Consider the following 43,014-nt stretch of genomic DNA (forward strand, 5'->3'; position numbering starts at 1 on the left):
ACAGACTCAGGCGGTTCGCGACCATCTGGAGCCGGGCGATCTTCCCGGTGACCGCCACCTCGCTGACCCGGGCCGAGTTCGAGCAGCATCTCCTGCCGCTCGCCCGCCGGTTGCGGGACGCGCTGCACGGCCGGCCGTTCGACACGGCGGTCGCGCACCGCACCGGCGCCGCGCTGGTGGCCGCGCACGTCACGGACCCGGACGCCCTCAGCCGGACCCTCGGCGTCGTCGACTCGTACCTCGTGCTGTACTGCGGCAGTGAGCAGGAGCATCCCGCCGAGGAACTGCGGGCCCGCTGCTCGCGGTTGCAGCACGCCATGGCCGCCGGCTTCACCCAGGCCCTGCGCGAACGGACCCTCGCCGAACAGGAGTCCATAGCCCGCTCCGCGTTCGCCGCCCGCAGCGCCGCCGAGCTCGCGCTGCACGCCACCGAGACCCGCTTCCGCGCGGTCTTCGAGGGCGCGGCGATCGGCATCGGCATCGCCGACCTCGACGGCAACATCCTGGAGGTCAACGAGACCCTGACCCGGATGTTCGGCGGCCTGGAGCACCACGTCCGCAGCCGCAACGTCCGGGACTGGTCGCACCCCGAGGACGCCCCGCACGTGTGGAAGCTCTACGGCGAGCTGGTTCGCGGCGAGCGCGAGCACTACCGCGTCGAGAAGCCGTACTACCGGGGCGACGGCACGGTCCTGTGGACCAACCTCACCGTCTCACTGCTGCGCGACGCCGAGGGCCTCCCGCAGTACCAGCTGGCGCTGATGGAGGACACCACGGAGCGGCGGCTGCTCAACCTGCGGCTGCGCTACGAGGCGACCCACGACGCGCTGACCGGACTGCCGAACCGCACGCTGTTCTTCGAGCGCCTGGAGAAGGCGCTCTCCCAGCCCGAGGGCGCCCGCTTCGGACTCTGCTACCTCGACCTCGACGGCTTCAAGGCCATCAACGACAGCCTCGGCCACGCCGCCGGCGACCGGCTGCTCGTCGAGGTCGCCGACCGGCTCCAGAGCTGCGCCACCGCCCCCGGGGAGATGGTGGCCCGGCTCGGCGGCGACGAGTTCGTCGCCCTCACCACCGGCCCCGGCACCGAGCGGAACGTGGTCGACCTGGCGAACCGCATCCTCACCACGCTCTCCGTGCCCGTACGGATCGACGGCCGTGAACTGCCCGTGCGGGGCAGTATCGGCGTCGTCGAGGGGCCGACGGGGGAGCGCACCCCGGCCGAGGTGCTGCGCAGCGCCGACATCACCATGTACCGGGCCAAGTCGGCCGGAGGCAACCGCTTCGAGTTCGCCGACGCGGAGGCCGACGCGCGCGCGATCACACGGCACGGGCTCACCACCGCGCTGCCGGCCGCGCTGGAGCGCGGCGAGTTCTTCATCGAGTACCAGCCGCTGGTGCATCTCGGGGACGGCAGCGTGCACGGTGCGGAGGCGCTCGTACGGTGGTGCCATCCGCAGCACGGGGTGCTGGGGCCCGACCGCTTCATACCGCTCGCGGAGAACACCGGCCTGATCGTCCCGCTGGGGCGCTGGGTGCTCCAGGAGGCGGTACGCCAGGCCCGCTTCTGGCAGACGCGGCACTCCGACGGCGGCCCCCTGCGGATCAACGTCAACCTCTCGCCGACGCAGCTGCACCACCCGCGTCTGGTGGCCGACACGGTCGACGTCCTGGAGCGCTCGGGGCTGGAACCGGGAGCACTCTGCCTGGAGGTGACCGAGTCGGCGCTGATCGGCGCGGACGACGACCTGCTGAAGCCGCTGCGGCAGCTCGCCGAGATGGGGGTGGACATCGCCCTGGACGACTTCGGCACGGGCTACTCGAACCTCGCCAACCTGCGCCGCCTGCCGGTGAGCGTCCTCAAGCTCGACCGGTCCTTCACGCAGGGCATGCAGCAGCACCCGGCGGACCCGGTCGACCTCAAGATCGTCGAGGGCATCGTCTCGCTGGCGCACAGCTTGGAACTGGCGGTGACGGTGGAGGGCGTGGAGACGGGTGCGCAGGCGCAGCAGCTGAGGGACCTGGGCTGCGACACGGCTCAGGGCTGGTACTACGCCCGCCCGGGCGCCCCGGACCGCATCCACTCCCTGGTCCTGGCAGACGCGGTGTAGGAACTGGGGGCTCCCGGCGCCCCCGTTGTGGGCATTCGGTCAACTGGGCGGAACGGGTGGGCACACGGGACGGCGCCCCTGCCGGACCCGGGCTCCCGGTCCGTAGGTCACCACAGGTGCGCCGCCGTCGCGGAACAGCTGCCCACAACGGCGTGGGGTGAGCGCGAGCGGAGGCCGGGGGCAGCGCCGCGCCGGCGGGACGGGGGCCGCGACGGACGGGGGCGGCGGTCAGGACGCGTCCGGTGGGGTGGGACGGGTGCGGAGCAGCAAACGCTGGAGTTCGCGGGCAGCGCGGGGCGGGGCCACGTCGCTGCGGTGTGCCAGCGCGATCGTCCGCCGCAGCCCCGGCCGCGCCAGCGCCGTGACCCGCAGGTCACGGCCCGCCCGGGCCGCGACCATGGCCGGTACGACGGCGACCCCCAGACCCGCCCGTACGAAGCCCAGGACGGCGTCCATCTCGCCGCCCTCCACCGTGAACGAGGGCTCGAAGCCCTCCGCACGGCACGCCGCCACCGTCAGCTCCCGCAGGTCGTAGCCGTGCCGGAACATCACCAGCGGCTGGTCCCGCAGGTCCGCGATCCGCACCGGCCGCCGGGGCGCGGGCGCCCCCGAGCTCGACACCACCACCAGGTCCTCCCGCAGCAGCTCCACCGTCGTGAGCGCCGGTGACGGCGTCGGCAGCGGCAGCACCACCAGCGCCAGATCGAGAGCGCCCCGCGCCAGCTCCCGCACGAGATCGTGGGAGCCGCTCTCCTCGATCTGCAGCCGGATCCCCGGATGAAGATCGTGAAAGGCGCGGAGCACGTCCGGCAGCAGGCCCGTGCACAGGCTCGGCGTCGCGCCCAGCCGCACTCGCCCCCGCCGCAGTTGCACCAGCTCCTGCACCTCCTGCCGGGCCGTGTCCGTGTCGGCGAGGATCCGCCGGGCGAGCGGCAGCAGCGCCTCGCCGGCGTCGGTGAGCGCGATGTTCCCCCGGGCCCGGCTGAACAGCTCCGCCCCCAGCTCCTGCTCCAGGGCGCGGATCTGCTGCGAGAGCGAGGGCTGCGACACATGGACCCGTTCCGCGGCCCGGGTGAAGTGGCGGGTCTCGGCCACCGCGACGAAGTAGAGAAGCTGCTGGAACTGCATAGGCTCAGCCTATCGAGATGAGCCGAACCATGTCTTGGACCTCTCGGCCCCTCCGCCCCTAGCGTCGACCGCATGGCTCTGGCAACGAAGACGACGACGGACCGGGGGACCGGTCGACCACCGTCCCCGCCGCGCTCGCGCACCTTCTGGGGATCCACGATCGGCAAGAAGACGGTCATGGCCGTCAGCGGCCTCCTCATGCTCGGCTACCTCGTCGCCCACGTCATGGGCAACCTCAAGGTCTTCTTCGGCCCGGAGGAGTTCAACGCGTACGGCCACTGGCTGCGCACCATGGGCGCCCCGGTCCTGCACCACTCCTGGGCCCTCTGGCTCGTCCGGATCGTGCTGCTCGCCGCCGTCGTCGCCCACGCCGTCTCCGCGTACCAGCTCAGCCGGCGCGACATCAGGGCCCGCCCCACCGCGTACGCCCACCGGCGCAAGCGCTCCTCCTACGCCACTCGCACCATGCGCTGGGGCGGTGTCGTCGTCGCCCTCTTCATCGTCTGGCACATCCTCGACCTGACCACCGGCACCGCGCACCCCGGCGGCTTCCAGGAGGGACACCCGTACCAGAACGTCGTGGACACCTTCTCCACCTGGTACGGCAACGTGATCTACATCGTCGCCATGCTCGCCGTCGGCCTGCACGTCCGCCACGGCTTCTGGAGCGCCGCCCAGACCCTCGGCGTCGGCAACGCCCGCCGGGAACGACTTCTCAAGACCCTCGCCAACGGTCTGGCCCTCGTCCTGACCGTCGGCTTCGTCTCCGTGCCCGTCGCCGTCATGACCGGAGTGGTGAGCTGACATGAGTTTCCTCGACTACGAGGTCGGCGCCCCCGTCGTCGACCACAAGGCCCCCGGTGGGCCGGTCGCCGAGCGCTGGGACACCCGCCGCTTCCAGGCCAGGCTGGTCAACCCCGCCAACCGCCGCAAGCACACCGTCATCGTCGTCGGCACCGGCCTCGCCGGCGGCTCTGCCGGCGCCACCCTCGCCGAACAGGGCTACCACGTCGTCCAGTTCTGCTACCAGGACTCCCCGCGCCGCGCCCACTCCATCGCGGCGCAAGGCGGCATCAACGCCGCGAAGAACTACCGCAACGACGGCGACTCCGTCCACCGCCTCTTCTACGACACCGTCAAGGGCGGCGACTTCCGTGCCCGCGAGTCCAACGTCCACCGCCTGGCGCAGATCTCGGTCGAGATCATCGACCAGTGCGTCGCCCAGGGCGTGCCCTTCGCCCGCGAGTACGGCGGACTGCTCGACACCCGCTCCTTCGGCGGCGTCCAGGTCTCCCGCACGTTCTACGCCCGCGGCCAGACGGGCCAGCAGCTCCTCCTCGGCGCGTACCAGGCGCTGTCCCGGCAGATCGCCGCGGGCAACGTCGAACTGCACGCCCGCACCGAGATGCTCGACCTGATCGTGGTCGACGGACGGGCCCGCGGCATCGTCGCCCGTGACCTGATCACCGGCGCGATCTCCACCCACTACGCGGACGCGGTGGTCCTGGCGAGCGGCGGCTACGGCAACGTGTTCTATCTGTCGACCAACGCGATGAACTCCAACGCCACCGCGGTCTGGCGCGCCCACCGGCGCGGAGCGTACTTCGCCAACCCCTGCTTCACCCAGATCCACCCCACCTGCATCCCGCGCACCGGTGACCACCAGTCCAAACTGACGCTGATGAGCGAGTCGCTGCGCAACGACGGCCGTATCTGGGTCCCCAAGGCGAAGGGCGACACCCGGCCGGCGGCCGAAATCCCCGAGGACGAGCGCGACTACTACCTGGAGCGGATCTACCCCTCCTTCGGCAACCTCGTCCCCCGGGACATCGCCTCCCGCGCCGCCAAGAACGTCTGCGACGAGGGACGCGGTGTCGGCCCGGGCGGCCAGGGCGTCTACCTCGACTTCGCGGACGCCATCCGGCGGATGGGCCGCAGGGCGGTCGAGGAGAAGTACGGCAACCTCTTCGACATGTACGAGCGGATCACCGCCGAGAACCCGTACGAGGTGCCGATGCGGATCTACCCCGCCGTGCACTACACGATGGGCGGACTCTGGGTCGACTACGACCTCCAGACCACCGTGCCGGGCCTGTTCGCCATCGGCGAGGCCAACTTCTCCGACCACGGGGCCAACCGCCTCGGCGCCTCCGCGCTCATGCAGGGCCTCGCCGACGGATACTTCGTCCTGCCGTCCACGATCAACGACTACCTGGCCCGGCATCCCTCCAGCGAGCCGCTCGACGACCGGCACCCCGTGGTCCGCGAGGTGCTGGCCGAGACCGAGGACAGGCTCAACCTGCTCCTCGCGGTGGACGGCGACCGGACGCCCGACTCCTTCCACCGCGAACTCGGTGAACTCATGTGGGAGTTCTGCGGCATGGCCCGCACCGACGAGGGACTACGCAAGGCGCTCGACCGCATTCCGCGGATCCGCGAGGAGTTCTGGCGCCGGATCAAGGTCCCCGGCACCGGCGAGGAGTTCAACCAGTCGCTGGAGAAGGCCAACCGGATCGTCGACTACCTGGAACTGGCCGAGCTGATGTGCCTCGACGCCCTGCACCGGGCGGAGTCCTGCGGCGGCCACTTCCGCGAGGAGTCCCAGACCCCGGACGGCGAGGCCGCCCGGCGCGACGAGGAGTTCTCGTACGCCGCGGCCTGGGAATTCCGGGGCACCGGCGACGCCCCCGTCCTGCACAAGGAAGACCTCGTCTTCAAGTACGTCCACCCCACCCAGCGGAGCTACGCATGAAGCTCACCCTGCGCGTCTGGCGCCAGAAGAACGCCGACGCCGACGGCGCCCTGTCCACGTACGAGGTGGACGGCATCTCCTCCGACATGTCCTTCCTGGAGATGCTCGACACCCTCAACGAGGAACTCATCCTGCGCGGTGAGGACCCGGTCGCCTTCGACCACGACTGCCGCGAGGGCATCTGCGGCGCCTGCAGCCTGGTCATCAACGGCGACGCCCACGGCCCCGAGCGGACGACGACCTGCCAGCTCCACATGCGGTCCTTCCGCGACGGCGACACGATCGACGTCGAACCCTGGCGCGCCGCCGCCTTCCCGGTCGTCAAGGACCTGGTCGTCGACCGCTCCGCCTTCGACCGCATCATCCAGGCGGGCGGCTACATCAGCGCCCCCACCGGCGCGGCCCCCGAGGCCCACGCCACCCCGGTCCCGAAGGCCGACGCCGACTTCGCCTTCGAGCACGCCGAATGCATCGGCTGCGGCGCGTGCGTGGCGGCCTGCCCCAACGGCTCGGCGATGCTCTTCACCTCCGCCAAGATCAACCATCTCAATGTGCTGCCGCAAGGCGCGCCCGAGCGGGAGACCCGGGTTCTCGACATGGTGGGGCAGATGGACGCGGAGGGCTTCGGCGGCTGCACGCTGACGGGGGAGTGCGCGACGGCCTGCCCGAAGGGCATCCCGCTCCCCTCGATCGCGGCCATGAACAAGGAGTGGCTGCGGGCCCAGCGCAAGTCCGCCCGCAGGTAGGGACGTTGCGTCCTCCGCTCTATACTTCCTGTGCTCTACCGGTGGGTCTGGCAGGGACACGGGGGAAGCATGGCGGAGGGTTCGGTGTCGCCGGTTCTGGACATCCTGAGGGTGGTCGGGCCGGCATTGGCGCTGAGAGTGATGATGCTGCCGCTGCTGGTCAAAGCTCAGCAGGCCGTACGACGCCAGGCGTTGGCGGACCCGGCCACGCCGCCGCGGTCGGTACCCGGTGCGGTCGTGGGGGAGCTGGCGCTGGGAGTGGCCGGAGGCGTCGGCCTGTGGCTCCTGTTGCGCTCCGACGTCCTCAACACGTTCCACTTCCTGGGGCGCCCGGTCGCACTCGAGACCGGGGGGCGGTTGTCGGACCACTACGGTTACGCCCTCGGAGTGGCCTGGTTCCTCTACGTCGTCACCCTCATCCTGACATCGGTGGTCTTTCCCGTGCTGTGGGCCCGAACCCAGCGCACCCTGCTGACCACGGGTGTGTCCGGTGAATCGTGGACCTCGACCCCCGCGGGGCGGTTCCGGCTGAGGGGCCTGGTTGCCGTCCGTATCGCGCTGGGACTCCTTCTGCCCGTGGGTCTCGCCCTGGCGGCCGTCGTGTGCCAGGCGGTCGCGTACGGGGTGAGCCGCAGGTACCGGCACGGGGCCGAGGTCCCGGACGGCGGCGCTCCGGCGCCAGTCCTCCAGGCCCCCGCGGGCCAGGCTCCCGTCGGGCGGACCCCCATCGAGCAGGCCCTCGCCGACGCGCCGACCGCCGGGCCGGGGCCGGTCCGGACCGCCGCGCCCATGCCGACGCGGCCCGACCCGGTCGCCGGTGCCGTGCCGCACATCGCCCATCAGCGGCTCCGCCCGGGCGAACCGTCGACGATCGGCGGCTACCATCTCCTCGGCCGCATCGGAGCCGGTGGGATGGGGACGGTCTACCTCGCCCGGCGCGAAGGAGCGGCGACGCAGGTCGCCTTGAAGACCATCAACCCCGAACTCCTGGACGACGCCGATCTGTTGCGCCGCTTCCAGCGCGAGGCGGAGGCACTGTCCATGGTCTCCGGCGCCTACACGGCACGCGTCCTGGACTTTGGGATCGACGCCGGACGGCCTTACCTCGCCATGGAGTTGCTGGACGGACGTCCCCTGGACGTACACCTGCGGGAGCAGGGGCCGATCCGTACCCCCGCGGCGCTGCGGGCGATGGCACTCGCGCTGGCGGTGGCACTGTCCGGAGTCCACCGGCTCGGTCTCGTCCACCGCGACCTCAAGCCCGCCAACATCATGCTGACCTCGGCCGGGCCCCGTCTGCTCGACTTCGGCATCGCCGACCTGGTCGACGGCACCCGGCTCACCCGCACCGGCGCCGGGCCCGGAACCCTGACGTACATGGCGCCGGAGCAGTTCGGCGAGGACCGGGCCGGTCCGGCCGCCGACGTGTGGGCATGGGCCTGCTGTGTGGTCTGCGCGGCGTACGGCGCCAGCCCGTTCGCGGCGACCGCGCCCGGCGCGGTGATCCGACGGATCGTGGACGGCGCTCCCGAGCCGGCCGCGCTGGCGGCGGTGCACTCCCTCGACCCGGAGCTCGCGGCCGCCGTCGCACGGGCGCTGACCGCCGACCCGGCCGCCCGCCCGGCGGACGGCGCGGCCCTGGTGGAGCTGCTGACGTCCCACGGGAACCCGCACCACGAACCGACGCGGGTGGACGCCGTCCGCGAGGAGATCACCCGCGGCTGGCGCACCCTGGCCCTCTGACCGCCCTCTGACGGCGCTCCCGCCCGGACCCGCCCGGCGGTCGCCGTCCGGGCGACCTGCCGCCGGTCAGGCGGCGGCCCTCGCACGCGGTCGGCAGAGGTCAGCCCTCGGCGTCCGCCGGCCCGGCCGTGCCCGCGACGCGGGCGAGCCTGCGGTACGAGTCGAGCAGGGCGGCACGGTCGTACGTGCTGGTCGTGACCAGCACCTCCTGCGCCCCGCTCTCCTTCACCACCCGCTCCAGCGCCTCACCGACCTGCTCCTCCGTCCCGTACACGTGCCCGCGCAGCCCCGACTCGAAGAAGCCGCGCTGCTTTTCCGTCATCGTCAGCTCCTCGACGCGCTCTGCGGGCATCAGCGGCGGGAACACGCCCCGCGTACGGGAGTACGCGAGTGACCACGCCTCCGGGATCAGCAGCCGCCGGGCCGCCTCCTCGCTCCCGGCCACGGCGACCGTGCCCGACACGACGACGTACGGCTCGCGGGCCCAGGCCGAGGGGCGAAAAGCGGAACGGTAGGCATCGATCGCGCTCAGCATCCGCTCGCGGCCCCGCAGATCACCGACGACGAGCGGCAGCCCCGCGGCGGCGGCGATCGAGGCACCCTCGCCGATGGCGAGGACGTACGCGGGGACCCGCAAACCCTCGGCCGGCCGGGCGTGGACCTGCGGGTGGGCGGTCTGCGTGCCCGTGAACCAGCCGAGCAGCTCCGTCAGCTGTTCCCCGAACCGCTCGGCGTCGTCCTTGTCCCGGCCCAGCGCCCGGCGGATCCCGTCGGTGAAGCCGACCGAACGGCCGAGACCCATGTCGATCCGCCCCGGAAACAGCGACTCCAGCACACCGAACTGCTCGGCGACCACCATCGGCTGGTGGTTGGGGAGCATCACCCCGCCGGTGCCCACCCGGATGGCGGAGGTCGCGCCGGCGACCGCGGCCGCCAGGACGGTCGGCGCCGACCCGGCCACACCGGGCACGCTGTGGTGCTCCGAGACCCAGAACCGGTGGTATCCGAGCTCCTCCACCCGCTGCGCGAGCCGCACCGTGTCGCGCAGCGCCTGGGAGCCGTCCTCACCCTCGCGGGTCCGGGAGCGGTCGAGGACGGAGAAGCGGATGCCGTCGGAAGAAAGGGTCACGCCCGGTTCAACGCCCCGGCGCGCGGAGGATTCCCTACGCTGGCCCCGTGACACGAAACAGCAGGCCCGTGGCCGTCTTCGACCTGGACAACACGCTCTCCGGCACCGCCCACCGCCAGCACTTCCTGGAGCGGCGTCCGCGTGACTGGGACGGCTTCTTCGCCGCCGCGCCGGACGACCCGCCGCTCGCCGAGGGGATCGCGCTGTGCCGGGAGGCGGCGCGGGAGTGCGAGATCGTCTATCTGACCGGGCGGCCCGAGCGGTGCCGCCGTGACACGGTCGCGTGGCTGGCCGCGCAGCAGCTGCCGGCGGGTCCGATCCACATGCGCCGCAACGCCGACCGGCGGCCGGCGCGCGTCACCAAGCTGGAGATCCTCCGCCGACTGGGGGGCGACCGCGAGGTCCGGATGCTGGTCGACGACGACGAGCTCGTCTGCGACGCGGCCGAGAAGGCCGGCTTCCGGGTCGTCCGCGCCCGCTGGGCGACCCCCTCCGAGGAGCTGGAGAAGGCACAGGAGAAGGAGGGCCGCACCTGACAGGCGGCCCCCGACGGTTGAGCGTGAACGGGCGTGCGTGCCAGGCGGGACTTTACGGACAACACACCTAGCCTAAGGGGTGTCCTCCAGGCGGAAGCCGACCTTCAGGCCGACCTGGTAGTGCTCGATCGCCCCGTCGACGATGTGGCCGCGGACCTGCGTCACCTCGAACCAGTCCAGGCCCCGCAGCGTCTGCGCCGCACGCTCGATTCCGTTGCGAATGGCCTGGTCGACGCCGTCCGTGGAGGTGCCGACGATCTCGGTGACGCGGTAGGTGTGGTTCGACATGAGGGCCGAACTCCTCTCGGTGGGGTTGTTCCACCGTGCCCCAGCCCGTGCCGGTCCGCGACACGTCGGAGCGGAACCGAGCCGTCCAGGACTTGACCGCCCGGTTGGTCCAGACCAGAATCCAGGCCACTACCCGCGCGAACACGCCGTTCGCTCCCCCCACGTCGGGTCAGCTCCCCATGCCGTACTCCAGTCATGGAACGCAGAAGGTGACCTACGTGAAGAACCGCGCCCTCGCCTGCCCCCTGGCCGTCGCCACCGCCCTCGCGCTCGCGAGCTGCGGCCTCCTTCCCGGTGACGCCGAACGGAGCCGTACGGTCGACGTCTGGCTGATGCGGGACAGCGTCAGCGAGGACTTCCTCCAGCGCTTCACCGAGGCGTACGAGTCCGAACACGCGGGAGTCGAACTGGAGTTCACCTTCCAGGAGTGGACCGGCATCGGGAAGAAGGTCACCGAGGCGATCCAGGGACCGGGCGGGCCGGACGTCATCGAGGTCGGCAACACCCAGGTCGCCCAGTACGCCGACACCGACAAGCTCTACGACCTCACCCTGGAGTCCGTGCGCGACCTCGGCAGCGAGGACTGGCTGCCCGGCCTCGCCGAGCCCGGCCGCATCGGCGGGTCCCAGTACGGCATCCCGTGGTACGCCGCCAACCGGGTGGTGATCTACCACAAGGACCACTTCAAGGAGGCCGGCATCAGCAAGCCGCCCGCCACCCGGGCCCAGTGGCTCGACGACACGGAGAAGCTCAACCGCCACGGCTCCCAGGGGATCTACCTCGCCGGACAGGACTGGTACACGCTGGCCGGTTTCATCTGGGACGAGGGTGGCGAACTCGCCGACGACAAGGGGGGCGACTGGACCGGGGCGCTGGCCAGTCCGGCGGCCCTGCGCGGCATGGAGTTCTACAAGGAGCTCCAGTCCCTCGGCTCGGGGCCCAAGGACGCCGACGAGCAGACCCCGCCCCAGGCCGAGGTCTTCGCCAAGGGCGACGTCGCCCAGATCATCGCCACCCCCAGCACCGTCGCGGCCATCACCAAGGCGAACCCGGCGCTCGAGGACAAGCTCGGTTTCTTCCCCATACCGGGCAAGGAGGCCGGGCAGCCCTGTGCCGTCTTCACCGGCGGTTCCGACCTGATCATCCCGGAGAACGCGCCCGAGCGGACGGCGGCCATCGACGTGGTCAAAGCCCTCGCCGGCGAGAAGTGGCAGACCGAACTCGCCCGCGCCATGAACTACGTCCCCAACAAGACCACGCTCGCCCCCGTCGTCGAAGGACAGGAGGCCACCGCCGTCATGGCCGTCGGCGCGGCACGGGGCAGGGCGACCCCCAACTCCCCGCAGTGGGCCGACGTCGAGGCGGCCAACCCGATCAAGCCGTACATGACAGCGGTCCTGGAGGGCGAGGACCCGGAGACGGCGGCCGCGGCGGCGTCGGCACAGATCACGGAAGCCCTCGCCGAGTAGTCCGCCGAGCGGGCGGCGGAAAACCGCGCCGAACAGCATTCAGCGCATCCACACCCGCGATCCGCCGAAAGGTCATGTCGAATCCAGTCGGTCACGGAAGAAGTAAGGAGCCGGACCGCAGCTCAGGCGGTGGTCCGGCCCTCACCGTCCCCCTTCCGCGCACCGGAGGAGCCCGACATGCCCGCACCGTCGCCCGCAGTCGCCGTCGCACCCGCTGTACCCGTTCCGGCCGGTCTCCCCGCTCCTGCCGCCGTCCCGGCGCGACCCGCGGCTCCCACCGGGCCGCAGCCCCGCTACGTCGTCTGCCTCGCGCGCGACCAGGAGGACGTCCGCGCCGCCCAGCGGCTGCGGCACCAGGTCTTCGTGGGGGAGATGGGAGCAGGCCTCGACGGGCCCGAGCCCGGCCTGGACACCGACGCCTTCGACGCGTACTGCGACCACCTGCTCGTACGCGAGGAGGCCACCGGCGAGGTCGTCGGCACCTACCGCGTGCTGCCGCCCGAGCGCGCCCGGGTCGCCGGACGCCTCTACTCCGAGGGCGAGTTCGACCTCGGCCGGCTCGACCCCGTCCGCGACGACCTCGTCGAGGTCGGCCGCTCCTGCGTCCACCCCGCCCACCGCAACGGCGCCGTCATCGCCCTCATCTGGGCCGGACTCGCCCGCTACATGACCCGCACCGGCCACAACTGGCTGGCGGGCTGCTGCTCGATACCGCTCGCCGACGGCGGCACGCTCGCCGCCGCCACCTGGGACACCGTCAGGACCAAGCACCTCGCGCCCGAGGAGTACTGGGTCACCCCGCACAAGCTCTGGACCCCGGACGGCATCGCCCGCCCCACGGGCCGCACCGAGCTTCCCCCGCTGCTGCGCGGTTATCTGCGGCTCGGCGCCTGGGTCTGCGGAGCACCCGCCCACGACGTGGACTTCGGGGTCGCCGACCTCTACGTCCTGCTGTCGCTGCGCAACACCAACCCCCGCTACCTGCGCCACTTCCTCTCCCTCGCACCGCGGTGAACAGGGCCCGCACCGTTTCGCCGTGGCTGCCCACAGCGCCCTGTACCCCGGGCCGGTGCGCCCCGCACCCGGGCCCCGGCTCCGCCACCGTCCGCCCTCTTCTCGCCGTGGTCCGGCTGGTCACCGGCCTGGGCGTCGTCCTCACCGGCCTGCTGCTCGCACACCTGGCCGTGCCGCTGCCGGCCGCCGCCAGACGAAGCCTCGTCCGCCACTGGTGCCGGGCGGTCATCCGGGCCTTCGGCGTCCGCCTGCGGATCACGGGTGCCGCTCCGGCGGCCCCCACCGGCCCCCTGCTGGTCGTGGCCAACCACATCTCCTGGCTCGACATCCCGCTCGTCGCCGCCGTCCTGCCCGGCCGCATGCTCGCCAAGCGGGAGGTGCGGGCCTGGCCCGTCCTCGGGGCGCTCGCCGCCCTGGGCGGCACCCTGTTCATCGACCGAGACCGGCTGCGGACCCTGCCCGAGCTGGTCCGCACGATGACCCAGGCTCTCGCGGCCGGCGGCCGGGTGATCGTCTTCCCCGAGGGGTCCACGTGGTGCGGCCGGGCGGGCGGCGCGTTCCGACCGGCCGCCTTCCAGGCCGCCCTGGACGCCTCCGCCGCCGTGCAGCCCGTACGGCTGGAGTACCGGCCCATCGGACCCGCCGCCTTCGTGGGGGACGATCCGCTCGGCGCCTCGTTGTGGCGGATCGCGGCGGCCGGTGGACTGACCGCGGAGATCCGGATACTGGATCCGATATCCATCGTCCAGTATCCGGACCGCCGCTCCCTGGCCCGGGCCGCCCAGTACGCCGTCACCGGCGACAGCGCCTCGAAGGTCCGCGCGATTCAGGCGGTTCAGCGCGCGGTCGCCAGCGACAGCGCGAACCGCCCCTCCTCGTCCGTCCACCAGTGGGACAACTCGAGTCCCGCCGCCGTCAGCTCGTCCCGTACGCCGGCCTGACGGAACTTCGCCGACACCTCCGTCCGTACCTCCTCACCCGCCTCGAAGGGCACCACCAGATCCAGCTCGGGGATCTTCACGGTGAGCGCGTGACGGGCCCGCAGCCGCATCTCGATCCACTCCCGCTCCCGGTCCCACACCGCGACGTGGTCGAAGTCCTCCGGCCGCACGTCCGCGCCCAGTTCCCGGGCGATCACCGCCAGAACGTTCTTGTTGAACGCGGCCGTCACCCCGGCGGCGTCGTCGTACGCGGCGACCAGCGTCGCCTCGTCCTTCACCAGGTCCGTGCCGAGCAGCAGCGCGTCGCCCGGCGCCAGCATCGCCCGCACCGAGCGCAGGAACACCCGGCGCTCAGCGGGCAGCAGATTGCCGATCGTGCCCCCGAGGAACGCCACCAGACGCGGCCCCGGCGTTCCGGGCAGCGCCAGCCCCCGTGTGAAGTCGGCGACGAGGGCGTGGAGGTGGAGCGAGGGCCGCTCAGCGAGAAGCGCCTCGGCCGCCCCGGTCAGCGCGCTCTCGCTCACGTCCACCGGTACGTAGCTGTCGAGACCGGGCAGCAGTGCCTCGATCAGGAACCGGGTCTTCTCCGAGGAGCCGGAACCCAGCTCCACCAGCGTCCGGGCCCCGGTCGCCGCGGCGATCTCGGGTGCCCGGTTGATCAGGATCTCCCGCTCGGCGCGGGTCGGGTAGTACTCGGGGAGCCGGGTGATCTCCTCGAACAGTTCACTGCCGCGCGCGTCGTAGAACCACTTCGGCGGCAGCTCCTTGGGCATGCGGGTCAGCCCGTGGAGCACATCGGCGCGCAGATCGGCGTCGGTGGCGTCCTCGGGGAGGGTGCGGGTCAGCTGGAAGGGGCTCACGCGGAGGGCTCCTTGAGCGGGGTCAGGGTGACGTCGGCGCGGGTGGCGGACAGCAGGGTGCGGTCCGGCACCTCGCGCCAGAGCGGATCGTCGTCGTACGGCTCGGAGGCCACGACCGTGCGCGGCGCACCGCTCCGGTCGGGCCCGGTCAGGTACCAGAGGGAGTTGCCCCAGGCCGTCGCGGTGATCCGCGAGCCGTCCGTGAGGAGCAGGTTCAGCCGGGAGGCGGGGGCCGCGCCGGCGGTCTCCCGTACGGTGTCGGTGAGTGCCGGTCCCGGCTCGTCGCCGGCCCGCAGCCGGTGCAGCACGAGCGCCCACACCAGGGCCGAGTCCGTCCGCGCCTCGAGGCGCAGCCACTCCTCGGGCGGCAGTTCGGCGGCCAGGGCGGTCATCGAGCCGGGCCAGCCGCCGACCGCGCCGTTGTGGCTGAAGAGCCACGGCCCGGCGGAGAACGGGGCCGCCGCCGCCTCCCCGTCGGCGCCGGGCAGGGTGGCGCCCCGGACGGCGGCGAGCAGGGCACGGGTACGAACCACCCGCGCGAGGTCGGTGAGAGACGGGTCGGCCCAGATGGGGACAGCCCGGCGATAGCGTGCCGGGACCGGATCGCCGTCGGCGTACCAGCCGACGCCGAACCCGTCCGCGTTCACCACACCGCTCTCCTGCGTGCGCGGCTCCCACGCCTGGCGGTACAGGGCGTGCTCCGGCCCGATCACCAGCTCCCCGACGGTCGCGGGTTCACCGAGATAGGCCACATGGCGGCACATCAGACCGGCTCCGCGTTCCGTGCGGTGCGGAATCCGGAGAAGATCTGGCGGCGCACCGGAAGGTCCCAGTTGCGGAACGTGCCCCGGCAGGCCACCGCGTCGACGGCGAACGACCCGCCCCGCAGCACCTTGTGCGCCGGGCCGAAGAAGACCTCCGAGTACTCCTTGTACGGGAAGGCCGTGAACCCGGGATACGGCAGGAAGTCACTGGACGTCCACTCCCACACGTCCCCGATCAACTGCCGTACGCCGAGCGGCGAGGCGCCCTCGGGGTAACTTCCGGCGGCGGCCGGTCGCAGGTGCCGCTGACCGAGATTGGCGTGCACGGGCGCGGGGTCGGCGTCGCCCCAGGGGTAGCGGCGGGAGCGTCCGGTCGCGGGGTCGTGGCGGGCCGCCTTCTCCCACTCGGCCTCCGTGGGCAGCCTGCGTCCGGCCCACCGGGCGTAGGCGTCCGCCTCGTACCAGCTCACGTGCACCACGGGCTCGTCCTCGGGCACCGGTTCCGTCACCCCGAACCGGCGGCGCAGCCACTGTCCGCCCGAGCGGTGCCAGAACAGGGGGGCTTCGATGCCGTGCCGCCGGATCTGGTCCCAGCCCTCCGCCTGCCACCACCGTTCGTCCGTGTAGCCGCCGTCCGCGACGAAGGCCATGTAGGCGCCGTTGGTGACGGGCACGGTGTCGATGAAGAAGGCCGGGACGACCCGGGTGTGCGCGGGGCGTTCGTTGTCCAGCGCCCAGGCCTCGTCGGAGGTGCCCATGGTGAACGGCCCGCCGGGGACCAGGACTTCGGCGGGAAGCGGGCCGGTCTTCGGCGCCGGGGGCGGGGGAGCGCTCAGTGCCGCCGGCCCCCTGCGCAGCTGATGGGTGATCAGCATGGTTTCGTCGTGCTGCTGTTCGTGCTGGGCGATCATCCCGAAGGCGAAGGCGGCCTCGACCAGCGGGCGGCCCTCCAGCGGGGTGCGCTCCAGGACGTCCAGGACCCGGCCCCGTACGTCCGACGCGTAGGCGCGCGCCTCGGCCGGCGGCAGCAGCGGCAGGTTCGGACGGGTGGCGCGCGGGTGCTCGAAGGCGTCGTAGATCGAGTCGATCTCCGGGCGCAGGGCGTCACGTCCGGCGACGGCCCGCCACAGCCACTGCTCCTCCTGGTTGCCGATGTGCGCCAGGTCCCACACCAGGGGGGACATCAAGGGGGAGTGCTGCGCGGCGAGTTCGTCGTCCTCGACGCAGGAGGTGAGCAGCGCGGTGCGCTCGCGTGCGGTGGTCAGCGCGGCCAGCGCCCGCTGCCGCAGGTCCGCGGGATCGGCCACGGTAGCGGGATCGGTTGCGGTCATGACGCCACCTCCTGGAGTTCGTCCGCCGGACAGCCTCCGGGGATCACGTGCCGCTCGTGGAAGGCGGCCACCGCCCGCAGGACGGCGTCGCTCGCCCCGATCCGGGGGAGCGCCTCCAGGGCGGCCGGGAACGCCACCAGGGCGGCGGCGTGCAGATCGGGGTCGGAGAGCGCGTCACGGGCCGCGTTCCGCCAGAGCGGATTACGGGGCGCTGCCTGCGAACCGGCTTGCTCCGCAAGGGGCTTGACAGCACGGTAGACGGTCTCGGCGGCCTCCGGATCCTCGAACAGCGCGGTGGTCACGGCCACCGGCACGATCCAGCCGTCGGCCCCCGGCTGTGCGTCGATCATCCGCAGCTCCAGATGCCCGCGCGGCCGCACCGGCGGGAAGAGGGTCGTCAGGTGGTAGTGCAGATCGTCCTCGTCGGCCGGCCGGGGCCGGCCGGTGCGCAGCCACTCCCGGAACGTCAGCCCCTCCGGCACCTCCCACGGCGCCTCGTCTCCGCGTACGCACATCACCGGGGCGTCGAGCACGTGCGCCGCCCAGACCGCGCGCGGCTCACCGTCCGCCGGGGGCGCGAGCGCCCGTGCCGGGTCGAGATCGGTCCACAGGGCCTGCCGGGTGGAGCGCCAGCCGGTGCGGCGGCCCCCGTGGAGGGGGGAGTTGGCGAACGCGGCCACCAGGACCGCGCCCAGCAGGTGGGCCAACTGCCAACGCCGGTGGTAGCCGAGCGGACCCGGCTCCTCGTGACCGGCGTCCAGACAGACCTGCACCGAGGCCGATTCGCGCATCATGGCCCGGCCGGCGGGCCCGGTGCGGTCGAAGAAGGCCTCCATCGCGTCGTAACGGGGCTCGTGCAGCACCCGTCGGCGCGGCGCCTGCCACGGGTCGACCCCGTAGCCGCTCAGGGTGAGTCCGCTCCGGCCGAGGGCTTCCCGTACGGCGTGGAGGTCGGCCGTGACGGTGTCCAGGCACTGCATGAGGGAGGCGGCGGGCGGCGAGCTGAGCTCCAGCTGTCCGCCGGGTTCGAAGGTCAGCGCCGAGGCCAGCGGCAATGCCCGTACGGTGTCGACGGCCGAGGCCAGTCGGTGCGGTGGGACGGGAAGCCGCGGGTCACGCAGCTCGTGAACGAGCCATTCCACCTCCACCCCGACGGTGCGGGGCGGGCCCGTCTTGAAGCAGATACATCGCAGCAGATCCTCGGCCTCGTCCTCGGTGAGGGGCGGGCCGCTCGACGGTATGCCGTTCGACGACATTCGGTTCCTCCAGTCCTGGAAGGCGCTGATTCCACCTAAAGCCACCACCGACGGGCGTGCAAGACCGCCCCACCGGCCTCGCGGTGAATATCCCGTTGCCGCGGAGGAACGAAGTCGATCAAGCTTGCCGGCATGAGCGCACGACTGCGGGGGATCGCGAAGCAGACCGAGGACATCGTCGAGGGGGGCCGCTACCGGGCCCCCGGTGGCCGGACGGTGTCCATCGAGGCGGAGCTGACCGCGGCCCTGGAAGGCACGCGGCTCTACGGACCCGAACCCGTTCCCGTGACCCCGGAAACCGACCGCACCACCGCCGTCGAGGTCACCGACGAGAGCAGCCTGGTCGCCGCCCGCAGGCTCGTCCGGGCCGACCCGGCCCCGGTCGCGGTCCTGAGCTTCGCCTCCGCCCGCAACCCCGGCGGCGGCTACCTCAACGGCGCCCAGGCCCAGGAAGAGGCGCTCTGCCGGGCCTCCGCCCTCTACACCACCCTGCTGCGCGTGCCGGAGTACTACGCCCACCACCGCGCCGAGAGGGACGCCTTCTACACGGACCGGGTGATCCACTCCCCCTGTGTGCCGGTCTTCCGCGACGACCGCGGCGGACTCCTGGACGAGCCGTTCACGGTCGGGTTCCTCACCTCGCCCGCCCCCAACGCGGGCGTCGTCCGCCGGCGGACGCCCGAGCTCGCCGACCGGATCCCGGCCGTCCTCGCCACCCGCGCCGAACGAGTCCTGGAGACGGCGGTGGCGGCCGGCTACCGGCGGCTCGTGCTCGGGGCCTGGGGCTGCGGAGTCTTCGAGAACGACCCAGCCGAGGTCGCGGCCGTCTTCCGGACGCTGCTCATGGACGGTGGCCGGTTCGCAGGCCACTTCGACGAGGCCGTCTTCGCGATCCTCGACCGGACGGCGGCCGCGACGACCCTGGACGCGTTCCGGCGAGTCCTCCTCTCCCCCTGACGGGGGAGGCCGTCATCGGGCGGGTGGGCTCGGGGCGGCCGTGACAGCTGGACGGCCCAGTCCGCCGAGCGTGCCGCCGGCCGGGCCAGGAGGCTCGGGCCATGGCCCTCGCGACACCCTCACGTACCACCGTCCTCCTGACCGTGCTGCTCGCTCTCCTGCCGGCGCTCCTGTGGGGCGCCCCCCACCCGGCCGCCGCCGAGGAGCCGGCGCCCCGCCGCAGCGTCTCCGCCTGGCTGCCCTACTGGGACCAGGAGGCCGCCTACCAGAACGCCCTGCGTCACGCGGACCAGCTGCACACCGTCAGCCCGTTCTGGTACGAGACGAAGGCCGCCGACCGGATCGCCCCGCACACCGGCGCGGGTGACCGGGTCGTCATCGACGGCCTGCACCGGGCCGGTATCGACGTCGTGCCCACCGTCATGGAGTCCCTGCCTCCCGGCGCCCTCGCCGCCGTCGTCACGGACCCGGCCCGGCGCGCCGCCCACGCGGACGCCCTCCTCACCACGGCCCTCAGCCGCGACTACGACGGGCTCGACCTGGACTACGAGTCCCTCGCGACCACCGGCGACGCCACCTACGCGGCGGTACGGGACGGATACGCGGCCCTGGTCACCGACGTCTGCGCCCGCCTCCACGCGCGCGCCAGGACCTGCGTCGTCACCGTCATGCCGAAGACCGCGACCGGCGGCCGCGTCTGGGACTACGCCACCTTCGGGAAGGTCGCCGACCGGGTGCGGATCATGGGCTACAACCTGCACTGGGCGGGCGGCCCGGCCGGTCCGCTGTCCACCCCGCGGTGGTACGACGAGATGCTGCGGACCGCCACGGCGCTCGTCCCGCCGGAGCGGATCGAGGTCGGCCTGCCCGCCTACGGCTGGGACTGGCCCTCCGCCGGTCCCCGCACGGCCACCGCCGCCACCGGCACCGCCGTCAGCCGTGACGCCGACGGCACCGGCGCCACGCACGTCACCTGGAAGGAGGCCGAGGCGCTGCGCCGCGCGCACCACGTCCCGTACCGGCTCGACCCCGCCTCCAGCACCCCGCACTTCACCTACTCCGACGGGGAGCGCACCCGTGAGGTCTGGTATCAGGACGCTCGTGGCGTCGCCGGCCACCTGCCCGTACTGCGCCGGTACGGCATCGTGCACACCGCCCTGTGGGCCCTGAACTTCGAGGACCCGGCGCTCTGGCCGGTCCTCGCCCAGGGCGCGCCCCGCGTCTGACATGCGCCGTTCGTACCCGCGTGCGAGGCTGAAGACGGCCCATCGTCCGATCCGCTACAGGAGGCACGATCGTGGGCAAGAAACAGACCCGGGTGAACCATGGCGCCCGCACGGGCGGCCATGAGCACAAGGCGACGGCGAAGGAAGAGAGCGGCAGGTCGGCCGTGGGCGAGCCCCCGCGCCCGCTGCTGCCGCAGCCCTCGCAGAAGAAGGAGCGCAGGTTCGGCCACAACTGACGACCGGCCGATCCCGCCGGGCCCGCGCCCGTGACCGGGGCCCGACGCCACACACGGCGCCGGGCCCGGCCTCACGCGCACGGGCAGCCGCCCGGCTACTCCCGGTCGTCGCCGACCGTGATCTTCTCCGCCCGGGGAGCGGGCGGAGCGGCACCGTTCACCGAAGGCGGACCGGCCGGCGTGCCCGCCGCACCCGGATTCATCGTCGACAGCAGCTGGCGGGCCAGCCCCAGCCCGGTCCCGCCCATGGTCAGCGCCTTGGCGAACATCTCCGCCATGCCGTCGGCGCCGTTCAGCAGAACCATCTGGTCCACGTTGCCGAAGGCGGACGCGCCCGCCTCGACGATCTCCGGCCACCGCTCGGCCAACTGCTGCGCGACCACCGCCTCCTGGTTCTCGGCCAGCGCCGCCGCACGCGCCTTGATCGCCTCCGCCTCGGCGAGCCCCTTGGCCCGGGTCGCCTCGGCGATCGCCAGCCCCTTCGCCTGCCGCGCCGCCGCGTCCGCCTCACCGGTCAGCCGGGTCGCCGTCGCCTGCGCGGCACTCGCCAGCTCGGTCTCCTTGGCCTCGGCCTGCGCCGCCGAGATCCGCGCGTCCCGCTCGGCGTCGGCCCGGGTCCGGATCTCGTACGCCTTGGCGTCCGCGGGCTTGCGGACCTCCGCCTGGAGCTGCTGCTCCTTGCGGTGCGCCTCCAGCTCGGCGACCCGCGTCTCCTGGACGACGACCTCCTGGCGCGCCCCGGCCTCCGCCAGCGGACCCGCCTGCCGGGCCTTCGCGGACGCCTGGTCCCGCTCGGCCTGATAGCCGGCCTGAAGGATCTCGCTGTCCCGGGTCGCCTCCGACATCCGGGCCGCCGCCTGCTGTTCGGCCTCGGTCGCGCGCCGGTTGGCCTCCGCCTGCGCGATCCGGGCGTCCCGCTGGACGGCCGCCGCGTGCGGCGCGGCCAGGTTCTTGATGTAACCCGTCGGGTCCTCGATCTCGTGGATCTGCAGCGAGTCGACGATCAGACCGAGCTTCTCCATCTCCGTGCCACAGGCCGAACGTGCCTGCCCGGTCAGCTTCTCCCGGTCACGGATCATGTCCTCGACCGTCAACCCGCCCACGATGGCGCGCAGATGACCGGCGAAGACGATGTGCACGCGCTCCGACATGAGCTTCTGCTGGTCCAGGAAGCGGCGGGCCGCGTTGGCGATCGACACGAAGTCGTCACCGACCTTGAAGATCACCACACCGCGGACCTTGAGCGGAATTCCCTGGTGGGTGACGCATTCGACTTGCAGCTGGGTCTCGTTGAGGTCGAGCGACAGCTTCCGTACCGCCTGGACGCCCGGCAGCACGAGGGTGCCGCGCCCGGTGACGATCCGGAAGCCCATGCCTTCGCCGAGCCCCTCCATCTTGTGGTTGGAACCGGAGATGATCAGTGCCTCGTTGGGTTCCGCGACGCGCCACATCAGTTTGAACAGTGCGATGAGTACGACGACGGCGCCGATCGCGCCGCCCGCCAGGATGGCGATGCCCATGGGCAGCTCCCCCTTCACCGGAGCCGGGCGGATCCGGTGAAGGGAGTGTGCGCCCAGGGCGCCCGACGCTCAATGCTTCGGTCAACTGTCGTACAGGGCTGTGACATAGACGGTGCGGGGAGGGAGATGTTCCACGACCGTGACGACCGTCCCCGGTTCGATCCGGTCCTTCGGGGCGGCGGGATACGCGAGGAAGTGCTCTGCCCCGCCACGGATCCGGACGATCACCTCGCCGACGAGACCGGGCCCGACGGTGCCGGTCACCCGGCCGAGCAATCCCACCATCGAGACGTCGTCCATGAACAGAAGGTACGTCAGATCCAGCCCTCCAGAGCGGTCATGAACCCGTCGAAGTCGTCCCGGTGGATGGTGTGTCCGGCGCCGGCGACCGTACGGAGCGTGAAACCGCGCTTCTCGAGCATCCGGGCGTTCTCGGGGGAGACCACCACGCTCGGGTCGGCGAGCGTGACCAGCGAGGGGACCAGCGGCTCGACCGGCCACATGTCCCGCCCGGCGAACTCCACCAGACCGTGGGCCGTCCGCTCGTCCCAGAGCCGGACCGTCTCGATCTCGATGTCGAGATCCTCCTCCGCCCAGCGGGGGTTGAAGCTCCGGATGTGGTCGCGGGTCAGGAGCTTCGCCTGCGTGAAGAACTCGGGGCGGTATCCGTTCTCCCCGGCCGGCAGATGCCAGGCGGGGTCTGAGTAGACCACGCGCCGCGGCGCGAGTCGCTCCACCGCGGCGGCCAGGGTGAGTCCGCCGAGGGAGTGCCCGAGGGCCAACTCCGCTCCGGCGGGCAGGGTTTCGACCAGGTCGTCGGCGTAGTCCTGAGGGGTGTACGCCTCGGGACCATCGGCGCGGTCGCTCGCGCCGTGACCGCGCAGGTCCACGGCGATCGCCCGGTAGCCGCGCTGGGCCAGGGCCGGTCCCACCCGCCGCCACGTGCGGTGGTCGGCCATGATTCCGTGGACCAGCAGCGCGATCCGGTCGCCGGATCCCCAGGTGGTGGTGTGCAACCGCACGGTGATGCCTTTCGGGAAGGGGCGCCGTGTCGTTCAGCGCACGGTACGGACGGGGCGCACGGCGAGCGCTCCGAGGACCGACAGTACGGCCGCGACCACGAACAGGGCTGTGTATCCGCCACTCGCCGAGACGATGAGCGAGGCGACGAAGGGGGCGACGATCTGCGGTCCGGCGTTGGCGACGTTGAGCACCCCCATGTCGCGGGCCGAATCCTCGGTCTTCGGCAGGACCATGGTGACCAGCGCCGTGTCCACGGCCATGTAACAGCCGAAGCCGAGGCCGTTGACGACCGAGAACACGAGCATCGCCGTCCAGCCGGTCGAGACGGCCGGGACGACCAGCGCGGCGGCGGCGAGCGCGGCGGAGGTGCCGACGAAGAGCTTGCGGCGGTCGTAGCGGCCGGAGAGCCAGCCCCCGAGCACGGTCGAGACCACCATCGCGACCGCGTTGAGCGGCATCAGGATCGCGACCGCCTCCTCGGCCGCGAGCCCGGCCGGCAGCTCCGTGTGGTCCTTGAGGATGTACAGCTGGAAGCCGGCGACCGCGAAGTAGCCCAGCACCAGCAGCGCGCGGCCGATGAACGCCCAGCGGAAGTCGTGGTCCTTCAGCGCGCTGCCGAAGGCGGCGATCTGGGTCCTGACCGGCAGCGGAGCCTTGGCGGGCATCCGTTCCTCACGGGCGCAGGCGGTGAAGAGCACGGCGGCGGCCGCGACGATCACGCCGAGGACGAGGTAACCGGCGCGGTAGTTCTCCGAGAAGGCCGCGCCCAGCAGGGCGCCGATGACGGAGCCGATGGGGAGGCCGAGGCCGACGGCCGCCGAGGCCTTGCCGCGCGAGCCGGGTGGCACCCGGTCGGGCACGACCGAGGTGATGGCGGCCTGGTAGATGTTCATGACGGCCTGGCCCAGACACCAGGCGATCATGACCAGCAGGATCGTGTGGACGCTTCCGAGCAGGAACATCACGGGTATCGCCAGCAGGCCGCCCGCGAGGATCCACGGGTTGCGGCGCCCCGAGCGGTCCGAGAGCGCGCCGGCCACGGGGTTGAAGACGGTGGCGAAGACGGCGGAGACGCCGGACACCAGGCCGAAGTTGGCCACCTTGTCGGCGGGATCGATGTCCTCGATCTGGAGCGCGAGGAGCATGCCGGGGACGCCGACGTAAAGCGCGTACAACGCCGTGTTGCCGGTGAGCAGCAGAGGCAGCAGTCCACGGGTCGTCGGCCGGGGTGCCGAGGGGGTGCCGGGGCCGGTACCGGCACCGGTGTCGGAGGAGGAAAGGGCCACAGTGCCCTCCTGGGGAGATCGCCCGACGAGGGGGCGGGAGCGGAAGGGGAAGAGGAGAGATGACACGTGTCAGTGACACGTGTCAGCACTGTGTAGCACTCGAATCAGGCCATCCGCCAGACTCCGGGCAGGACCGGTCTGGAAGGATGCCGGAGCGATGAGGAAGCCAACCGAACAGTCCGCCGAACGTTCTGTCCCGACCAGCGCCGATGTCGCGCGGCTCGCGGGCGTGTCCAGGGCCACCGTGTCGTACGTGCTCAACAACACCGCGGCCGTACGGATCAGCGAGCCGACCCGTCGGCGCGTCCGGGAGGCGGCCGAGGAGCTGGGGTACGTCCCGCACGCCGCCGCCCGCAGCCTGCGCGCCGGCCACAGCCGGATGGTCCTCCTGCCGACCGCCCATGTGCCGATCGGCCCGCTCTACAGCCAGTTCTTCAACGAGCTCCAGTGGTCCCTGCGCAGGCTCGACTACACGGTCGTGCAGTACGGCAGCCTCGGCCTCGAGGCGGACGAGGCCGCCCGCGCCTGGGCGGAGCTGCGCCCCGTCGCGGTGGTCTCCCTCGGGCAGGTCCAGCTGACCCCGCAGGGCGTGGAGATCCTCAAGCGCTCCGGGGCGAAGGCCGTGATCACCCTCGGCTCGCAGCGCGTGGAGGGGGCGCACGCCCTGGTCATGGACCAGGGGCGGGTGGGCCGGGTCGCCGCCGAACACCTGGTCGAGGTGGGTCGGCGCCGGATCGGCGTGGTCGTCCCCGAGGAACCGGGGCTGGAGATGTTCGCCGAACGCCGCCTCGAGGGCGCCCGGCAGGCGGTGGCGGGGACCGGCGCCACCGTCGTGCCGCTGCCGCTGAGGTACGAGGAGGACTCGGCGAACGAGCTGGCCGGACGCTGGCGCGCCCTGGGTCTCGACGCCGTCTTCGCGTACAACGACGAGTACGCGATGCTGCTGATGCGGGCGCTGCAGGACGCGGGGATCTCCGTACCCGAGGAGACGGCGGTCGTCGGCTCGGACGATCTGCTGCTCGGGCGGCTGCTCCGGCCCCGGCTGAGCACGGTGCAGATCGACATGGTGATCGGCCGGCACCTCGCGGAGCTGGTCGACAGCGCGGTGCGCGACCCGGAGTCCGTACCGGAGGCGCGGGACCTGCTGGCCTCGCGAGTCGTCCGGCGGGAGTCCAGCTGAGCGCTTAGCGTCGAGGCATGAGCAGAGTTCCCCAGCGTTTCGAGATCCTGCTGGTCCCCCAGCACGTCGAGGACCGTGGCGGTGCCTCCGTGGAGGACACGGCGGTACGGTCCGCGGTGGTCGAGGCCACGGGCCGGCAGGGGGCGTCGGGCTATCCGCGCTACGAAGGCCACGGCATCGTCGCCGACATCGACCCCGAGACCCGCACGGTCGAGGCGCTGCTGGTCGACGGCCGCGAGCTCGACTACGGCCTCACCGCGCTGATCCGTCGTACGACCGGAGGCTGAACCGCGGCGTTCGTCGCGCCTGTCGGCGTGTCCGCGGGCGCGGCGGGCGGCGGTATCGGTTGTACCCACCAGCCATCGCTCTCCGGCCCGTTGACAGGAAGCGCACGACGGGCGGAGACTCGGCGACGCACGCCACCGAAGGATAATTCACCAGGCGAACACCTTCACGTTCGAAGGACACACGTCGTCACGTGGGAGAGAACCGATGAGTATCCGCGACGTCTACATCGTCGACGCCGTTCGCACGCCGATCGGCAAGTTCGGAGGCGCCCTCTCGTCCGTACGCCCCGACGACCTCGCCGCCCATGTGGTCAAGGCGCTCGTGGACCGTACCCCCGCCCTCGACCCGGCCCGGATCGACGACGTCTACCTCGGCGACGCCAACGGCGCCGGCGAGGACAACCGCGACGTGGCCCGCATGGCCGTCCTGCTCGCCGGCCTCCCCACCTCCGTCCCCGGCGTCACAGTCAACCGCCTGTGCGGCTCCGGGCTCGAAGCCGTGATCCAGGCCGCCCGCGCCGTGGCGCTCGGCGACGCCTCCGTCGCGATCGCCGGCGGCGTGGAGTCGATGTCCCGCGCCCCCTGGGTCCTGCAGAAGCCCGAACGCGCCTTCCCCGCCGGTCACCAGCAGCTGCACTCCACGACGCTGGGCTGGCGCATGACCAACCCGCGGATGCCCGCAGAGTGGACGGTCGCGCTCGGCGAGGGCGCGGAGCTGGTCGCCGACAAGCACGCCCTCACCCGCGAGCAGCAGGACGTCTTCGCCCTGGCCAGCCACCGGAAGGCGGCCGAGGCGTGGGGGAAGGGGCTCTACGACGACGAGGTCGTGCCGTACGACGGTGTGGAGCTCGCCCGTGACGAGTGCATCCGCGACACCACCTCGCTGGAGGCGCTCGGCCGTCTGAAGCCCTCCTTCCGCCCCGACGGCGGGACGGTCACGGCGGGCAACGCCTCGCCGCTCAACGACGGCGCCGCGGCCCTGCTCCTCGTCGACGAGGACGGCCTGCGGGAGACCGGACGCGAGCCGCTCGCCCGCATCCGCGCCTCCGCCGTCACCGGCATCGAGCCCCAGCTCTTCGGGCTCGGCCCCGTCGAGGCGGTGCGCCGCGCGCTGGAGAAGGCGGGCCGGTCCTTCGCCGACCTGACGGCCTTCGAGCTGAACGAGGCATTCGCCGCCCAGGCCCTCGGCTGCCTCGCCGAGTGGCCGGAACTCGACCCCGAGATCGTCAATCCCCGCGGCGGCGCGATCGCGCTGGGCCATCCGCTCGGCGCCTCCGGCGCGCGGCTCGCCGGCTCGGTGGCCCACCAGCTCGCCGCGGCGGGCTCGGGCACGGGTCTCGCCGCGCTGTGCATCGGTGTCGGCCAGGGCATCGCGCTGGTCCTGGAGCGCTGACGCGAAGGGGCGGTACGGATGATTCCCGTACCGCCCCTCCGAGCTGGTCGCCGACATTCACCGGCGGTGGATCACGGCTGCTTGGCGGCCTCGATGGACTTGCGCACCTCGTCCATGTCCAGCTTGCGCGCCTGGCCGATGACATCCTCCAGCGCCGCCTCGGGCAGCGCCCCGGGCTGGGCGAACACGGCCACGTTGTCGCGGACGATCATGAGCGTCGGAATCGAGCGGATCTCGAACGCCGCGGCGAGCTCCTGCTGTGCCTCGGTGTCGACCTTCGCGAAGACGAGATCCTCGTGACGCTGCGACGCCGCTTCGAAGACCGGCGCGAACTGGCGGCAGGGCCCGCACCAGGAAGCCCAGAAGTCGATCAGAACGAAGTCGTTGTCACTCACGATCTGGTCGAAGTTTTCCTTGGTGAGCTCAACAGTGCTCATGCTTCCTACCTCTCCGGGTCTCCTGGCGGGTGTCCTCACGGTCCCCTCGGGACTCGCCCCGCACAACGGCGTATCGGGCCGCGCTATTCCGTGCGCGCACGACCGCTGTTCCGTGCGCGCACGACCGCACCTGCCCCTGTGGCCACCGCGTACTCCTGCCGCCAGACTGGGCCCCATGACGCGAGCGGTGGAGCACGAGTACGACGTGGTGGTCCTGGGAGCGGGACCGGTCGGTGAGAACGTGGTGGACCGGGCCAGGGCGGCCGGACTGAGCGTGGCGGTGGTGGAGAGCGAACTGGTCGGCGGCGAGTGCTCGTACTGGGCCTGCATGCCCAGCAAGGCGCTGCTCCGCCCGGCCATCGCCCGCTCCGACGCCCGCAAGGTGCCCGGCCTTCGTCAACTGGTCCAAGGACCGCTGGACGCGGCCGCGGTCCTCGCCCACCGCGACTACTACGTCTCGGACTGGAAGGACGACGGCGCCGTCGGCTGGCTCGACTCCACCGGCGCCCACCTCTACCGGGGCCACGGCCGCCTGAGCGGCCCCCGCAGGGTGGCGGTCGAGAGCTCCGAGGGCGAGCGGCACCTGCTGACCGCCCGGCACGCCGTCGCCGTCTGCACGGGAACCCGCGCCGCTCTGCCCGAACTCCCCGGCCTCACCGGGGCTCGTCCCTGGACCAGCCGGGAAGCCACGAGCGCGCACCGTGTCCCGGACCGGCTGGTCGTCGTGGGCGGGGGAGTGGTCGCCGCGGAGATGGCGACCGCCTGGCAGGCCCTCGGCTCACACGTCACGGTCCTGGTGCGAGGCCAGGGACTGCTGCCCCGGATGGAGCCCTTCGTCGGCGAGCACATCGCGGACGCCCTCACCGAGCGCGGCGCCGACGTCCGTACGGGCGCCTCGGTCACCGCGGTGGTACGGGACGGGGGGACCGGACCGGTCACGGTGGTCCTGGAGGGCGGCGACCATGTCGAGGGCGACGAGGTGTTGTTCGCGACCGGCCGCACCCCGCGCACCGAGGACATCGGCCTGGAGACCGTCGGTCTGGAGCCGGGCTCCTGGCTGCCCGTCGACGACAGCCTCAGGGTCACCGGCAGCGACTGGCTCTACGCCGTCGGGGACGTCAACCACCGCGCCCTGATGACCCATCAGGGCAAGTACCAGGCGCGGATCGCGGGCGCCGCGATCGCCGCCCGCGCGGCCGGTGACTCCGGCCTGGAGACCGACCGCTGGGGCGCGCACGCGGCGACCGCCGATCACGCCGCCGTACCCCAGGTCGTCTTCACCGACCCGGAGGCCGCGTCGGTCGGTCTCTCCTTCGCCGAGGCCGAGCGCGCGGGCCACCGTGCCCGCGCCGTCGACCTCGACCTCTCGGCCGTGGCGGGCGCGGGCCTGTACGCCGACGGCTACCGAGGCCACGCCCGTATGGTCGTCGACCTCGACCGGGAGACGGTCCTCGGCGTCACCCTCGTCGGCCCGGGCATCGGCGAACTGCTCCACTCGGCGACGATCGCCGTCGCCGGAGAGGTCCCGATCGAACGGCTCTGGCACGCCGTCCCGGCGTACCCGACGCTGAGCGAGGCCTGGTTGAGGCTCCTGGAGGCATACCGGGACGGCACGGGCACGTCATGAGCGCCGGGGCGCCGCGGCTCAGCAACGACTACGACGGGCCCTGCGCCGTCTGCGGGGCCGTGGTGCCGGCCGGTACGGGGGTGCTCCGGCACGGTCCGACAGGCGGCTGGGAGGTCTTCCACCCCGAGCACGCGCGGGAGCCGCAGCCGCCGCGCCGCCGCGACCTGCCGGGCTGGCACCGCCGCCGCCTGATGGCGCTGGACATCGCGACCACCGGCAACCGGGCGGCGGTCGACCGGGTGCTCACAGCCGCCGTCCGGGGTAGCGACGGCACGAGCCGTGACTGGATGTTGGATCCTGGATCCAATCTCCTTTCCGCGGCGCCCGGCAAGGGCCACGGCGTCACGATCGAGCGGGCACGGGCGGAAGGCGTGCCCGCGCCCGAGGCGTTGGAGGAACTGGCCGGTGTGCTCACCGACCACCTGGCCGCGAAGGAGCTGCTGGTCGTCTGGTTCGCCCCGCACGTACTGACCCTCCTCCACGCCGAGTTCCTGAGGCATGGTGTGACCCCGCCGGCCGACCGCCTCCCCGCGGGGCTGGCTCCGGTCTGTGACCCGCTGGTCCTGGACCGCCACGCCGACCGGTACCGCCCGGGCCGTCGCTCCCTGGAAGCCGTCACCGCGTGGTACGGCGTCCCGCACGAGCGCCCCGGTGACGCGGCCTCCGACGCCGCGGCCACGCTCCTCCTCGCCCAGGTCATCGGCGCGTCCTACCCCGCCCTGGCGCGCCTCTCCCGCCCCGTGCTCCACGCCGAGCAGGTCCTCTGGCACGCGGACCAGTCCCGCCACCACCGTGACCCGCTGGACTGGCCGTTCACGGCGGTTCAGCCTCTGCCGTGGCAGGACCCGCCGCCCGCCTGAGCGGTGAGGCGGGATGCGTGCCTCCGCGTCGCCGGCCCCTCACGCTCTCGGGATCAGGAGTGCCGCCGCCGCGCGGGCCGTCTCCAGGGCCGGACGGGCGTCCCGCCCGGACTCCTGGCCCAGCACCACCCGTGTGCTCAACCCGTCGAGGAGAGCGAGGAGTTCGGAGGCGCGCGCGGTCACCTCGGCCGCGTCGAGCGAGGCGAAACGGGCCTGCGTCACCCCCTTGGCGAGCAGGGCCTCCAGATCGTCCTGCCAACCGCGGTCGAGATCGCGCTGGGCCTCGCGCAGGGAGTCGTTCGCGGGGGTGCGGGCCCAGAGTTCGATCCACAGCATCCAGCGCGGGTCGCGGGGCCCGCGCGGAAGGTAGAGCCGCAGGAAGAGGTCCAGTTTGCGCTCGGCCGTCAGTCGCCGGGACAGCAGCGCCCGGCGCTCCTCGGCCAGGGCCGCCTCGCTCCAGCGCAGGGCGGCGAGCAGCAGCAGGTCCTTGCTGCCGAAGTAGTACAGGATGTGGCCGCCGCTCGTGCCCAGACGTTCCGCGAGCGCCGACATGGTGAGCGAGGCCAGGCCGCCCTCGGCGATGGCGGCCATGGCCTCCTCGAGCATCCGCTCCTGGGTGATGTGCCCGTCGCGCCGTCGTGCCGCCCCTGCCACCCGCTCCGCCTTTCTCGCCCGCGACCCACCCGTACCGACCTCGTGTCGGCCCGCACCGACGTCACGACTCTAACCGCAGGTCGCCGAGGTCTTGACGCGGCGGTCACCTCTCCCACATCTTGAATGCCGTTCTAACTTATAGAACGGCATTCAAACTCTGGGAGTGGGCATGGCGCAACAGACGCGAGCGGCGGACGTCGGCCGCGACGAGGTCTTCCAGGTCGAGGGCCACGGCATCGACCCCATCCCGGACGCCGAACGGCACGGCAGCGCCAAGGACGTCTTCTGGCTCTGGTTCGGCTCCAACCTGACCTTCACCTACGTGATCAACGGCGCCCTCGCCGTCGCCTTCGGTCTCTCCTTCTGGCAGGCCACCGCCGTCGTCGTCATCGGCGGCCTCTCCTTCTTCGTCATCAGCGCCGCCGGACTCGGCGGCGTCCGCACCGGCACCGCGACCCTCGTCATCTCCCGTGCCGCCTTCGGTGTCCTCGGCAACTGGCCCGCCGGACTGCTCAACTGGGTCGTCTCCATCGGCTACACCATCGTCAACACGGTCGTCGGCACCCTCGCCCTCGAAGCCTTCCTCGCCGACCTCGGCTGGGGCGGCGGTCACGCCCCCCGCGCCCTCGCACTGGCCGTGACCCTGGCGATGACCTTCGCCGTCGCGCTCTGGGGCCACGCCACCGTCCAGTTCGCCGAACGCTGGATGGCCTACGCCCTCGTCGTCGGCTTCGTCGCCCTGCTCGCCTTCGTCCTGCCCGGCACCGACACCGCCGCCCCCGCGGCCGGGCCCGGAGCGTCCGGCTGGAGCCTCGCCTTCGTCGTGATGCTCGCCGGCCCCTTCTCGTACGTTCCCATGCCCGCCGACTACACCCGTTACCTCCCGCGTACGACCTCCCTGCGGGCCCTGACCTGGAGCGGCGGGCTCGGCGGCTTCCTCTCCTCCGTCGCCCTCGGCGTCGCCGGCGTCGCCGCCGCCACGCAGGCCGACATGACGGACGCGGTCGCGGGCGCCGAAGGACTGCTCCCCGGCTGGTTCCAGCCCCTCTTCCTCGCCCTGGTCCTCGGCGGCTCGGTCACCAACTCGATCATCACGCTCTACTCCTCCAGCCTGAACCTCCAGGTGCTCGGCATCCCCTGGACCCGCGCCCGCGCCATCGTGATCAGCGCCGCCGTCACCGCGATCGGCTCGCTCGGCGCCCTCTTCCTCACCGACTTCACCACCTCGCTGCTCTCCTTCCTCTCCCTCCTGATCATCGTCTTCGCCCCCTGGGGAGGCGTCTTCCTCGCCGACATGGTCCTGCGCCGCTGCACCTACGCCTCCGGCGCTCTGCACGCCGGGCCGGACGGCCCCTACTGGTACCGGGGCGGATGGCACCCCGCCGGTATCGCCGCCCTGCTCTCCGGCATGGTCTTCGCCGCGCTCACCTGTGACTCGGAACTCTGGACCGGCCCCCTCGTCGCCCCGCTCGGCGGTGCCGACCTCACGCTCCTCGGTGCCGTGGTCTCGGCGCTCGTGTACGTCCTCCTCGCGCGCCGCGCCGTCACGCCCGCGCCGGGGTTCGAGGCCCCCGCCGCCCCCGCCCAGCCGTAACACGCCCGCTCAGCCTCAACACCCAGGCACGTCCGCACGACAAGGAAGCCCCCGCATGAACAGCAGTGCTCCCGCCGACCTCGTCCTCACCGGCGCCCGCATCCACACCGTCGACCCCGCCCTGCCCGAGGCCGAGGCGCTCGCCGTGCGCGACGGACGGATCATCTGGCTCGGCGCGGCCGCCGACGCGGCCGACTGGACCGGACCTGGCACCCGGAGCATCGACGCGGGCGGACGGCTCGTCCTCCCCGGGTTCATCGACGCCCACAACCACGTGCGCCTCGGGTCCGACGACGACTGCGTCCAACTTGCCGGCGCGCGGAGCCTCGAAGCGGTCCACGAGCGGATCGGCGCCTGGCGGTCGGCCCATCCCGACGCCGAGTGGATCGAGGCGGAGGCCTTCGACTACTCGGCGATCCCCGGCGGACGCATGCCCACCGCCGCCGACCTCGACCCGGTCACCGGCGACACCCCCGCCCTCGTCCTCAGCTACGACGTGCACACCGCCTGGCTCAACACCGCCGCCCTGCGCAGCCTCGGCATCCGAAAGGGCCGCACCAGCCTGCCGTTCGGCGAAGCCGCCACCGACCCCGGGACCGGCGAACCGACCGGCTTCGTCAAGGACTTCGCCGTCAAGGGCCTCTCCCGGGACGGCCACCGGGCCCTGCGCGAGCTGGGCGTACCCTGGGCCGCGCCGGACCGCCAGTACGGCAGGCTCGTCAAGAGCCTCGACGACGCCATCGGATACGGGATCACCACCGTCGTCGAGCCTCAGAACTCCCTCGACGACCTCGCCCTCTTCGAGCGCGCCCGCACCGAGGGCCGGCTCCGCTCCCGTATCGTCGCCGCCCTCTTCCACCCGCGCGGCACCACCGACACCGATCTCGACGAGTTCTCGGCGGCGGCGGACACGTACGCCGACGACCGGCTGCGCGTAGGGCCGCTGAAGCTCTACATCGACGACGTCGTCGAACCCCGCACGGCCGCGCTCCTGGAGCCGTACACCGGCTGCGGCCACCACCGCGGCGACACCTTCTATCCGCCGGAGGAGTTCGCCGAGCTCCTCGCCCGCCTCGACGCCCGCGGCTTCCAGTGCTTCGTCCACGCCACCGGCGACCGCGGGATCCGTACGGTGCTCGACGCCGTGGCCCACGCCCGTACGGTCAACGGCCCGCGCGACGCCCGTCACCAGGTCGTCCACGTCGAATGCCTGGACCCGGCCGACACCCCGCGCTTCGCCGAACTGGGCGTGGTCGCCTGCATGCAGCCCCGTCACGCCGCCCCCGACATCGCGGGCCCGGGGCAGGACTGGGCCGAGAACATCGGCCCTGACCGTTGGCACAAGGCGTGGCCCCTGCGCAGCCTGCACGCCGCCGGAGCCGTCCTCGCCCTGTCCAGCGACTGGAACGTGGCCGAGATGGACCCCATGGTCGGCATCTACACGGCCGTCACCCGCCGCCCCCTGAGGGGCGGCGGGGAGCCCTGGACGCCCGAGGAGACGATCGACGTCGCCACCGCCGTCGAGGGCTACACCATGGGGTCGGCGTACGCGAACTTCCTGGAGGACGAGCGCGGTTCGCTGAGCGTCGGCAAACTCGCCGACTTCGTCGTCCTCTCCCGGGACATCCTCCGCATCGACCCGGAGGACATCCCCGGCACGGTGGCCGAGACGGTCGTGGTGGGCGGCGAGGTGGTCCGCCGCCGAGCGGACGGCTGAGGCGCCGACCGCGGCCGCGAGCGAGTCGGCGAACGATCCCGCGACCGAGGCCGGGCGGGTGGCCCCCTCAGGGCTGAGGGGGCACCCGCGAGACTGTCCGCGCGCGGCGGTCGGTCAGAGCCGGTCGAGGATCTTCCGCAGCTGCGCGACCTCGGCGGACTGGGTCCGTACCACGTCGTCGGCGAGCTTCTTGGCCGTCTCGTCACGGCCGTTCTTCCGCTCGGCCTCGGCCATCTCGACCGCCCCCTCGTGGTGGGCGATCATCAGCTCCGCGAACTTCCTGTCGAAGGCACTGCCCTTGGCGGCGGCGAGAGCCTTCATGTCCTGCTCGGACATCATCCCGGCCATGGCATGACCGTTGTGACCGGCGGACTCGGGCCGGCCCCAGCTCTTGAGCCAGGTCTTCATCTTCTCGATCTCCGGACCCTGCGCCTTCTCGATGTCGACGACGAGCCTCTTGATCTCGGTGTCCTCGGCCCGCCCGTCGGCGAGCCTCGCCATCTCCAGGGCCTGCTGGTGGTGCGGGATCATCAGCTGCGCGAACGTCACGTCCGCGTCGTTGAACGCGCCCGGGGCGGCGCTCTCGGTTGCGGTCGCGGACCTGGACGGGGAGGCGGAGGCCGTGGTCTCGCCGTGGTGAGCCTCGCTGCTCGCGGAGTCGTCGGTGCCGCAGGCGGCGAGCAGAAGGCCGGCGGCGGCGACGGCGCCGGCCAGGGCGAGCTTGCGGGTGGCGGGGTGGTCGAAGGTAGGCATGTGTGTCACACCTCGTGTGCTGTCGGTAGGCGTACGCGACGGGCGTACGCGCGGAATGGGCCGAAGGGACGCGTCTGCGGGCGGCGCGAGGCGCCCGCGGTGGCGGTACGGCCTAGATCCGCAGGACCGACAGCTGAGCGAGGTCGGGAGGCCGGCGCGGCGGGGCGTTCGGCCCGAGCGCGGAAGTGAGCTGGCCGATCAGCCGGGCGGGCCGGCCGGGACGACGGCGGAGGGCGGCGAGGACGAGCCGGGCGATCGCCCAGATGCCGAGCACGGCGACACAGAGCGTGGACATGTCCATGTCCATCCCGGTCCCCGAGCCGTGCGACGGCGACGAGGAGGCGGGACCCTCGCCGTGCACCAGGTGCTCAGGGGCCGACTCCGGGGCCACGGCATGGCTCGTACCGGTCGTGCCCGCGTCCGACGGGCTGTCGGGATGACCCACCGCGTGCATCACGAAGACGCCGAGCGCGAGCACCACGACGAGCAGCAGGTGCGCGAGGGCACCTCCCGCTCGTACGGTGCGGCGTCCCACCCGTCCCGTATGCATGGCTCGAACCTCCCGCGACGACCTTACCGAACGGACCGGGGTGCCCCGCAGGAGGCGACACCGTCACCGCGAGGCGAACCGGCCGCGTCGCGCGGGGGTCACTCGGGCGTCTCCCCGGCCATCGCGGCCGCGAGCCGCAGGTGCGGCGCGGCCTCGGCGGCCCGGCCCTGCCGCTCCAGCGTGCGCCCGAGCATCAGCCGGGCGTAGTACTCCACCGGGTCGCGCTCCAGCACCGCACGCAGCTCGGTCTCCGCACGGGTGAGCTGCGCCGAGTGGTAGTAGGCGCGGGCGAGCAGCAGGCGCTGGGCGGTCTGCTGGGGGTGCTCGGCGACCAGGCCGCGCAGGATGCGGGCGGCCGTCAGGTACTCCTTGGCGTCGAAGAAGAGCTGGGCGCGATCCCAGCGCTCGCCGGCCGTCCCGAACTCGAAGTAGGTCTCGTCCACTTGCTGTCCCTCACCGTTTCCCTCGAAGGGGCCCGTCCATGCCGCCCGGTGGGGCGGTACCTGCGTCAACATCGCCACATGGTTGAACATTCCACTATTATTTTCGCGTGGGCACACCCCACCTCGTGCTCGGACAGGAATAGGTTGAGCGCCATGAGCAATCTTGATCGTGAGGCGTCCCTCACCGTCTGCGGGGGCCGCGGTTTCGTCGTCGCCGAGCCGGTGCGGGAACTCCTCAGCCCCCGCCACGTCCGGCTCGGTGAATCGACCGAGGTCCGCCGCCTGCTCCCCAACCTGGGCCGCCGCATGGTGGGCGCGTGGGCGTTCGTCGACCACTACGGCCCCGACGACATCGCGGACGAGCCGGGCATGCAGGTCCCGCCGCACCCGCACATGGGGCTCCAGACGGTGAGCTGGCTCCACGAGGGCGAGGTCCTGCACCGCGACAGCACGGGCAGCCTCCAGACGGTACGCCCCCGAGAGCTGGGCCTGATGACCTCCGGCCGGGCGATCTCCCACTCCGAGGAGAGCCCGAAGTCCCACGCGCGCTTCCTCCACGGCGCGCAGCTCTGGGTGGCGCTCCCGGACGCCCACCGCCACGTCGAACCGCACTTTCAGCACCACGCGAGCCTCCCGCAGGTCACGGCTCCCGGCCTCACGGCCACGGTGATCCTGGGCGCCCTCGACGGCGCGGAGTCCCCGGGCACCACCTACAGCCCGCTGGTCGGCGCCGACCTCTCCCTCGCGGCGGGCACGGAGGCAAACCTTCCCCTGGAGCCGGACTTCGAGTACGCGGTCCTGTCGATGTCGGGCGAGGCCCGCGTCGACGGCGTCCCGGTGCTCCCCGGCTCGATGCTCTACCTCGGCTGCGGCCGCACGGAACTCCCTCTGCGCGCGGTCTCGGACGCCGGCCTGATGCTCCTCGGCGGAGAGCCGTTCGAGGAGGAGATCGTCATGTTCTGGAACTGGATCGGCCGCTCCCAGCAGGACATCGAACAGGCCCGCGAGGACTGGATGAACGGCACCCGCTTCGGCGAGGTCAAGGGCTACGACGGCGCCCCCCTCCCCGCCCCGGCGCTGCCCGCGACGCCGCTGAAGCCCCGGGGAAGGGTGCGTTGAACAGGGGGCGAGCTCTCAGTCACGGCCCTACGCGGTGCTCAGTCCTGGAGGCTGAGCGCCGGGCGGAAGCTGTGCACCTCTTCGGGGAACCGGCTCCACAGAACCTCTGAGCGCACTTCGCCCGCGAGTACCTGGGGCAGGAATCGCGTCACCGTCATCGCGTACCTTTCCCATTCCTCGCCTCCCTCTTCATTGATCATGATGGTCCATTCGTCCGGATCTTGACCGGGGCGCAGGAGCCAGAAGAGGTACTCGCCGTTGTCGGTGGTCGCCCAGGGAATCAAGCGGTTACCGGGTGAGATGTAGTCATGCGGCAGCCGGACGCCGGGCTCCTGCTCCACCGCCCCCCACCCCCTGGCGGGCGGGGCGGGGCAGGAGTCCCGTCAACCGGGCAAGTGGCATGTTCACGGTCGCACCCTATCGGCGGTGGTCCGGCGGGGACGGAGTCCTGACGGGGGAATTCATCGCTTGGGCACGTTCATGATGGTGACGATGTTGACGCCCGGCCCGCTGGGTCCTCTCGGAGTGAACGTGAACCCGTTGTTTCCGTATGCCTCGATGGTGACCCCACGGGGATCTTGCTGTTTCTGTCCGCGTAGATCGGGGTGACGCTGTGCGACTACTTCTCTGCCGCTGACGATCGGGCTGCCGTCGCAGCCTCCGGACTCCTGGAGGGCCGGGGCAGGCGGAACTCGAGGTGGTCTTCCTCGAGAACATCGATCCGGTCGTCGCGATCGCCCGGCTCGAAGCCATCATGACCGGCTGCAGCCATGAGGAGGCCAGCGAGCGCCCGCGGTCCGGGCAGCTACTGTCAGAGCCGGAGGACGGCCCGCCGTTCGTGATCAGCCTGTCGGACACCCTGATCGATGCCCTGCCCTCGCCACGGCATCGCTGGACGACCTCGTCCGCTTTGCCGAGCCGAGGTCGACGACCGACGAACTCCGGCAGATCGGGATCAGCGTCCAGGCCACGGCCGCTGCCCTGGAAGCCCTGGCCGGACTGGCTCAGCGCGCTCAGGCTTCCGGCCGGCGGCTGTATTGCCGGTGGGCCTTGTGACTCACCGGTGTCCGGTGCCGTTGTCCTTGTTCAGCAGCTCGCGCCGCCGGCGAGTGAGGTGGGAGTCTCCGGTAGGGGTGAAAACCTCGGCGTGGTGGACCAGGCGGTCGGTCAGCGCGGCCGCGACCACGTCGTCGGAGAAGGTCTCTCCCCGGCGTCCGAAGGGCAGGTTCGATGGCGTCCGCGACCTGGCCCGGGTCTTGTCGACAACGTGCTAACGCCTGCTCGCGGCTACCGCGACGATGCCGCTGAGCGCGGCGAGTGCCACACACAACGGTGAGTACAGGAACGAGTTCAGCCGCTGGAATTCGATGGCGGCTCCGGAGTTCATGAAGTATCCCCCCACACCCCGGGCGAGCAGAACCGCCGCCAGGCCGTACATGCCCACCACCCGCAGCCATTCTGGGCCGATTCCCGGGACGGACTCATTGACCATGAGGGTGAGCACAGCGCCACCGACCAGTGCCAGACCCACGAGAGCGGTGCTCGGTCCCGGTGGCATCACGCCGTCGTCGCTGCCACCGATCGTCCTGGTGAACGTCATCGCGTCCTTGAACGGCCACGGTGAGAAAACCCAGATGAAGTGCAGTACTCCGATGGCCGTAAGGACGATCGCCAATGCCATGGGGGCCACAGTGCGGACCATTCAGTCCCTCCGAAACTCGTCGGGCAACGGCCGCCGCTGCACGCGCAGTTGGCCGTACACCCATATCGCGTCGCGCCACGCCATTTGATGGAAAAGAACGCACGGGCTGGCTTCGTGGGCCTGATGCTACGCGGCCTGCACGAGGGCCACGCGGGTGCGGGGTGCCGAGTGGCTCACATCACCGCCGCGCCGAACCGACGTCTGTAGAGGGTGCGTTGACGCGTCGGTCACCAATTCTGCGTGCGCGAGACCGTCGCGGCGCCGGCGATGTCCCGCGCGGGGCCTACTGGAAGCTGAGCCGGTGGCGGTGTGTCGGGTCGACGGGGCAGGTATGGATGCGCATCAGGCCGCGACCGAGGTAGACGCCGACCGGGTCGATCACGACCGGGTCGTCGGCCGAGTCGCGGTCCTCGAGCGGAAGCCAGCTGCTCGAGCCGCCGTCCCACTCGCACTTGTCGACGGTGAGCAGGGGAGGCATCGGTGCGCCGCAGGCCGCGCAGTCGACCGGTGCGGGATCGGTGAGGTGCCAGGACGCGAAGCCGCCCACCTTCCAGCCCGGTGCGATGGACAGGTCTCCCATGTAGTCGACCTCGTACTCCTCCCGCGCCCGTGTCCCGGCCATCGCGGCCTCGTACTCCTCGTAGGTGGCGTAGCTCTGCGGGGCGGAGGAGTCGTACGCGTCCTCGTCGTTCTCCTCGTCGTCCAGGAGGCCCTCCTCCCAGTCGGCGATGTCGTCCTGGAGTGCGTCGCTCAGCAGGCCCAGGTACTCGTGCTCGACGACCCGTTCAGGGTGCAGGACGCACGGGGTGGGCACGCATTCCTCGCGGCCCGCCACCGGGGGCTCGGGCTGGTCCGTCAGGACGTCGCCGACTTCGTGCGAGCGCCGCCACTTCAGTACGACGTCGATGGTCCGATCGGGGCCGTGGACCTCGAAGGGACACCAGAACACCTGGAGCAGGTCGTGGCCTTCCGGACCGACGAGGTCGGGGATGTCCCGCGTGTACAGCTGGGCGACGGCCGACAGCGGCAGAGGCTCGCCCCCGAGGTCCGGGGCGTGCCGTCCGGGGCCGGTGGCGGCGAGGATCCGCCGCTCCTCGTCGGAGAAGTCCCGCCCTCTCGCCCCGGCGAGGACGCGGCGCTTGAGCCGCACGTCGGCAGGCCGATGGCCCGTGCCCTTGGTGTGCGCCGCGGTGCACACCGGCCACGGCTCGTCGGCCGGCCACAACAACGGGCCGGCCACCGAGCTTTCCTCCGCGTTCGCGACGCCCTGGCGGGGATGCAGGCGCGTGGCCGTACGCCGGTGGGCGGAGAGGGCGGGGAGAACGGCTTCGATGTCCACCGGGCGCGGGGGCGTGGTGCGGGTCATGCGGTCCTCCAGGGCGGTTCGGCGTCGGTGCCGTACACCGTTGTCGTCGCGGTCTCGATGCGCTCGTCGAGGACCGAGACCCACTCCCGGCCAGGCTAGAACAGGCCGGCGCGCACGTGCTGCGTGAGGTTCTCGAGGATCTCCCGCAGCCATGGGCTGCGGACGGTGGGTAGCCGGACCAGGGTGCGCTGGAACGCTGCCGGGTCTGCCCGGAACAGATGACAGGGGTGCGGCGCGGGCGGGTCGTCGCGGAGCACGCCGTCGGGCATGCCGCCCGACGCGGGGACGGGCAGACGCGGTTCGGGGAAGGCCAGCCAGAGCCACACCTGAACGGCAGCGGCACCGGATGTGCCGAGGCGGCCGGCCCGGCCGGGGCCCAGGTCCTCCCCGTCTGCGGATGGACCGGTACGAGGAGTATGCCGGCGTCCACGTCGGGGGCGGGCAGTCCCGGTCCGGCCAGGACACCGCGCCGCGCCGGCGGACCCGCGGGCAGCAGCGCGTCGAGTGCGCGTTGGAACACCTCCCCGGTCAGGCCGCCCGGGACGGTCAGGACACCGCGCCGCGCCGGCGGACCCGCGGGCAGCAGCGCGTCGAGTGCGCGTTGGAACACCTCCCCGGTCAGGCCGCCCGGGACGGTCACCGGCCGGCCTTCCGAGGCCGCCAGCAGGTGAGCGAGCGCCCGGCCGGCCGCGGCCTCCCACCGCGGGCTCCATGACCACCGGTGCTTCGTTCCCAGCCGCGATCCCCACGTGGCGATCGGCTCGAACGGGGGCGTGCCCTTCCCCTCCGCCCTCAGCTCCGCCCAGGAGAGCGGTGCGGCGCCGGCGCCGGCGACCGGTCGGCGACGCACGGCGCTCGGGGCGAGCCACACCGCCTGCCAGAGGGAGCAGTCGTCGATCCGGCTCGCAACAGGCCGGCCGCACGCCTCGCAGGCCATGTTGGGGCCGTCGGCCCCGTCGAGGCCGCAGCAGCAGCCGCCGCCCTTCTCCGGGATCAGCAGGGTGCCGCGGGCGTCGCCGGGTGCGATGACGACCGCGCCGGGCGCGCCGTCGGACAGGGCGTGGACCGGCGCGTAGACACCACGGGCCGCCGCCTCGTCCGGATCGAACTCCTCCCACCTCCGCCACGGCGGCCCCCAGGGCTCGGGGTCCACGGCGAACGTGCCCGACTCCATGAGCACGGGGAGCTGAATCCCGTTCCCGTACTTCTGATGGGCGTGGACCGGCAGGGTGACCTGGGACAGCGGGGCGGTCAACTCGGCGCCGCACCCCGCACACACGAAAACGAACAAATGCCCTCCGCTGGGAATCAAGAGAGCATCGTCGCAGCTCGGCGGCGGTCGGCCAACGAGTTTTCGCCCGCTTCGGGCCGGAGCCCCGTCGCCCGCCGCCTCCGGGGGTCCGCGCCCTCGCTGTGAGAGGCGGCTCGGACGGCCGTCGAGGTCATCCGGGCCGGCCTCGAGTGGACTTGACACCCCGTAGGGAGTGAGGGAAGTTAGGCCCGCCTTACCTTAGTGGCTCGTCGTGGGCGAGGAGCCGCGCGGGTGTGGCGATCAGTCCTGGATCCAACGGAAGGACCAGCATGTCGGGACGCCGCGAGGACAGTGGTCAGACCGCGGGCGGCGCCGCCCAGGACCTGGTCGGAATAGGGTTCGGCCCGTCCAACCTCGCTCTGGCCATCGCGGTCACCGACCACAATCGCCGCGATCCCGAACGGGCGCTCCGGGCGCGGTTCGTGGAGCAGCAGGAGCGCTTCGGCTGGCACCGGGGAATGCTGCTGGAAGGGGCCACCATGCAGGTCTCCTTCCTCAAGGATCTCGTCAGCATGCGGGACCCCAGCAGTCGCTTCTCCTTTCTGATGTACCTGCAGGAGCGGGGCCGACTGGCCGACTTCATCAACCAGAAGACCTTCTTCCCCACACGGATCGAGTTCCACGACTACTTCGAGTGGTGTGCCGCGGCGTTCTCCCGCGCCGTCGACTACGGGCGGCGCGTCGTCGAGGTACGGCCCGTGCGCGGCGGGGACCGGGTCGAGGCGGTCGAGGTCGTGTCCGAGAGCGTGTCGGACCCGTCCGACCGGCAGGTGCTGCGGGCGCTCAACGTCTCGGTCGGCACCGGTCTCACGCCCCGCCTCCCCGACGGGGTGACCCAGGGCGAGCACGTGTGGCACACCCGCGACCTGCTCTTCCGCGCTCCGGAGGCGACGAACCGCCGTTACCGCCGCTTCGTCGTCGTCGGTGCGGGTCAGTCCGCCGCCGAGGCCGTCGACTACCTGCACCGGACCTTTCCCGACGCCGAGGTCAACGCCGTCTTCACCCGCTACGGCTACAGCCCCGCCGACGACAGCCCGTTCGCCAACCGGATCTTCGACCCCTCCGCGGTCGACGACTTCTTCACCGCGCCCGAGAGCGTCAAGCAGGACCTCTACGGCTACCACCGCAACACCAACTACTCGGTGGTGGACGGCGACCTGATCGAGCAGTTGTACCGCACGCACTACCAGGAGAAGGTCAGCGGTCGCGAGCGGCTGAAGATACTCAACACCACCGGCCTTCAGGGCGTCGAGCAGCTACCGGACGGCGTACGCGTCCTGCTGCGTTCGCTGACCACCGGTCAGGAGAAGTCCCTGGACTGCGACGCCGTCGTCATGGCGACCGGCTACCGCCCCGTCGACCCCCGGAGCCTTCTCGGTGAACTCGCCGCCGACTGCCTCGCCGACGACCAGGGCCGGCTGCGCGTGGACCGCGACCACCGCGTACTGATGGCCGATCACGTCGACGTCGGGGTCTACCTCCAGGGCGGTACGGAGCACACCCACGGCATCACTTCCTCGCTGCTCTCCACGCTCGCCGTGCGCTCCGGGGAGATCTGCGACTCGCTCCTGCTGCGCCGCACGGCCGAGGCTCTGCGCGCCGACCGCGGCAAGGAGATCGACGCGCTCCTCGGCTGAGAAACGCGCCGGGAGGGACGAGGCCGCCCTCCGCACCGGACACGGCGCGGAGGGCGGCCTCGTCTCT

41 protein-coding genes and 1 pseudogene (1 of these 42 cut by a window edge) are annotated in these 43,014 nt (G+C 72.2%); 21 read left to right on the plus strand and 21 right to left on the minus strand.

From position 1 onward, the window contains the following. Positions 1–2,111 carry the 3' portion of a putative bifunctional diguanylate cyclase/phosphodiesterase gene (locus tag IE136_RS07375; RefSeq protein WP_158992539.1) on the plus strand. Its footprint begins 55 nt before the window's first position, so only the last 2,111 of its 2,166 coding nucleotides appear in the window; its start codon lies off the left edge, out of view; it ends in the stop codon at positions 2,109–2,111. A 228-nt stretch (positions 2,112–2,339) separates the two neighbouring features. Here the strand turns inward: IE136_RS07375 and IE136_RS07380 are convergent, their stop codons facing one another. Continuing rightward, on the minus strand, positions 2,340–3,239 hold the full coding sequence (locus IE136_RS07380) for a LysR family transcriptional regulator (RefSeq protein WP_189599865.1): 900 nt from the start codon (positions 3,237–3,239) through the stop codon (positions 2,340–2,342). A gap of 72 nt (positions 3,240–3,311) precedes the next feature. On the opposite strand from IE136_RS07380, the gene IE136_RS07385 reads away from it, so the two are divergent. The 4 genes from IE136_RS07385 to IE136_RS07400 all read left to right on the plus strand — a co-directional run bounded on the left by IE136_RS07385 (position 3,312) and on the right by IE136_RS07400 (position 8,480). After that, entirely contained in the window at positions 3,312–4,043 is a 732-nt protein-coding gene (locus tag IE136_RS07385; protein ID WP_189599866.1) for a succinate dehydrogenase, read from the plus strand. 1 nt (position 4,044) lies between these two features. Then, positions 4,045–5,991, plus strand: coding sequence for a fumarate reductase/succinate dehydrogenase flavoprotein subunit (locus IE136_RS07390; protein WP_189599867.1), 1,947 nt, complete (start codon positions 4,045–4,047; stop codon positions 5,989–5,991). Beyond that, positions 5,988–6,737 (plus strand): succinate dehydrogenase/fumarate reductase iron-sulfur subunit, encoded by a 750-nt coding sequence (locus IE136_RS07395; RefSeq protein ID WP_158992547.1) that lies wholly within the window; start codon positions 5,988–5,990, stop codon positions 6,735–6,737. The genes IE136_RS07390 and IE136_RS07395 overlap by 4 nt, the downstream gene beginning before the upstream one ends. A gap of 84 nt (positions 6,738–6,821) precedes the next feature. Then, positions 6,822–8,480, plus strand: a complete 1,659-nt coding sequence (locus IE136_RS07400; protein WP_189599868.1) for a serine/threonine-protein kinase — start codon at positions 6,822–6,824, stop codon at positions 8,478–8,480. Between the two features lie 100 nt (positions 8,481–8,580). Here the strand turns inward: IE136_RS07400 and IE136_RS07405 are convergent, their stop codons facing one another. After that, a complete protein-coding gene (locus IE136_RS07405; RefSeq protein WP_158992551.1) occupies positions 8,581–9,609 on the minus strand; it encodes an LLM class flavin-dependent oxidoreductase in 1,029 nt (342 codons plus the stop codon). 47 nt (positions 9,610–9,656) lie between these two features. On the opposite strand from IE136_RS07405, the gene IE136_RS07410 reads away from it, so the two are divergent. Further along, positions 9,657–10,145 (plus strand): phosphatase domain-containing protein, encoded by a 489-nt coding sequence (locus IE136_RS07410; RefSeq protein WP_189599869.1) that lies wholly within the window; start codon positions 9,657–9,659, stop codon positions 10,143–10,145. 72 nt (positions 10,146–10,217) lie between these two features. Here IE136_RS07410 and IE136_RS07415 read toward each other — a convergent pair whose 3' ends face one another. Next, on the minus strand, positions 10,218–10,433 hold the full coding sequence (locus IE136_RS07415) for a dodecin (RefSeq protein ID WP_158992555.1): 216 nt from the start codon (positions 10,431–10,433) through the stop codon (positions 10,218–10,220). Positions 10,434–10,651: 218 nt separating this feature from the next. Here IE136_RS07415 and IE136_RS07420 point away from each other — a divergent pair, with 218 nt between their 5' ends. The 3 genes from IE136_RS07420 to IE136_RS07430 all read left to right on the plus strand — a co-directional run bounded on the left by IE136_RS07420 (position 10,652) and on the right by IE136_RS07430 (position 13,857). Beyond that, positions 10,652–11,902: an extracellular solute-binding protein gene (locus IE136_RS07420; protein WP_158992557.1), complete on the plus strand. Its 1,251-nt coding sequence runs from the start codon at positions 10,652–10,654 to the stop codon at positions 11,900–11,902. 177 nt (positions 11,903–12,079) lie between these two features. Further along, a complete protein-coding gene (locus IE136_RS07425) occupies positions 12,080–12,916 on the plus strand; it encodes a GNAT family N-acetyltransferase (protein ID WP_158992559.1) in 837 nt (278 codons plus the stop codon). Then, positions 12,913–13,857 (plus strand): lysophospholipid acyltransferase family protein, encoded by a 945-nt coding sequence (locus tag IE136_RS07430; protein WP_189599870.1) that lies wholly within the window; start codon positions 12,913–12,915, stop codon positions 13,855–13,857. Before IE136_RS07425 ends, IE136_RS07430 begins: the two co-directional genes overlap by 4 nt. Here IE136_RS07430 and egtD read toward each other — a convergent pair. The 4 genes from egtD to egtA are packed head-to-tail and all read right to left on the minus strand — an operon-like array spanning position 13,752 to position 18,068. Then, complete coding sequence (egtD, locus tag IE136_RS07435; protein WP_158992563.1) at positions 13,752–14,717, minus strand: L-histidine N(alpha)-methyltransferase; 966 nt, start codon at positions 14,715–14,717, stop codon at positions 13,752–13,754. The genes IE136_RS07430 and egtD overlap by 106 nt on opposite strands. After that, entirely contained in the window at positions 14,714–15,481 is a 768-nt protein-coding gene (gene egtC, locus IE136_RS07440) for an ergothioneine biosynthesis protein EgtC (RefSeq protein ID WP_189599871.1), read from the minus strand. The genes egtD and egtC overlap by 4 nt, the downstream gene beginning before the upstream one ends. After that, positions 15,481–16,812: an ergothioneine biosynthesis protein EgtB gene (gene egtB / locus IE136_RS07445; RefSeq protein ID WP_189599872.1), complete on the minus strand. Its 1,332-nt coding sequence runs from the start codon at positions 16,810–16,812 to the stop codon at positions 15,481–15,483. Before egtB ends, egtC begins: the two co-directional genes overlap by 1 nt. Beyond that, positions 16,809–18,068 (minus strand): ergothioneine biosynthesis glutamate--cysteine ligase EgtA, encoded by a 1,260-nt coding sequence (gene egtA / locus IE136_RS07450; protein WP_189599873.1) that lies wholly within the window; start codon positions 18,066–18,068, stop codon positions 16,809–16,811. The genes egtB and egtA overlap by 4 nt, the downstream gene beginning before the upstream one ends. A 132-nt stretch (positions 18,069–18,200) precedes the next feature. Between egtA and IE136_RS07455 the strand changes: the two genes are divergently transcribed. From IE136_RS07455 to IE136_RS07465, 3 genes are all read left to right on the plus strand, one after another. Further along, the gene (locus tag IE136_RS07455; protein WP_189599874.1) at positions 18,201–19,025 is read left to right on the plus strand and encodes a TIGR02452 family protein; all 825 of its coding nucleotides are present in this window, start codon (positions 18,201–18,203) and stop codon (positions 19,023–19,025) included. A gap of 101 nt (positions 19,026–19,126) precedes the next feature. Further along, positions 19,127–20,251 (plus strand): glycosyl hydrolase family 18 protein, encoded by a 1,125-nt coding sequence (locus IE136_RS07460; RefSeq protein WP_189599875.1) that lies wholly within the window; start codon positions 19,127–19,129, stop codon positions 20,249–20,251. Between the two features lie 71 nt (positions 20,252–20,322). Further along, positions 20,323–20,487, plus strand: a complete 165-nt coding sequence (locus IE136_RS07465; RefSeq protein WP_189599876.1) for a hypothetical protein — start codon at positions 20,323–20,325, stop codon at positions 20,485–20,487. A gap of 95 nt (positions 20,488–20,582) precedes the next feature. On the opposite strand, the gene IE136_RS07470 is transcribed toward IE136_RS07465, so the two are convergent. The 4 genes from IE136_RS07470 to IE136_RS07485 all read right to left on the minus strand — a co-directional run bounded on the left by IE136_RS07470 (position 20,583) and on the right by IE136_RS07485 (position 24,316). Further along, positions 20,583–22,007 (minus strand): flotillin family protein, encoded by a 1,425-nt coding sequence (locus IE136_RS07470; protein ID WP_189599877.1) that lies wholly within the window; start codon positions 22,005–22,007, stop codon positions 20,583–20,585. Positions 22,008–22,088: 81 nt separating this feature from the next. Further along, positions 22,089–22,307 carry an NfeD C-terminal domain-containing protein gene (locus IE136_RS07475; RefSeq protein ID WP_189599878.1) on the minus strand — a complete coding sequence of 73 codons (219 nt, stop codon included), beginning with the start codon at positions 22,305–22,307 and terminating at the stop codon, positions 22,089–22,091. A 14-nt stretch (positions 22,308–22,321) separates the two neighbouring features. Continuing rightward, a complete protein-coding gene (locus IE136_RS07480; RefSeq protein ID WP_158992577.1) occupies positions 22,322–23,029 on the minus strand; it encodes an alpha/beta fold hydrolase in 708 nt (235 codons plus the stop codon). Between the two features lie 33 nt (positions 23,030–23,062). After that, a complete protein-coding gene (locus tag IE136_RS07485) occupies positions 23,063–24,316 on the minus strand; it encodes an MFS transporter (RefSeq protein ID WP_189599879.1) in 1,254 nt (417 codons plus the stop codon). 157 nt (positions 24,317–24,473) lie between these two features. Between IE136_RS07485 and IE136_RS07490 the strand changes: the two genes are divergently transcribed. The 3 genes from IE136_RS07490 to IE136_RS07500 all read left to right on the plus strand — a co-directional run bounded on the left by IE136_RS07490 (position 24,474) and on the right by IE136_RS07500 (position 27,176). Then, positions 24,474–25,496 (plus strand): LacI family DNA-binding transcriptional regulator, encoded by a 1,023-nt coding sequence (locus IE136_RS07490; RefSeq protein ID WP_189599880.1) that lies wholly within the window; start codon positions 24,474–24,476, stop codon positions 25,494–25,496. 17 nt (positions 25,497–25,513) lie between these two features. After that, a complete protein-coding gene (locus tag IE136_RS07495) occupies positions 25,514–25,783 on the plus strand; it encodes a hypothetical protein (RefSeq protein ID WP_158992596.1) in 270 nt (89 codons plus the stop codon). Positions 25,784–25,988: 205 nt separating this feature from the next. After that, on the plus strand, positions 25,989–27,176 hold the full coding sequence (locus IE136_RS07500) for a thiolase family protein (RefSeq protein ID WP_158992598.1): 1,188 nt from the start codon (positions 25,989–25,991) through the stop codon (positions 27,174–27,176). Between the two features lie 71 nt (positions 27,177–27,247). Here the strand turns inward: IE136_RS07500 and trxA are convergent, their stop codons facing one another. After that, a complete protein-coding gene (gene trxA / locus IE136_RS07505) occupies positions 27,248–27,613 on the minus strand; it encodes a thioredoxin (protein ID WP_158992600.1) in 366 nt (121 codons plus the stop codon). 175 nt (positions 27,614–27,788) lie between these two features. On the opposite strand from trxA, the gene IE136_RS07510 reads away from it, so the two are divergent. Further along, the gene (locus IE136_RS07510) at positions 27,789–29,240 is read left to right on the plus strand and encodes a dihydrolipoyl dehydrogenase family protein (protein ID WP_158992602.1); all 1,452 of its coding nucleotides are present in this window, start codon (positions 27,789–27,791) and stop codon (positions 29,238–29,240) included. Continuing rightward, positions 29,237–30,100: a 3'-5' exonuclease family protein gene (locus IE136_RS07515; RefSeq protein WP_158992604.1), complete on the plus strand. Its 864-nt coding sequence runs from the start codon at positions 29,237–29,239 to the stop codon at positions 30,098–30,100. The genes IE136_RS07510 and IE136_RS07515 overlap by 4 nt, the downstream gene beginning before the upstream one ends. A gap of 39 nt (positions 30,101–30,139) precedes the next feature. On the opposite strand, the gene IE136_RS07520 is transcribed toward IE136_RS07515, so the two are convergent. Then, positions 30,140–30,754 (minus strand): TetR/AcrR family transcriptional regulator, encoded by a 615-nt coding sequence (locus IE136_RS07520; protein ID WP_189599881.1) that lies wholly within the window; start codon positions 30,752–30,754, stop codon positions 30,140–30,142. 169 nt (positions 30,755–30,923) lie between these two features. Here IE136_RS07520 and IE136_RS07525 point away from each other — a divergent pair, with 169 nt between their 5' ends. Beyond that, the gene (locus tag IE136_RS07525; RefSeq protein WP_189599882.1) at positions 30,924–32,348 is read left to right on the plus strand and encodes a purine-cytosine permease family protein; all 1,425 of its coding nucleotides are present in this window, start codon (positions 30,924–30,926) and stop codon (positions 32,346–32,348) included. Between the two features lie 55 nt (positions 32,349–32,403). Then, entirely contained in the window at positions 32,404–34,065 is a 1,662-nt protein-coding gene (locus IE136_RS07530; protein WP_189599883.1) for an amidohydrolase, read from the plus strand. A gap of 114 nt (positions 34,066–34,179) precedes the next feature. Here IE136_RS07530 and IE136_RS07535 read toward each other — a convergent pair whose 3' ends face one another. The 3 genes from IE136_RS07535 to IE136_RS07545 form a co-directional block, all read right to left on the minus strand. After that, positions 34,180–34,818, minus strand: coding sequence for a DUF305 domain-containing protein (locus IE136_RS07535; protein ID WP_189599884.1), 639 nt, complete (start codon positions 34,816–34,818; stop codon positions 34,180–34,182). Between the two features lie 112 nt (positions 34,819–34,930). Then, positions 34,931–35,368 (minus strand): DUF6153 family protein, encoded by a 438-nt coding sequence (locus IE136_RS07540; protein WP_189599885.1) that lies wholly within the window; start codon positions 35,366–35,368, stop codon positions 34,931–34,933. Between the two features lie 98 nt (positions 35,369–35,466). After that, positions 35,467–35,811 carry a tetratricopeptide repeat protein gene (locus IE136_RS07545; protein WP_158994915.1) on the minus strand — a complete coding sequence of 115 codons (345 nt, stop codon included), beginning with the start codon at positions 35,809–35,811 and terminating at the stop codon, positions 35,467–35,469. 153 nt (positions 35,812–35,964) lie between these two features. Between IE136_RS07545 and IE136_RS07550 the strand changes: the two genes are divergently transcribed. After that, positions 35,965–36,930, plus strand: a complete 966-nt coding sequence (locus IE136_RS07550) for a pirin family protein (RefSeq protein ID WP_158992616.1) — start codon at positions 35,965–35,967, stop codon at positions 36,928–36,930. A gap of 38 nt (positions 36,931–36,968) precedes the next feature. Here IE136_RS07550 and IE136_RS07555 read toward each other — a convergent pair whose 3' ends face one another. The 5 genes and pseudogenes from IE136_RS07555 to IE136_RS07575 form a co-directional block, all read right to left on the minus strand. Continuing rightward, the gene (locus IE136_RS07555) at positions 36,969–37,271 is read right to left on the minus strand and encodes a hypothetical protein (protein ID WP_189599886.1); all 303 of its coding nucleotides are present in this window, start codon (positions 37,269–37,271) and stop codon (positions 36,969–36,971) included. A 716-nt stretch (positions 37,272–37,987) separates the two neighbouring features. Next, complete coding sequence (locus tag IE136_RS07560; RefSeq protein ID WP_269783604.1) at positions 37,988–38,155, minus strand: ATP-binding protein; 168 nt, start codon at positions 38,153–38,155, stop codon at positions 37,988–37,990. Positions 38,156–38,200: 45 nt separating this feature from the next. After that, positions 38,201–38,611 (minus strand): DUF3995 domain-containing protein, encoded by a 411-nt coding sequence (locus tag IE136_RS07565; RefSeq protein ID WP_229818692.1) that lies wholly within the window; start codon positions 38,609–38,611, stop codon positions 38,201–38,203. 304 nt (positions 38,612–38,915) lie between these two features. Continuing rightward, the gene (locus IE136_RS07570) at positions 38,916–39,998 is read right to left on the minus strand and encodes a hypothetical protein (RefSeq protein WP_189599887.1); all 1,083 of its coding nucleotides are present in this window, start codon (positions 39,996–39,998) and stop codon (positions 38,916–38,918) included. Positions 39,999–40,093: 95 nt separating this feature from the next. Next, positions 40,094–41,289, minus strand: a pseudogene (locus IE136_RS07575) (hypothetical protein). 290 nt (positions 41,290–41,579) lie between these two features. Here IE136_RS07575 and IE136_RS07580 point away from each other — a divergent pair. Beyond that, entirely contained in the window at positions 41,580–42,947 is a 1,368-nt protein-coding gene (locus IE136_RS07580; RefSeq protein ID WP_189599888.1) for a lysine N(6)-hydroxylase/L-ornithine N(5)-oxygenase family protein, read from the plus strand. Positions 42,948–43,014: the final 67 nt, after the last annotated feature.

The organism is Streptomyces lateritius, assembly GCF_014649715.1.
Lineage (GTDB): Bacteria > Actinomycetota > Actinomycetes > Streptomycetales > Streptomycetaceae > Streptomyces > Streptomyces lateritius.

Bases quoted from the DNA above. Each gene is read 5' to 3' on its own strand.
- IE136_RS07380 (WP_189599865.1), bottom strand. From the start codon at position 3,239: ATGCAGTTCCAGCAGCTTCTCTACTTCGTCGCGGTGGCCGAGACCCGC.
- IE136_RS07385 (WP_189599866.1), top strand. From the start codon at position 3,312: ATGGCTCTGGCAACGAAGACGACGACGGACCGGGGGACCGGTCGACCA.
- IE136_RS07390 (WP_189599867.1), top strand. From the start codon at position 4,045: ATGAGTTTCCTCGACTACGAGGTCGGCGCCCCCGTCGTCGACCACAAG.
- IE136_RS07395 (WP_158992547.1), top strand. From the start codon at position 5,988: ATGAAGCTCACCCTGCGCGTCTGGCGCCAGAAGAACGCCGACGCCGAC.
- IE136_RS07415 (WP_158992555.1), bottom strand. From the start codon at position 10,433: ATGTCGAACCACACCTACCGCGTCACCGAGATCGTCGGCACCTCCACG.
- IE136_RS07425 (WP_158992559.1), top strand. From the start codon at position 12,080: ATGCCCGCACCGTCGCCCGCAGTCGCCGTCGCACCCGCTGTACCCGTT.
- egtC (WP_189599871.1), bottom strand. From the start codon at position 15,481: ATGTGCCGCCATGTGGCCTATCTCGGTGAACCCGCGACCGTCGGGGAG.
- egtB (WP_189599872.1), bottom strand. From the start codon at position 16,812: ATGACCGCAACCGATCCCGCTACCGTGGCCGATCCCGCGGACCTGCGG.
- egtA (WP_189599873.1), bottom strand. From the start codon at position 18,068: ATGTCGTCGAACGGCATACCGTCGAGCGGCCCGCCCCTCACCGAGGAC.
- IE136_RS07455 (WP_189599874.1), top strand. From the start codon at position 18,201: ATGAGCGCACGACTGCGGGGGATCGCGAAGCAGACCGAGGACATCGTC.
- IE136_RS07460 (WP_189599875.1), top strand. From the start codon at position 19,127: ATGGCCCTCGCGACACCCTCACGTACCACCGTCCTCCTGACCGTGCTG.
- IE136_RS07470 (WP_189599877.1), bottom strand. From the start codon at position 22,007: ATGGGCATCGCCATCCTGGCGGGCGGCGCGATCGGCGCCGTCGTCGTA.
- IE136_RS07475 (WP_189599878.1), bottom strand. From the start codon at position 22,307: ATGGACGACGTCTCGATGGTGGGATTGCTCGGCCGGGTGACCGGCACC.
- IE136_RS07490 (WP_189599880.1), top strand. From the start codon at position 24,474: ATGAGGAAGCCAACCGAACAGTCCGCCGAACGTTCTGTCCCGACCAGC.
- IE136_RS07495 (WP_158992596.1), top strand. From the start codon at position 25,514: ATGAGCAGAGTTCCCCAGCGTTTCGAGATCCTGCTGGTCCCCCAGCAC.
- IE136_RS07500 (WP_158992598.1), top strand. From the start codon at position 25,989: ATGAGTATCCGCGACGTCTACATCGTCGACGCCGTTCGCACGCCGATC.
- trxA (WP_158992600.1), bottom strand. From the start codon at position 27,613: ATGAGCACTGTTGAGCTCACCAAGGAAAACTTCGACCAGATCGTGAGT.
- IE136_RS07510 (WP_158992602.1), top strand. From the start codon at position 27,789: ATGACGCGAGCGGTGGAGCACGAGTACGACGTGGTGGTCCTGGGAGCG.
- IE136_RS07515 (WP_158992604.1), top strand. From the start codon at position 29,237: ATGAGCGCCGGGGCGCCGCGGCTCAGCAACGACTACGACGGGCCCTGC.
- IE136_RS07525 (WP_189599882.1), top strand. From the start codon at position 30,924: ATGGCGCAACAGACGCGAGCGGCGGACGTCGGCCGCGACGAGGTCTTC.
- IE136_RS07530 (WP_189599883.1), top strand. From the start codon at position 32,404: ATGAACAGCAGTGCTCCCGCCGACCTCGTCCTCACCGGCGCCCGCATC.
- IE136_RS07535 (WP_189599884.1), bottom strand. From the start codon at position 34,818: ATGCCTACCTTCGACCACCCCGCCACCCGCAAGCTCGCCCTGGCCGGC.
- IE136_RS07540 (WP_189599885.1), bottom strand. From the start codon at position 35,368: ATGCATACGGGACGGGTGGGACGCCGCACCGTACGAGCGGGAGGTGCC.
- IE136_RS07550 (WP_158992616.1), top strand. From the start codon at position 35,965: ATGAGCAATCTTGATCGTGAGGCGTCCCTCACCGTCTGCGGGGGCCGC.
- IE136_RS07565 (WP_229818692.1), bottom strand. From the start codon at position 38,611: ATGGCATTGGCGATCGTCCTTACGGCCATCGGAGTACTGCACTTCATC.
- IE136_RS07570 (WP_189599887.1), bottom strand. From the start codon at position 39,998: ATGACCCGCACCACGCCCCCGCGCCCGGTGGACATCGAAGCCGTTCTC.
- IE136_RS07580 (WP_189599888.1), top strand. From the start codon at position 41,580: ATGTCGGGACGCCGCGAGGACAGTGGTCAGACCGCGGGCGGCGCCGCC.